The sequence below is a fragment of the Wenyingzhuangia sp. IMCC45574 genome, assembly GCF_054182685.1.
Map to the genome: position 1 here is coordinate 689529 of NZ_CM135169.1, position 57671 is coordinate 747199.

At 34.4% G+C, this 57671-nt stretch carries 52 protein-coding genes, 2 tRNA genes, 3 rRNA genes and 1 other RNA gene (2 of these 58 cut by a window edge); 22 read left to right on the top strand and 36 right to left on the bottom strand.

Annotation, left to right across the window (positions count from 1 at the left end; all coding sequences use genetic code 11):
- The 3 genes from ACXHHC_RS02960 to ACXHHC_RS02970 all read left to right on the top strand — a co-directional run.
- Positions 1 to 151, top strand: partial view of a sulfatase-like hydrolase/transferase gene (locus tag ACXHHC_RS02960; RefSeq protein WP_458228168.1) — the 3' portion only. The gene continues 1505 nt to the left of window position 1, outside the view; the window shows 151 of its 1656 coding nt (coding positions 1506-1656); its start codon lies off the left edge, out of view; it ends in the stop codon at positions 149 to 151.
- Positions 152 to 162: 11 nt separating this feature from the next.
- Complete coding sequence (locus ACXHHC_RS02965) at positions 163 to 1674, top strand: sulfatase-like hydrolase/transferase (protein WP_458228169.1); 1512 nt, start codon at positions 163 to 165, stop codon at positions 1672 to 1674.
- Positions 1675 to 1940: 266 nt separating this feature from the next.
- Positions 1941 to 5210 carry a glycoside hydrolase family 2 TIM barrel-domain containing protein gene (locus tag ACXHHC_RS02970; protein WP_458228170.1) on the top strand — a complete coding sequence of 1090 codons (3270 nt, stop codon included), beginning with the start codon at positions 1941 to 1943 and terminating at the stop codon, positions 5208 to 5210.
- A 105-nt stretch (positions 5211 to 5315) separates the two neighbouring features.
- Here the strand turns inward: ACXHHC_RS02970 and ACXHHC_RS02975 are convergent, their stop codons facing one another.
- From ACXHHC_RS02975 to ACXHHC_RS02990, 4 genes are all read right to left on the bottom strand, one after another.
- A complete protein-coding gene (locus ACXHHC_RS02975) occupies positions 5316 to 6512 on the bottom strand; it encodes an IS256 family transposase (protein ID WP_458226684.1) in 1197 nt (398 codons plus the stop codon).
- A 117-nt stretch (positions 6513 to 6629) separates the two neighbouring features.
- Entirely contained in the window at positions 6630 to 7544 is a 915-nt protein-coding gene (locus ACXHHC_RS02980; protein WP_458228171.1) for a hypothetical protein, read from the bottom strand.
- 3 nt (positions 7545 to 7547) lie between these two features.
- A complete protein-coding gene (locus ACXHHC_RS02985) occupies positions 7548 to 8555 on the bottom strand; it encodes a hypothetical protein (protein ID WP_458228172.1) in 1008 nt (335 codons plus the stop codon).
- A gap of 74 nt (positions 8556 to 8629) precedes the next feature.
- A complete protein-coding gene (locus ACXHHC_RS02990) occupies positions 8630 to 9274 on the bottom strand; it encodes a hypothetical protein (RefSeq protein ID WP_458228173.1) in 645 nt (214 codons plus the stop codon).
- A gap of 155 nt (positions 9275 to 9429) precedes the next feature.
- Between ACXHHC_RS02990 and ACXHHC_RS02995 the strand changes: the two genes are divergently transcribed.
- The gene (locus tag ACXHHC_RS02995) at positions 9430 to 9927 is read left to right on the top strand and encodes a rhodanese-like domain-containing protein (protein WP_458228174.1); all 498 of its coding nucleotides are present in this window, start codon (positions 9430 to 9432) and stop codon (positions 9925 to 9927) included.
- Here the strand turns inward: ACXHHC_RS02995 and pepE are convergent.
- The 7 genes from pepE to ACXHHC_RS03030 form a co-directional block, all read right to left on the bottom strand.
- On the bottom strand, positions 9924 to 10607 hold the full coding sequence (pepE, locus tag ACXHHC_RS03000) for a dipeptidase PepE (protein ID WP_458228175.1): 684 nt from the start codon (positions 10605 to 10607) through the stop codon (positions 9924 to 9926). The genes ACXHHC_RS02995 and pepE overlap by 4 nt on opposite strands.
- A gap of 69 nt (positions 10608 to 10676) precedes the next feature.
- Positions 10677 to 11498 (bottom strand): prolipoprotein diacylglyceryl transferase, encoded by an 822-nt coding sequence (locus tag ACXHHC_RS03005; protein WP_458228176.1) that lies wholly within the window; start codon positions 11496 to 11498, stop codon positions 10677 to 10679.
- Complete coding sequence (gene yidD / locus ACXHHC_RS03010; protein ID WP_458228177.1) at positions 11495 to 11752, bottom strand: membrane protein insertion efficiency factor YidD; 258 nt, start codon at positions 11750 to 11752, stop codon at positions 11495 to 11497. Before yidD ends, ACXHHC_RS03005 begins: the two co-directional genes overlap by 4 nt.
- A gap of 1 nt (position 11753) precedes the next feature.
- Positions 11754 to 13232 carry a cysteine--tRNA ligase gene (gene cysS / locus ACXHHC_RS03015; protein ID WP_458228178.1) on the bottom strand — a complete coding sequence of 493 codons (1479 nt, stop codon included), beginning with the start codon at positions 13230 to 13232 and terminating at the stop codon, positions 11754 to 11756.
- A gap of 123 nt (positions 13233 to 13355) precedes the next feature.
- Positions 13356 to 14042 carry an FKBP-type peptidyl-prolyl cis-trans isomerase gene (locus ACXHHC_RS03020; protein WP_458228179.1) on the bottom strand — a complete coding sequence of 229 codons (687 nt, stop codon included), beginning with the start codon at positions 14040 to 14042 and terminating at the stop codon, positions 13356 to 13358.
- A gap of 5 nt (positions 14043 to 14047) precedes the next feature.
- Positions 14048 to 14572, bottom strand: a complete 525-nt coding sequence (locus ACXHHC_RS03025; RefSeq protein WP_458228180.1) for a hypothetical protein — start codon at positions 14570 to 14572, stop codon at positions 14048 to 14050.
- Entirely contained in the window at positions 14562 to 15593 is a 1032-nt protein-coding gene (locus ACXHHC_RS03030; RefSeq protein ID WP_458228181.1) for a DHH family phosphoesterase, read from the bottom strand. The genes ACXHHC_RS03025 and ACXHHC_RS03030 overlap by 11 nt, the downstream gene beginning before the upstream one ends.
- Before the next feature lie 95 nt (positions 15594 to 15688).
- On the opposite strand from ACXHHC_RS03030, the gene ACXHHC_RS03035 reads away from it, so the two are divergent.
- Entirely contained in the window at positions 15689 to 16117 is a 429-nt protein-coding gene (locus ACXHHC_RS03035) for a nucleoside-diphosphate kinase (RefSeq protein ID WP_458228182.1), read from the top strand.
- A 57-nt stretch (positions 16118 to 16174) separates the two neighbouring features.
- Here the strand turns inward: ACXHHC_RS03035 and ACXHHC_RS03040 are convergent, their stop codons facing one another.
- Positions 16175 to 16777: an alpha-ketoglutarate-dependent dioxygenase AlkB family protein gene (locus ACXHHC_RS03040; protein WP_458228183.1), complete on the bottom strand. Its 603-nt coding sequence runs from the start codon at positions 16775 to 16777 to the stop codon at positions 16175 to 16177.
- Positions 16777 to 17637 (bottom strand): bifunctional helix-turn-helix domain-containing protein/methylated-DNA--[protein]-cysteine S-methyltransferase, encoded by an 861-nt coding sequence (locus ACXHHC_RS03045; protein WP_458228184.1) that lies wholly within the window; start codon positions 17635 to 17637, stop codon positions 16777 to 16779. Before ACXHHC_RS03045 ends, ACXHHC_RS03040 begins: the two co-directional genes overlap by 1 nt.
- A gap of 186 nt (positions 17638 to 17823) precedes the next feature.
- On the opposite strand from ACXHHC_RS03045, the gene ACXHHC_RS03050 reads away from it, so the two are divergent.
- Genes ACXHHC_RS03050 through ACXHHC_RS03060 form a run of 3 tightly spaced genes read left to right on the top strand, consistent with a single transcriptional unit; the run spans position 17824 to position 22060 of the window.
- The gene (locus ACXHHC_RS03050; protein ID WP_458228185.1) at positions 17824 to 19596 is read left to right on the top strand and encodes an arylsulfatase; all 1773 of its coding nucleotides are present in this window, start codon (positions 17824 to 17826) and stop codon (positions 19594 to 19596) included.
- A 12-nt stretch (positions 19597 to 19608) separates the two neighbouring features.
- Positions 19609 to 20757 (top strand): galactonate dehydratase, encoded by a 1149-nt coding sequence (gene dgoD, locus ACXHHC_RS03055; protein ID WP_458228186.1) that lies wholly within the window; start codon positions 19609 to 19611, stop codon positions 20755 to 20757.
- 13 nt (positions 20758 to 20770) lie between these two features.
- Positions 20771 to 22060: an MFS transporter gene (locus tag ACXHHC_RS03060; RefSeq protein WP_458228187.1), complete on the top strand. Its 1290-nt coding sequence runs from the start codon at positions 20771 to 20773 to the stop codon at positions 22058 to 22060.
- A gap of 219 nt (positions 22061 to 22279) precedes the next feature.
- Here ACXHHC_RS03060 and ACXHHC_RS03065 read toward each other — a convergent pair whose 3' ends face one another.
- From ACXHHC_RS03065 to ACXHHC_RS03095, 7 genes are all read right to left on the bottom strand, one after another.
- Positions 22280 to 23911 carry a sulfatase gene (locus ACXHHC_RS03065; RefSeq protein WP_458228188.1) on the bottom strand — a complete coding sequence of 544 codons (1632 nt, stop codon included), beginning with the start codon at positions 23909 to 23911 and terminating at the stop codon, positions 22280 to 22282.
- Positions 23912 to 24508: 597 nt separating this feature from the next.
- Positions 24509 to 24617, bottom strand: a 5S ribosomal RNA gene (gene rrf, locus ACXHHC_RS03070).
- A 207-nt stretch (positions 24618 to 24824) separates the two neighbouring features.
- Positions 24825 to 27602 (bottom strand): 23S ribosomal RNA (locus tag ACXHHC_RS03075).
- A gap of 244 nt (positions 27603 to 27846) precedes the next feature.
- A tRNA-Ala gene (locus tag ACXHHC_RS03080) sits at positions 27847 to 27920 on the bottom strand.
- Between the two features lie 156 nt (positions 27921 to 28076).
- Positions 28077 to 28150, bottom strand: a tRNA-Ile gene (locus ACXHHC_RS03085).
- Between the two features lie 84 nt (positions 28151 to 28234).
- A 16S ribosomal RNA gene (locus tag ACXHHC_RS03090) occupies positions 28235 to 29754 on the bottom strand.
- The 16S, 23S and 5S rRNA genes sit together here with 2 tRNA genes alongside, the layout of an rRNA operon.
- Before the next feature lie 442 nt (positions 29755 to 30196).
- Positions 30197 to 31450 carry a glycosyltransferase gene (locus tag ACXHHC_RS03095; RefSeq protein WP_458228189.1) on the bottom strand — a complete coding sequence of 418 codons (1254 nt, stop codon included), beginning with the start codon at positions 31448 to 31450 and terminating at the stop codon, positions 30197 to 30199.
- Between the two features lie 117 nt (positions 31451 to 31567).
- Between ACXHHC_RS03095 and ACXHHC_RS03100 the strand changes: the two genes are divergently transcribed.
- Positions 31568 to 32959: a GH1 family beta-glucosidase gene (locus ACXHHC_RS03100; RefSeq protein WP_458228190.1), complete on the top strand. Its 1392-nt coding sequence runs from the start codon at positions 31568 to 31570 to the stop codon at positions 32957 to 32959.
- 146 nt (positions 32960 to 33105) lie between these two features.
- Here ACXHHC_RS03100 and ACXHHC_RS03105 read toward each other — a convergent pair whose 3' ends face one another.
- The 3 genes from ACXHHC_RS03105 to nadC all read right to left on the bottom strand — a co-directional run bounded on the left by ACXHHC_RS03105 (position 33106) and on the right by nadC (position 35666).
- A complete protein-coding gene (locus ACXHHC_RS03105; RefSeq protein WP_458228191.1) occupies positions 33106 to 33702 on the bottom strand; it encodes a hypothetical protein in 597 nt (198 codons plus the stop codon).
- A 146-nt stretch (positions 33703 to 33848) separates the two neighbouring features.
- Positions 33849 to 34802 carry a YihY/virulence factor BrkB family protein gene (locus ACXHHC_RS03110; RefSeq protein WP_458228192.1) on the bottom strand — a complete coding sequence of 318 codons (954 nt, stop codon included), beginning with the start codon at positions 34800 to 34802 and terminating at the stop codon, positions 33849 to 33851.
- A gap of 3 nt (positions 34803 to 34805) precedes the next feature.
- Positions 34806 to 35666: a carboxylating nicotinate-nucleotide diphosphorylase gene (gene nadC, locus ACXHHC_RS03115; RefSeq protein WP_458228193.1), complete on the bottom strand. Its 861-nt coding sequence runs from the start codon at positions 35664 to 35666 to the stop codon at positions 34806 to 34808.
- A gap of 168 nt (positions 35667 to 35834) precedes the next feature.
- Here nadC and ACXHHC_RS03120 point away from each other — a divergent pair, with 168 nt between their 5' ends.
- Genes ACXHHC_RS03120 through ACXHHC_RS03140 form a run of 5 tightly spaced genes read left to right on the top strand, consistent with a single transcriptional unit; the run spans position 35835 to position 39142 of the window.
- Positions 35835 to 36206 carry a SnoaL-like domain-containing protein gene (locus ACXHHC_RS03120; protein ID WP_458228194.1) on the top strand — a complete coding sequence of 124 codons (372 nt, stop codon included), beginning with the start codon at positions 35835 to 35837 and terminating at the stop codon, positions 36204 to 36206.
- 46 nt (positions 36207 to 36252) lie between these two features.
- Positions 36253 to 36726 carry a 23S rRNA (pseudouridine(1915)-N(3))-methyltransferase RlmH gene (rlmH, locus tag ACXHHC_RS03125; RefSeq protein ID WP_458228195.1) on the top strand — a complete coding sequence of 158 codons (474 nt, stop codon included), beginning with the start codon at positions 36253 to 36255 and terminating at the stop codon, positions 36724 to 36726.
- 39 nt (positions 36727 to 36765) lie between these two features.
- Positions 36766 to 37338: a non-canonical purine NTP diphosphatase gene (locus ACXHHC_RS03130; RefSeq protein WP_458228196.1), complete on the top strand. Its 573-nt coding sequence runs from the start codon at positions 36766 to 36768 to the stop codon at positions 37336 to 37338.
- Positions 37339 to 38364 (top strand): iron chelate uptake ABC transporter family permease subunit, encoded by a 1026-nt coding sequence (locus ACXHHC_RS03135; RefSeq protein WP_458228197.1) that lies wholly within the window; start codon positions 37339 to 37341, stop codon positions 38362 to 38364.
- Between the two features lies 1 nt (position 38365).
- Positions 38366 to 39142 (top strand): ABC transporter ATP-binding protein, encoded by a 777-nt coding sequence (locus ACXHHC_RS03140; protein WP_458228198.1) that lies wholly within the window; start codon positions 38366 to 38368, stop codon positions 39140 to 39142.
- 24 nt (positions 39143 to 39166) lie between these two features.
- Here the strand turns inward: ACXHHC_RS03140 and ACXHHC_RS03145 are convergent, their stop codons facing one another.
- The 8 genes from ACXHHC_RS03145 to holA form a co-directional block, all read right to left on the bottom strand.
- Positions 39167 to 39619 (bottom strand): hypothetical protein, encoded by a 453-nt coding sequence (locus ACXHHC_RS03145; RefSeq protein ID WP_458228199.1) that lies wholly within the window; start codon positions 39617 to 39619, stop codon positions 39167 to 39169.
- A gap of 168 nt (positions 39620 to 39787) precedes the next feature.
- The gene (locus tag ACXHHC_RS03150; RefSeq protein ID WP_458228200.1) at positions 39788 to 39970 is read right to left on the bottom strand and encodes a DUF7668 domain-containing protein; all 183 of its coding nucleotides are present in this window, start codon (positions 39968 to 39970) and stop codon (positions 39788 to 39790) included.
- Between the two features lie 62 nt (positions 39971 to 40032).
- Positions 40033 to 40167 (bottom strand): hypothetical protein, encoded by a 135-nt coding sequence (locus ACXHHC_RS03155; protein ID WP_458228201.1) that lies wholly within the window; start codon positions 40165 to 40167, stop codon positions 40033 to 40035.
- A 279-nt stretch (positions 40168 to 40446) separates the two neighbouring features.
- The gene (locus tag ACXHHC_RS03160; protein WP_458228202.1) at positions 40447 to 43224 is read right to left on the bottom strand and encodes a bifunctional aconitate hydratase 2/2-methylisocitrate dehydratase; all 2778 of its coding nucleotides are present in this window, start codon (positions 43222 to 43224) and stop codon (positions 40447 to 40449) included.
- Positions 43225 to 43431: 207 nt separating this feature from the next.
- Positions 43432 to 43770: RNase P RNA component class A (gene rnpB, locus ACXHHC_RS03165), an RNA gene on the bottom strand.
- 190 nt (positions 43771 to 43960) lie between these two features.
- Complete coding sequence (gene dnaJ / locus ACXHHC_RS03170; protein ID WP_458228203.1) at positions 43961 to 45088, bottom strand: molecular chaperone DnaJ; 1128 nt, start codon at positions 45086 to 45088, stop codon at positions 43961 to 43963.
- Positions 45089 to 45169: 81 nt separating this feature from the next.
- Positions 45170 to 45727 carry a nucleotide exchange factor GrpE gene (locus ACXHHC_RS03175; RefSeq protein WP_458228204.1) on the bottom strand — a complete coding sequence of 186 codons (558 nt, stop codon included), beginning with the start codon at positions 45725 to 45727 and terminating at the stop codon, positions 45170 to 45172.
- Positions 45728 to 45961: 234 nt separating this feature from the next.
- On the bottom strand, positions 45962 to 46966 hold the full coding sequence (holA, locus tag ACXHHC_RS03180; RefSeq protein WP_458228205.1) for a DNA polymerase III subunit delta: 1005 nt from the start codon (positions 46964 to 46966) through the stop codon (positions 45962 to 45964).
- 51 nt (positions 46967 to 47017) lie between these two features.
- On the opposite strand from holA, the gene ACXHHC_RS03185 reads away from it, so the two are divergent.
- From ACXHHC_RS03185 to rluF, 3 genes are read left to right on the top strand one after another with little or no spacing between them, the layout of a single operon-like run.
- Positions 47018 to 47467, top strand: coding sequence for a type I restriction enzyme HsdR N-terminal domain-containing protein (locus ACXHHC_RS03185; protein WP_458229218.1), 450 nt, complete (start codon positions 47018 to 47020; stop codon positions 47465 to 47467).
- A complete protein-coding gene (locus tag ACXHHC_RS03190; protein WP_458228206.1) occupies positions 47464 to 48444 on the top strand; it encodes a glycosyltransferase family 2 protein in 981 nt (326 codons plus the stop codon). Before ACXHHC_RS03185 ends, ACXHHC_RS03190 begins: the two co-directional genes overlap by 4 nt.
- A gap of 12 nt (positions 48445 to 48456) precedes the next feature.
- On the top strand, positions 48457 to 49185 hold the full coding sequence (gene rluF / locus ACXHHC_RS03195; RefSeq protein WP_458228207.1) for a 23S rRNA pseudouridine(2604) synthase RluF: 729 nt from the start codon (positions 48457 to 48459) through the stop codon (positions 49183 to 49185).
- 57 nt (positions 49186 to 49242) lie between these two features.
- Here rluF and ACXHHC_RS03200 read toward each other — a convergent pair whose 3' ends face one another.
- From ACXHHC_RS03200 to ACXHHC_RS03210, 3 genes are all read right to left on the bottom strand, one after another.
- Positions 49243 to 49863: an L-threonylcarbamoyladenylate synthase gene (locus tag ACXHHC_RS03200; protein ID WP_458228208.1), complete on the bottom strand. Its 621-nt coding sequence runs from the start codon at positions 49861 to 49863 to the stop codon at positions 49243 to 49245.
- A gap of 86 nt (positions 49864 to 49949) precedes the next feature.
- Positions 49950 to 50177 (bottom strand): hypothetical protein, encoded by a 228-nt coding sequence (locus tag ACXHHC_RS03205; protein ID WP_458228209.1) that lies wholly within the window; start codon positions 50175 to 50177, stop codon positions 49950 to 49952.
- A gap of 17 nt (positions 50178 to 50194) precedes the next feature.
- Positions 50195 to 51547, bottom strand: coding sequence for an MATE family efflux transporter (locus ACXHHC_RS03210; RefSeq protein ID WP_458228210.1), 1353 nt, complete (start codon positions 51545 to 51547; stop codon positions 50195 to 50197).
- Positions 51548 to 51656: 109 nt separating this feature from the next.
- On the opposite strand from ACXHHC_RS03210, the gene ACXHHC_RS03215 reads away from it, so the two are divergent.
- A complete protein-coding gene (locus ACXHHC_RS03215; protein WP_458228211.1) occupies positions 51657 to 52436 on the top strand; it encodes an SDR family NAD(P)-dependent oxidoreductase in 780 nt (259 codons plus the stop codon).
- A gap of 55 nt (positions 52437 to 52491) precedes the next feature.
- On the opposite strand, the gene ACXHHC_RS03220 is transcribed toward ACXHHC_RS03215, so the two are convergent.
- Both ACXHHC_RS03220 and ACXHHC_RS03225 read right to left on the bottom strand, forming a co-directional pair.
- Positions 52492 to 52830, bottom strand: coding sequence for a tRNA-binding protein (locus ACXHHC_RS03220; protein ID WP_458228212.1), 339 nt, complete (start codon positions 52828 to 52830; stop codon positions 52492 to 52494).
- Positions 52827 to 54425, bottom strand: coding sequence for an ABC transporter substrate-binding protein (locus ACXHHC_RS03225; protein ID WP_458228213.1), 1599 nt, complete (start codon positions 54423 to 54425; stop codon positions 52827 to 52829). The genes ACXHHC_RS03220 and ACXHHC_RS03225 overlap by 4 nt, the downstream gene beginning before the upstream one ends.
- 105 nt (positions 54426 to 54530) lie before the next feature.
- On the opposite strand from ACXHHC_RS03225, the gene mtaB reads away from it, so the two are divergent.
- The 4 genes from mtaB to ACXHHC_RS03245 form a co-directional block, all read left to right on the top strand.
- The gene (gene mtaB, locus ACXHHC_RS03230; RefSeq protein ID WP_458228214.1) at positions 54531 to 55889 is read left to right on the top strand and encodes a tRNA (N(6)-L-threonylcarbamoyladenosine(37)-C(2))-methylthiotransferase MtaB; all 1359 of its coding nucleotides are present in this window, start codon (positions 54531 to 54533) and stop codon (positions 55887 to 55889) included.
- A gap of 8 nt (positions 55890 to 55897) precedes the next feature.
- On the top strand, positions 55898 to 56545 hold the full coding sequence (locus tag ACXHHC_RS03235) for an alpha/beta hydrolase (protein ID WP_458228215.1): 648 nt from the start codon (positions 55898 to 55900) through the stop codon (positions 56543 to 56545).
- Positions 56546 to 56581: 36 nt separating this feature from the next.
- Entirely contained in the window at positions 56582 to 57481 is a 900-nt protein-coding gene (locus ACXHHC_RS03240; protein WP_458228216.1) for a lytic transglycosylase domain-containing protein, read from the top strand.
- Positions 57482 to 57632: 151 nt separating this feature from the next.
- On the top strand, positions 57633 to 57671 hold the beginning of the coding sequence (locus tag ACXHHC_RS03245; protein ID WP_458228217.1) for a hypothetical protein. The gene runs 645 nt beyond the window's last position; 39 of the gene's 684 nt are visible here — the first part of the coding sequence; the start codon lies at positions 57633 to 57635; its stop codon lies beyond the right edge, outside the window.

Here is a 57671-nt window from a genome sequence, read left to right on the forward strand (position 1 = left end):
ATTACATAATTTAATAAACTCTAAAAAGCACGAGTACGTTTTAAACGATTTAAAAACTGCTTGGAAAAAGGAACTTACTGCTGCAAGAGGAGCCGGAAAACCACAAGTATTAAGATATACAAACGATAGTCACCCTAAGGGAGGACACTAATCACACAATCAATGAAAAACTTACTTTTATTAGGAGTATTGAGTATTGGCTTATTTAGCTGTGCTCCCAAAAAGAAAGAAGCAGAAAAAAAAGCTGAAAAGCCGAACATTGTTTTCATCTTTACAGATGATCAAACCTATTCTTCTATTCGTGCTTTAGGGAATAATGAAATTATTACCCCAAACATGGACCGTTTGGTTCATAATGGAGCTACTATGACACATACTTACAATATGGGTTCTTGGAGTGGTGCCGTTTGTTTGGCTTCTAGAGCTATGATGAATACAGGTCGTTTTGTTTGGAATGCAAAAGAATTTAAATACCATAAAGAAGGAAACGACGAAAAAATATGGTCTAAATTATTGCAAACCCAAGGTTACGAAACGTACATGACCGGTAAATGGCATGTTCATGTTGGAGCGGAAAAAGTGTTTAACCATACTGCAGATGTAAGAGGTGGAATGCCTAAAGACAATTGGGATCATGCTACCATGGTTAAAAAATTTGATTCTATTGCTAAAGTAAAAGGATCTAACCCAGATGATATTATGCCTATCGGTTACAATCGTCCTCAAGATGAAAATGACACCTCTTGGTCTCCAACAGATACCAAACACGGAGGTTTCTGGCATGGAGGAAAACACTGGAGTGAAGTGGTTAAAGACAATGCTTTAGGGTTTATAGACCATGCTAAAACATCAGAAAAACCTTTCTTTATGTATTTAGCTTTTAATGCTCCACACGACCCAAGACAGGCTCCAAAAGAGTATCAAGACATGTATGATATCAACAAGATCTCTGTTCCAGAAAGTTTTTTACCTGAGTACCCATACAGAAAAGAAATTAAGAACTGGAACAACTTAAGAGACGAAGCATTGGCACCATGGCCTAGAACTGAATATGCAGTTAAAACGCACATTAAAGAATACTATGCAAGTATTACACACGCAGATGCACAAATTGGGTTGATTTTAGATGCTTTAGAAAAAGCAGGAAAAATGGAGAATACCTATATCATTTTTACAGCAGATCATGGTTTAGCTATGGGAAGACACGGATTATTAGGAAAACAAAACTTGTTTGATCATAGTATGAGACCTCCAATGGTAATTGTAGGTCCAGAAATACCAAAAGATACCAAAGTAGATGCTGATGTTTATTTACAAGATGCAATGGCTACCGCTTTAGACATAGCTGGAGTAGAAAAACCTGAATATATTGAGTTTAATAGTTTCTTAAACCTTGCCAAAGGAAAAGAAACTAAGAGCCACTACCCTGCTATTTACGGTGCCTATTTAAGTGTTCAACGTGCTATTAGAAAAGATGGATATAAATTATTAGTGTATCCAGAAGTTCCAAAAGTGTTGTTATTTGACATGCAAAATGACCCTGAAGAGATGCACGATTTATCGGAAATTCCAGCGCAAAAACAAAGAGTAAAAGACTTGTACAAAGACTTATTACAACTTCAAAAAGACATGAATGATCCCTTAGATATTTCAGCAATCTACAACAAACTTTAAAAAACACAAATTACTAACTACCTATCTATTAAAACCTCTAAGTCTAGTTGCTTAGAGGTTTTTTATCTACAAAATAAACTGATTATCAATTGTTTAAGTAAAGATTTCTAAAGACCTAAAAACATTAGTACATTAAATATGTTAGCAAGAATTACATATTAGTGTTATCAATTCAACATATAGTACATAGGTTTAAACAATAATACTTCTTAAGTATAGCATTCCCGTTGTATTTTAGTAACTTAAAATTCTACTTATAAACCAAGATGAAAAAACTCTTAGCCTTAGCTTGTATTGCTCTTTCTTTGCATACAACGCAAGCTCAAAAATTAAACGATTGGGAAAACCCACACGTTAATCAAATTAACAAATTACCAGCACGAAGTACTTTTTATTCTTTTGACAATAAAGCACAAGCTTTAGAAGGAAATAGAACTACTTCTAGCTTGTTTAAATCTTTAAACGGAAGTTGGAAATTTAGTTGGGTAGCAAAACCCGCAGATGAAATCAAAGGATTTGAAAAAACCGATTTTAGTACCGCTAAATGGAAAACAATAGATGTACCATCTAACTGGGAAATGAGAGGATATGGAACACCAATTTATACCAACTCTACGTACCCTTTCTTTAGTGATTTTCCAAATATTAACCACAACGACAATCCTATTGGACATTACGTTAAAACATTTGATTTAAACCCTTCATGGGATGGAAAAGATGTGATTTTACACTTTGGTGGTGTGTCTTCTGCTTTCTATGTATGGGTAAATGGTGCGTTTGTTGGTTATAGTGAAGACACTCGTTTGCCATCTGAGTTTAACATTACTAAACACTTAAAAGAAGGAAAAAACAAAATTGCAGTAAAAGTATATCGTTGGGCAGATGGTAGCTATATGGAAGCACAAGATCACTGGAGAATGAGTGGTATTGAAAGAGAAGTATTCTTACAAGCTGTTCCTAAAGTTCGTTTGTCTGACTTTACAATTCGTACCGATTTTGACAAGGATTACAAAGATGCTTTATTACAAATTCGTCCTGTTTTTGAAGCGAATGTAGCTCAAACAGAAAAGTACTTAAAAAAAGTGGGGCACTTTGGAAATGCTCCATTAAGAACCAAGTTTGACAACTGGACTTTAACTGCTGAGTTGATAGATGCTGAAGGAAATTCTATCAATACAGAAAATATGAAATTAAAGAAGTCTATTGGAGAGTATTATCCACAAAGAGACAATGTGTACTTTTCTTTAATGGAATCTAAAATTAAAGCTCCTAAACAGTGGTCTTCTGATGATCCTTATCTATATACATTAGTGTTCACATTAAAAGACGATAAAGGAAACGAACAACAACATGTGAGTACTAAGGTTGGATTTAGAGAAGTTTATATAGATGAAAAAGGTCGTTTCTTAGTAAATGGAAACATGGTGAAAATGATTGGTGTGAATCGTCATGATCACAATATGAAGAACGGGAAAACGGTTTCTAGAGCTGATATGGAAGCTGATGTGAAACTATTAAAGCAATTCAACTTTAATGCTGTTAGAACATCGCACTACCCTAACGATCCTTACTTCTATGAGTTATGTAATGAATACGGAATCTATGTAATGGACGAAGCTAACTTAGAAACACATGGAACTAGAGGTCAATTATCAAATCAGCCAGAATGGGGATCTGCTTATTTGGAAAGAGCAATTCGTATGGTCCAAAGAGATAAAAACCATGCTTCTGTAGTGATGTGGTCTCTAGGAAACGAATCTGGAATGGGACCTAACCACGCTGCTATGGCAAGCTGGATTAAGGAATATGACCCTACACGTTATGTTCACTACGAAGGAGCACAAGGGCAACCTGCACATCCAGACTATAAGAAGAAATACTTTAACATTGGAAAAGGAAACCCTACAGACCCTAAGTGGGTAGATATGATTAGTAGAATGTACCCGAATCCTGATGCGTTACAAAGCTTAATAGACGATACAGCTGCTATTGATAATCGTCCGGTTGTTATGTGTGAATATGCACATGCTATGGGGAACTCTGTTGGTAACATGGCTGAATATTGGGATGTAATCTACAAGAACGACCGCGCAATGGGTGGTTATATTTGGGATTGGATTGACCAAGGTGTTTTAACCAAGACTAAAGATGGAAAAAAATATTTAGCTTATGGGGGAGACTTTGGAGATACTCCTAACGATGGTAGTTTCTGTATTAATGGAATTATTGCAGCAGATAGAACTCCAAAACCAGAAATTTATGAATGTAAAAAAGTAAATCAACCTGTAGTAATTACTGCAGTAAATGCTTTAGAGGGAAAGTTTACCATTTTAAACAGACACCATGCTGTAGACTTATCTCAATACAATTTATCTTGGGAAATTATTAAAAATGGAATTGCTGTAAATAGAGGTATTTTACCAAGTTTAAACACCCTTCCAACACAATCTGAAGAACTACATATTGATTTTAAGAAACCTAGAGTTAGAGCTGGGGACGAATTTTTTATAACGATTACAGGAAGCTTAAAAGAAAGTACATTATGGGCTAAAAAAGGATATGCTGTTTTTAAAGAACAGTTTAAATTAGACTTCCCTACTCCTGAGTTAAAAGATATGCGTTACAGTAAGTCTAAAATATTAGTGAAAGACCAGACTAGTAAAGTAACTTTACAGACTCCTATTAGCAAAGTGGTTATTAATAAAGAAACTGGAATGGTAGATAGTTATGAAAGAGAAGGTATTTCTTTATTGGCTTCACCATTTACGTTGAACTTCTGGAGAGCAGAAACTGAGAACGATGAAGCGTATCGTAATGCTAAAAAACAACAAAATGAATTGGTATGGATGCAAGCTGCAAATAATTTTAAAGTAGAAAATGTTACTGTAAACAAAGAAGCTAAAGGAAAGGTGATTGTAACAGTTAATGGTAATGTAACTACAACAAATACTAAAGTTGATTTAACTTATACATTTATTTCTAAAGGAATCTTAAAGGTGGATTATACAGCTACTATTGCTAAAGGACAACCAAACACACCACGTGTAGGAATGTCTTTTGATATTGCAAAACAATTTCAAAATGTACAATACTACGGTAAAGGACCACAAGCTAATTATGCCGATAGAAATACTGGGGCATTTGTAGGATTATACAGAGCAAATGCAAAGAGAATGAATTACGAATACATTTATCCAGAAGAAAACGGAAACCATATGGGAACTCGTTGGTTTAGCTTAACCAACAGTGCTTATAAAGGTGTATTGGTATCTAGTGAACAATCTATTAACTTTAGTGTATCGCCTTACAGTATAGAAAACTTACAAGCAGCCAAACACACGTATGAGTTAAAGAAACGTAACGTATTTACCGTAAATATTGATGCGAAACAAACAGGTGTAGGTGGAGATAATACTTGGTCTGCTGTTGCAGAACCACACGAAGAGTATTTAATTAAACATGGAACTTATAACTATAGTTTTTACTTAACTCCTTTAACAGGAAAGAGATTAAAACCACAAAGTATTAAGTTTTAACTGTTATTAAATAACATATAAATAATCAAGGCTTCTTTAATTAAAGAAGCCTTGATTGACACTGTCCCTTAATTTGTGTAAGTTCTAAAAATAGGGTTTAGCTACTTATAGCTGGATCCTATTTTCAAATATAGCTAAAAACTGGTTTAGTATTACTCCCCAATTTCTGATAGGCATCGTCCATTTTTTAGTTGATTCTCTTAAAGCTAAAAACACGGATTTAATTACTGCATCATCGGTTGGGTATGAGAGTTTATTTTTGGTATACTTTCTAATTTTTCCATTTAAGTTTTCAATAAGATTAGTAGTGTAAATAATAGTTCTAATCTCTACAGGGAAGTCAAAGAACACAGTTAGTTCATCCCAGTTGTTTTCCCAACTTTTAATAGCATAGGAGTACTTAGAGTTCCACTTCTGCTTAAAGTCTTCTAAAGCAGCTTTGGCTGCCTCTTTAGTAGGAGCTGTATAGATTTCTTTCATATCTTTAGAAAACACTTTTCTATCTTTCCAGACCACATATTTACAAGAGTTTCTAATTTGGTGTACCACACATATTTGAGTTACCGATTCAGGGAATACGGTCTTTATAGTATCTGTAAATCCATTTAGATTGTCCGTAGCTGTGATTAAAATATCCTGAGTTCCTCTAGCTTTGATATCAGTTAAAACCGTCATCCAAAAAGCGGAAGATTCATTCTTACCTAACCATAAACCTAGTACTTCTTTTTTACCATTGGTTTTCAATCCCACAGCTATATAGATGGTCTTGTTGATGATTTTTGAGTTTTCTCGAACTTTAAATACAATTCCATCCATCCAAACAATCAAATAGCAAGGGTCTAAAGGTCTGTTTTTCCAAGCAACGATATCTGAGTTGATTTTATCTGTAATTCGAGATATAGCAGAACTAGAGATATTGAAATCATAAAGCTCTAAGACTTGTTGTTCAATATCAGATACGGACATCCCTTTGGCATAGAGGCTAATAATGATGTTTTCTACACCATCTAAAGTATTTTGTCTCTTCTTTACAATCATAGGGTTAAAACTACCGTCTCTATCTCTTGGAACTGTGATTTCAGATTCCCCTAAACTAGTTTTGATTTTCTTTTTGGAGTAGCCGTTACGTGTATTATCACTTAGAGAAGTTTGGTGTTTGTCATAGTCTAGGTGAGCATCTAATTCTCCCTCTAACATTTTTTCAATTCCTCTTTTTTGAATCTTGGCTAAAAAATTACTCAATTCATCGCCCGTTTTGAATTGCTTTAAAAAGTCGTCGTTTAATAAGTCTTCTGGTTTCATAAAGTGTAAAATTAATAATTAAACAAAAAAACAGGGTTTGAACATCTTCAAACCCTGTTTTTAGAACTTACACACTTTATGGTTTAGTGCCCCTTGATTATTTAAACTCTTTAATATTTAATTTATAACATCTCCATTTTCTTTAAAACTTATTTTAGTATTTGCTGGATATAAATTTCCTTGTATTGTAATATCATTTGGACATATTAAATGCATTAATTTACCTGATTGAAATAAAGTTAGATATGAATCTTTAGGTAACGATAAGTTATTAATTAGTTTCTCACCTTGGAGTTTAAAACTTTTAAGAGCACCATCCTTATATAATATTATTTGTCCAGCTTGTATTAAAAAATTTTCTCTGTATGTATCGTATTTCATAGTAAAGACTCTTATCTCGCCTACATCTATCATTGAATCTCCTGTATAAAAACCAATCGTACTAGAATCTTTTAATACAAAGTTATTCCATACTAAATCTGTTTTTAAAGTTCCTACGTTAATAGACTGATTATTCTCTACATTATTATCCGAATACAACTGTATTGTTGCATTCGTTTTTAAGCTTAACGTGAATCTTTCTATTGGACTTCTAGTATTAGTTAAAGTTATTTCTGTATTCAAAACTCCGTAAACTAACCTTCCATGTAAATCAAATGCCACTCGTCCTTTTTGTATTTCAAAATTATAAGGTTCATTTAGCTTTACAATTGTCGTTATTTCACCACCAGCAATTGATGAATTTTCCCAAAAAGCTAGATTAGTTAGTTTTTCGAATTCAAAAGTATGTTCGTTTAATACTGCTATTTCATTTCTTGCTAAAGTACCTTGTATGAATTTTCCTGTAGGACTTAAAATAATATTTGTATCTGCTTTAAATAAATATCCATTAATAAGTGTATCATTCTCAATTACAAATGATGCTAAATCACCATTGGAATAAACTTGAATTTCGCTTCCAGCACTTATAACTCCGTATATAGTTTGTAAATCACTATCTAAAACTCTAGTAAATGTTTTTAATGTTACCATAATCTATTGATTTCCATTTATAAAATAGTTAAAAATGATTTTATTTTCTTTATAGCCTAAGTGAGATTTTATGGGATTAACAACTTCTGGCTTTTTAAATGGAAATGAATACCCCTTTTTAGCAACACTAACTAATACGTTTACTACTTTAAACTTTTCATGCACTATGTTTTCAGGAATTTTATAACTCAACAAATCATTTGAGTCTGAAAATGCAATTAGTTGTACTTCTGAGTTGGAATTAAAAATGGTTACATCTTTAGTAAAATTAATCAAAGGGCTATAAACCTCTTTAGTAACTTCCATAACCTTTTCTCTTCTTTCTATATCAGTTAAGTTATCAACCTTGGAATGAACATTAATAAAATTAGGATTAACATCACCTAGGTAAAGTAAACTTAATTGATTTGAAAACATATAAACTGAATTCAATTTAGATTCCCATTTTTGTGCCCACTCTTCATTATTTTTAATATTTTTATTCAATACATCTATAAACATTTTAGAACCTAAACTTTCTGAAACTCCAACTATTGCTGCATTGGGGTGTTCTTCAATCATTAATTTTAATGTACCTTCAATTCCTTTTCTAATAGTTTCTCCAAATCTACCTTTATACATTATTACATCAGAAACACTTAAATTCATTAAATTTCCTTTTAATTTATCCATCGTCTGTAACCTGTTACTATTATTATCTGTAAAATCTAGAAAAAACTTTAAATTTGCTGTAGCAGGAAACCAACAATGCACATAAAATTTTAAAACTTTTGAGTCATTTTGATATCGTAATACTCTTGTAAAACTCTTCTCATTTGATATAATTGTGGTATCTTTTAATATGAAGCCTAGTTCATTAGCTGATTTATTTATAAATGGATCTGCAAAATCACTAAATTGAACTCCCATACCATGCGTAACAAAAATAGAAGTTTCTTTATTTTCTTCAACTATCTTCTTAAGCCCGTAAAAGTTGTTACCTGAATTATTCACGTTTAATTTATGAATCATACAGTTTTGTAATAACACAATACAACATAATATGAATAAATAAAAAATTGATTTATGTAATTGACTCTTCATTTTTATTTGATTTTTAAAGTTCCACTAAATACGTAATTTTGAGTACAATTGCCTTCTAATTCAATTTCAACCCTTTTTCCAACACCTAAAACAGAAGAACCTCTAATATAATTCAATGTTTTCCCTTGAGAATTCTTTATCATATTTCCATCAACATATATTTTCATTTTAGAACTGCTACAATTAATTGCATTATTAAAATGCAAAACAAAATCTTTTGGCTCATTAAAAATTGCAACTACTATTTTATTATTCTTAGGGAGCTTTTCGAATTGCCACTTTATTTCACTCTTAGAACTATCTAATTTACCCACTACTTCCCATTGACCTCTTTGAATACTACCTTTTGCAACTTGTTTTATCGATAAATCCTTAGCTGAAACAAAAATTTGCCCTTCTTCTTGTAAATTTACTTTCTCTAACTTTCCATCCACTATTAAATGGAAATTTGCATCAATTTGGTTCAATGTAACTGATGATATTTTAAATAAATGTGGAGTACTTAATCTATTAGCAATCTTCGTTTCTTTATTTATTTCTGATGTATTCCATGAACCTGTGTAAAGCTTGATTTTTTTTTGCCCATAAAAAGGGTTAAAAAATAGTATAGAAATAAGCCAAACTGAAGTATATAATTTTCTTTTCACCTAAATAATTATTTTTCTTAAAATTAAAATTAAAATCTTTATGAAAAATATCATTTATCAATATTAACAATAATACAACTTTAAAAAACTTCATAACAATACTTTAACATTAAAATCTTCTATTTAATTCGTTACTTTTATGCAAATAAATTATTATGAATAAACTAGGAGTACTTCTTTTTACAATTCTATTAAGCATTAGCGTTTCTGCGCAACACAAAACAAACAACCCAAAGTTTGATAAAATGTTGAATGGTTTATTAAGTCATACCGTAAAAGAAGTAACCCCCGAAGATGTTTGTAACAATAAAGAAATTATCTATTTAGATGCTAGAGAAAAAAAGGAATTCAAAGTAAGCCATATAAAAAATGCTACTTGGGTTGGTTTCAATACTTTTAAATTAAAAAAAGTAAAAGACATTCCTAAAGACAAAAAAATAGTAGTCTATTGTACCGTTGGCTATAGAAGCGAAAAAATAGCAGAACAACTCATTAAAGCTGGTTATAAAGACGTTTCTAATCTATATGGAGGTATTTTTGAATGGGTTCATAAAAACCAAGAAGTCATTAACAAAAAAGGAACTACACAAGAAGTCCACACTTATGATAGTGAATGGGGACAATGGTTAGAAAAAGGAATTAAGAAAAATTAAAGCGTTTCTATTTCTTCTATAGAACCGTCATCAAACCAAATAGCAGACAAGCCACCTCTTAAAAAGATATCATCTCCTTTAACTCTTACCCAACTTCCTTCTTTTAAACCTAAAACAGGTATTAAATTTAGCTTTTGAAACTCTTTAATTCTAGTCTCCCTAGTCTCTCCTCTGTGCGTGCTACTTTTGTTTGCAGATATATAATGGGCATTAAAATTAAATGGTACTAATCCCATGGTATTAAAACTAGGTGGCAATACAATTGGCATATCATTGGTTGTTTGCATGGTTAAACCTGCAATATTGGTTCCTGCACTTGTCCCCAAATAAGGAACTCCGTTACTAACAACTTCTTTTAAAGTATCTAACAAACCAAATTCGTACAATTTAGCAACTAACAAAAACGTATTTCCACCACCAACATAAATTGCATCTGCTTGTGTAAGGGCTTCTTTGTAGTCTTTATATTCATGTATTCCCATAACTTGTATTCCCAAAGAACTTAAGGCATCCTGAACAAAATCAGTATACTCATCATAAGAAATACCACTAGGTTGTGCAAAAGGAATAAACAACAATTGTTCTACATCCTTAAATAATTTATCAATAGCAGGCAATAAATACTCTAAATATCCAGAACCGTGTACACTTCCAGAACTTGCCAATAATAAGTTTTTCATAGCTTTTAATTATAAAGCCCTAATATAACAATTCTGAATAAGACAAAAAGCAGGTATTTTACAGGTTGATTAATTTACTATAACTTCTTTGCTTCTGTTAGCAGCAACAATAAAGTAAATTCCTACTATAATTAAAGGAATAGACAACCATTGCCCTGTATTTAAAGCCCAATCACTCCTATTGTCTACCTGAGCTTCTTTAAAGAACTCTACAACAAAACGAACCGACCACAATAAAGAAAAGAAAGTACCAAATAACAACCCTGTTTTTTCAGCAGCGTTTGTTTTCCAATACATATAGAACAACAAAGCAAAAACCAAAATGTACCCAAACCCTTCGTACAATTGAGTAGGATGTCTTGCAACATCTTCTCCTAATGCTTTAAAAATAAAACCAAAATCTGTTCCTGTAGGTTTCCCTATAATTTCAGAGTTAATTAAGTTCCCTAAACGAATAAACAATCCAGATAGTGCAACGGTAATCCCTACTCTATCTAAAATATACAGCAATGGTTTCTTTAATACCTTTTTAGAAAAGTACCATAAAGAAGTTATAATTCCAATGGCTGCACCATGACTCGCTAAACCTGCAAATCCTGTAAACCTAAAAGTTGGTTGGAATTTAAACGGTAATAATATTTCCTCTGGGTGTTGGCTAAAATAAACCCAGTCGTAAAAAAACACATGCCCAAGTCTTGCACCTAAAATAGTAGCAAAAACCACATACATTAATAGCTTATCTAAGATTTCTATTTTTATATTTTCTTTGTTAAAGATCCCTTTCATTACCTGGTAACCTAAAACAAAGGCAATCACAAACATCAAACTATAAAATCTTACCAGTCCAAAAAGTGCAATGGGTGGATCCCAAGTAATCGCTAATACATTCATGTTTTTTTATTCTTTTTTTTATCTGGGACAGGATCATATCCGCTTCCTCCCCATGGATGACAACTGCTTATTCTTTTAATAGCCAACCATCCTCCAAAAACTAAGCCATGCTTTTGCAAAGCTTCTATGCTATAGTGTGAACATGTAGGTTGATATCTACATGTTGCTGGTGTAAATGGTGATATGGCTACTTGGTAGATTCGTATCAATAATAGAAACGGAGAAATGAGTATTTTTTTTAATACCAATTTCATACTACTCTACTGTAAAAGTAGTTTCCCCTTTTCCGTCTTTCAACACAATTCCTAATTCTTTTAACTCATCACGAATTTGATCAGACAAAGCCCAATCTTTATTATCACGTGCTACCTTACGCATGTCAATCAACATATTAATCACACCGTCTAATTTATCCCCTCCTTGTTCAGACGTTTCAGACACCAAACCTAACACATCAAAAACAAATGCATGTAAAGTGTTTGTAAATAAATCTAAATCTTGTTGTGTTAATGTCTCTTTCCCTTCTTTTAATAAGTTGATAGATTTAACAGCTTCGAATAACTGTGAAATTAATATTGGTGTATTAAAATCATCGTTCATAGCATTATAACAACTTTGTTTCCAAGCAGCAATATCTAATGAAGATGTTTTAGAAGCACTAATACTAGCTAAAGTTTTAAGAGCTTCTATCAGTTTTATATATCCTTTTTCAGAGGCTTCTAATGCTTCTGAAGAAAAGTCTAAAATACTACGGTAGTGTGCTTGCATCATAAAGAAACGTACTACTGCTGGTGAGAAAGGCTTATTTAAAATTGTATTCTCTCCAGAAAAAATTTCTCCCGGTAATATGTTATTCCCTGTTGACTTAGACATTTTTTGTCCATTCAACGTTAACATGTTTGCATGCATCCAATAATTTACTGGGTCGTGACCATTACATGCTTCTGCTTGTGCAATTTCACATTCGTGGTGCGGGAATTTTAAATCCATTCCTCCTCCATGAATATCAAACTTCTCCCCTAAATATTTTGTGCTCATTGCAGTACACTCTAAATGCCATCCTGGAAAACCAATACCCCATGGTGATGGCCAACGCATAATGTGCTGAGGACTTGCTTTTTTCCACAAAGCAAAATCTTGTGGATTCTTTTTCTCTGATTGTCCATCTAACACACGTGTATTATGAACTGCATCTTCTATTTTTCTACCAGATAAAACGCCATAAGTTTTTTCCTCGTTGTACTTTAACACATCAAAATAAACAGAACCATTTACCTCGTAAGCTATCCCTTGATCTACAATTTTTTTAATGATTTCTATTTGCTCAATAATATGACCAGTAGCAGTAGGCTCAATACTTGGTGGTAAATTGTTTAACTTATTTAAAATATTATGAAAGTCTAAAGTATATTTTTGCACCACTTCCATAGGCTCTATTTGCTCTATTCTAGCTTTTTTGGCAATTTTATCTTCACCTTCATCTGCATCATCTTCCATATGTCCAGCATCCGTAATATTACGTACATAACGTACTTTATAGTCTAAGTGCTGTAAATAACGAAACACCATGTCAAAACTCATAAACGTACGCACATTTCCTAAGTGGACATTACTATAAACAGTAGGTCCACAAACATACATTCCTACATTTCCTTCTGTAACTGTAGTAAATTCTTCTTTAGTCTTGGTAATAGAATTGTATATTTTTAAAGGCTGTTCTTTATAGATGCTCATGTAACTTCTCTTTGTTTTTTTGAATGCGTAAATATAAACTTTCTAGTTTTATTATAATACACAAAAAAACCTCAATTGAGAGGTTTCTCAATTGAGGTTACTTTATTTAAAAAAGCTCGTAAATTACTTTACAATCTCTAATAACTCAACAACAAATGTTAACTCAGAGTTTGCAGGAATTTTTGGACTTGGAGATTGTGCTCCGTATGCTAATTCTGCAGGGATAATAAACTTATATTTTGATCCAACTGACATTAACTGTAAACCTTCTGTCCAACCTTTAATTACACCGTTTAAAGGAAACTCAGCTGGTGTACTTCTTTCAACAGAACTATCAAAAACCTCTCCAGAAGGATTAGTACCATGATAATGAACTTTTACAGTGTTAGTAGCAACTGGCTTGTTTCCTGTACCTTCTTTAACTACTTGGTATTTTAAACCACTCTCTGTAGTTTGAACTTCAATTGACTCATCAACTGTAGCAAACTCAGTTACATCTCTTTTGTACTTAGCATTCTTTAATTCAGCTTGCTTCTTTGTGTAAGCTATTAAAATAGGAGTAATCTCTTTTTGAGATAACAACGTTTTAGAAGTATCTGTAGCCTCTCTCATTGCTTGGTTTAAGACTGCATAATCTAAATCTTTAAACTCTTCACTTACTCTAAAGTTTAAGTTAATATAAGCTCCTAAAGCATAGCTTACAGAGTCTTGTTCTGTTGCTAAAGATGTTTTTCTTGCTGCATTTTGTTGGTTACAAGAAACCATTCCTGCTACCACTAATCCTAAAGCTAATCCTTTAATGATATTCATTGTGTTTAATTATTTATATTTAAAAGTTTAATTTTTACAACTATTGGAGTATTTACTCCTATTCTTTTACCATCTCCATAAAATCCATGGGCTACAAATGAAGTAAAAATAAATTTAATTTCCTCATCTTCCTGCATTAATTTTATACCTTCTTTTATACCTACTATTTGATGACTTTTTTGAACCCTACTTTTCACAATTTCTTTAGGATAAATCAACTCATCATTTAAAGTATAAACCGTTTTTTCAAACGTATAAACTGTATTTTTATTTTTCTCTTTTACCGTTTTATTTTTGGGAAGGCTTACCACAGCATATGAAAAACCAAACGGAGAATCCTTGTATGTTAATAAGGAGTCTTTTGCCATATATTTTTCTATAAGAAATTCTTCTTTAGCCCTAATTCTTTTATTTAAAGCTACAGAAACATCTTCCGTTACAACTCCTTTTTTATTGATGGGTCTTCTAGGTTCAGATTTACCACAACTTACGATTATAAGTCCTAAGCAAATTAGTCTACTAAATCTCATAAGAAACTAACAAATCTTGTTTGTAATTTGGTATCAACTCTACAAACTTAGCAATAGTATCTTCTAGGCTTAAGGTAGATCTGGCTCCAGCGGCATTGTCATGTCCACCTCCGTCAAAATACTTTCTAGCAAACTGATTTACAGAAAAACTACCTTTAGATCTAAACGAAATTTTTATAATTCCTTGATCCGTATCTTCTATAAAAATAGCTGCCAAAACCACTCCTTTTAAAGACAAGGCATAGTTAACAACCCCCTCTGTATCTCCTTTAACATAATTATACTCCGATAATTCTTTTTGAGTTAATGTGATATAAGCAGTTTTACAATCTTCTATTACCTTTAAGTTTGTTAACGATTTTCCTAATAACTGAAGTCTACTGTACGAATTGTTACTGTATACAGAATTATGAATGTCAGAATTTTTGGCTCCTTTATCTATTAATTCAGCTATAACCCTATGTGTAGTACTTGTGGTAGAGGCAAATCGAAAAGATCCAGTATCTGTCATAATACCCGTATAAATACAGGTAGCTATTTCAGCATCTATTAAATCTAACTGTCCTAAAGCTTCAATATAATGATATACCATCTGACACGTAGAACATATAGATGTATCAGAATACGTTACCATGGCAATATCATCTGGTTCTTGGTGATGGTCTATCATTATAAAGTCTCCTTTAAATGCTTCTAGACCATTTTGCATATCGTCTCCTACTCTATGTAATGCATTAAAATCTAATAGGAATACTACATCAGCATTGTCTAATGCTCTTTTAGATTGTATATTTTGTAAATCATATCTATATACATTGTCTGCTCCTGGCACCCATGAAATAAAATCGGGAATTCCATTAGGTAAAACTACGGTTGTTTTATGTCCTAACTTAGTGTAAAATTTTGATAAGGCTAAAGTTGAACCTACTGCATCTCCATCGGGATTCTTGTGAGAGACAAAAACAATTTTTTTTGGCTCCTTAAAATACGTTGTTAAAACGTTAATTTCATTTGCTTTCATTAACTGCTAAAATACAATTAAAAATCAGTTGTCAAAGCACCTCTTATTTTTTATAAACAACTATATTAGCAATGTAAATAAATCTATGAAACAATATGGCGAATAACAGAACATTCACTATGATTAAGCCAGATGCTATTGAATCTGGAAACTCAGGAGCTATCATTCAGAAAATTACCAATTCTGGATTTAAAATTGTTGCCCTTAAATTAATAAAACTTACCCCAGAAAGAGCGTCTGAATTTTATGCTGTGCATAAAGAAAGACCTTTTTATGAAAAATTAGTAACTTTTATGTCTAGAGGTCCAATAATGGCTGCTGTTTTAGAAAAAAACAATGCTGTAGAAGACTTTAGAGCTCTAATTGGTTCTACCAATCCAGAGGAAGCTGCAGAGGGAACTATTAGAAACTTGTACGCTACCAATGTTACCGAAAACGCAGTACATGGTTCTGACAGCGACGAAAATGCCGCTATAGAAGCTGCTTTCTACTTTAGTGATGAAGAAATTGTTTCTTACGAATAAAAGAACAATGATTAACTATAATAACAAAGCCTTTCATATAAAATATGAAAGGCTTTGTTATTGATGTATCGTCCTAAACGTTAGATTGATTCTTGGGGTTGTTACCTTTTTGGTTTTAGGTAAACTATGCAACCAATGTTTTTGAGTTTCCCCTTTCATAACCAACAAACTTCCTCGTAACAATATTGTAGATACGGTCTGTTTGGTTTGCTTGTGTTTAAAAACAAATTTTCTTTCCGCTCCAAAACTTAAAGAGGCAATAGCTCCATTCTTTTTCATTTCCTTTTCTCCATCACTATGCCACCCCATTCCTTCTCCTCCATCATGATATAGGTTCAACAAACAGGAGTTATATGTTTCACCTGTTACCTTTTCTACTAATGATTTTAAGGCTAACAACTCTGAAGTCCATAAATGAGCGGTTTTGGTTGTATTAGAATATTTATAATTAAACAGTTTTTCTCCATACCAAGCTACTTTTCTATCCGTCACAATCAACTTCCCAAAAATAACAGCTTCATCGTTTTTCCAAGTTATATTTTTTAACAAACTCTCTAAGTAAAACTGACACTTTGTATCCTCTAAAATTTTTCCATAATAAATAACATCCCCATCATAGGGCAGTAAATTAGGAGTGTCAGAAGTAGTAAATAAATCCATTAACTATTATTTTTATGTAATAAGTACTTGTTAGCAGCTTCCCATCCAAGCAATGCACTTTTCTTGTGTATTCCCCACATATAACCACCTAAAACTCCCGAAGATTGAATCACTCTATGACAGGGAATTAAAAAAGCAATTGGATTGCTCCCTATGGCTGTCCCTACAGCTCTAGAAGCTTTTGGCTTATCAATGTTCTTTGCCAAATCTCCATAAGTAGTTAATTCTCCAGTCGGGATTTTTAGCAAAGCTTCCCAAACTTTTAACTGAAAATCAGTTCCTTTTAAATGGAGTTTAATAGCTTTTAAATTGGTCCAATCTTTAGAAAAAATTTGCAATATTGTACTATGGAAGTCATGCTCCATTTCTATAAAACTCGCTTTTATAAAGCGTGATTTTAGATCCATAAAAGCTTTTTCTTTATCGTCTACAAAACCTAAATAACACACACCTAAATTGGTACAAGCAACCAATACCAAGCCGAACAAAGTTTCGTAATAGAAATACAATATATCTAAACCTTGTCCCTTATTCTTATATATACCAGGAGACATCCCTTCTATTTTCACAAATAAATCATGCAATCTACCTGTTCCAGAAAGCCCTGTTTCTTCGGCTACATCAAACAATGTATGTTCTCCTTTTCCTAATAGACTTTTGGCATATTGTAAACTGGTAAATTCTAAAAACTTTTTAGGACTTACACCCGCCCAATCGGTAAACATACGCTGAAAATGATAGGGACTTAAACCAACATACGCTGCTACTTTATCTAAAGAAGGTTGTTCGCTCCTATTCTCCTGCAAATAAGTAATTGCTTTTTCTATTCTGGTATAATCTATCTTATGTTGTGCTTTCATTGGGTTTACTAAATTAAAACACTGTTTAGACATATAAAACCCAAATATTGCTATTCCAAAATAAACTTTACAAAGCCAAATTGAATAGTAGTCAATAATGTTTTTGCTTTCATCATTACACTATTACTTTTTCATTAATTGATGTATAATTTTGAATATTCAATAATATTTTACTCAAAAAAGCAAATGTTTCAACAATTCCTTCTACCAATATTCTTGTTTTTGACTTTTACACAATCCTTATTTTCCCAAAAACCAAAGCCTAATATCATCATTATGATGTCCGATGATCAAGGTTACGGAGATATAGGAGCACACGGAAATCCTTATTTAAAAACTCCTAATATCGAGAAAATAGGACAGCAAGGATTAGAAATGTCTCATTTTGTAGCTTCTCCTAATTGTTCTGCATCTCGTGCTAGTTTAATGACTGGAAGATATCCTTATAGAGCGGGTGTTACAGCAGTTACACAAGTAGATCATTTTATGAATACTACTGAAATTACACTGCCAGAAGTGTTAAGTCAAAACGGTTACAAAACTGGAATTTTTGGAAAATGGCATTTGGGGGATAATTATCCCATGAGACCAACAGATCAAGGGTTTCAAGAAGCCTTAGTACACAAAGGTGGTGGAATTGGCCAGGCTGCAGGTCCAGCAGGAAACACGTACTTTAACCCTATCCTAGAACACAACAATGTATCTAAAAAGTACAATGGTTATTGCGACGATATTTTTACAGAGGCTACACTAGAGTTCATCAAAAAAAATAAAGACCAACCTTTCTTTGCATTTTTAGCTACAAACTTACCTCACTTTCCTTTACAAGTTCCCGATTTTAGAGCAGAACCCTACAGAAAAAAAGGGTTACACGAAGACAATGCCCTTACTTATGGTATGATTGACAACATAGACAATAATGTAGGTAGAGTGTTAAAGGTCTTAAAAAAATTAAAATTAGACAAGAATACGATTGTTATTTTCTTGTCAGACAATGGCCCTAGACATCGTAGAACCAAAAACGATGCTTATCCTGGTAGATGGGTCGCTAATTTAAGAGGAACCAAAACGAGTGTTTACGACTGTGGAATTAGAGTTCCTTTTTACGTAAGCTGGCCTGCACAAATAAAAAAAGGACAAACCACCAATACTTTAGGTGCTATTATAGATGTAATGCCAACATTATTAGATGCTTGTAATATAACTCCTCCAAAGGATGTGCATATCGATGGAAAATCATTGCTCCCATTATGGCAAAACAAACCAATTGATTTAAAAGACAGAGTTTTTTTTACACAAATGCATTACGGGCCTACACCCTTTAAATACATGCACTTTTCTGCACGTACTCAACAATACAAACTCGTGAGTCCTCATAATTTTCCACACGGAATTGTACACCAACCTACAGATTTCCAATTAAAAAATGTGTTAGATAACTTAGAGTTGTACGATATGGAAAAGGATCCTAGTGAGCGTATCAACATTGCTAAAAAACACCCTAAGATTGTAGAGATCATGTTAGAACAATACGAAACATGGTTTGATGAAACTACAGAAGAAAGAGAAGCCAAAGGAATTCAACGCATTCATTTAGGAACACAAGCACAACCAACAGTAAATCTGTCTCGTTTTGATTGGGGAGGACCAAGAGTAATTTCTCGTTTTGACTACGGTGGACCTAGAGTAATAGAAGACAACAAATTAGGATATTGGCAAGTAACCACACAAAAAGGGAACTACAGAGTATCCTACGACTTACCTGAACTAAAAAAAGAGGGTATTGCCCATTTAAAATACAACAAAGTACACCTAAAAATTCCCGTAAAGGCAGGACAAAAAAAAGTAGTGTTTAACAATGTTGCATTGCCCAAAGGAACAGGAAACTTTCACGCATATCTAAAAATAGAACGACTGGCAGAAGGGCCATTATTTGTTGACATAACCATACTAAAATAAACTACAAAACTCATGAAAATCAAAAGCTTCGAACTTTTTAAAGTTCCACCAAGATGGCTGTTTTTAAAAATAGAAACAGACGATGGTTTAATAGGTTGGGGAGAACCTATTGTAGAAGGTAAAGCAGATACTACTGCCAAGGCTGTAGAAGAATTAATGGAGTCTTTAATAGGTAAAAACCCATTGCATATAGAAGAACACTGGAACAATTTATACCGCGGTGGTTATTATCGTGGAGGTCCTGTTTTTATGAGTGCATTATCTGGTATAGACCAAGCCCTTTGGGATATCAAAGGAAAGTTTTACAACGCACCTATATACGAATTGTTAGGTGGTAAAACACGTGATAAAATAAAAGTATACTCGTGGGTTTACGGAGAAAATGGAAAAGATCTTGGACAAGCAGTTTTAGCTTCTAAAGCAGCTGGTTTTGAAGCCGTTAAAATTACAGGTACAGAACAAATGCAAATAGTAGATACCTATCAAAAAATTGATTGGGTATTAGAACGTGTTGCAGGACTAAGAGAAGCTGTAGGGTACTCCGTAGATTTCGGGATCGATTTTCATGGTAGATTGCACAAGCCTATGGCAAAAGTATTGGCCAAAGAACTAGAGCAATTTAAGCCCATGTTTATAGAAGAGCCTCTAATACCAGAACACAACGAAGCACTAAAACAGTTGTCAAATTTAACCTGTATTCCTATTGCCACAGGAGAAAGAATGTTTAGCCGTTGGCATTTTAAAGAAATTATAGCCAACGGATCTGTAGATATCATACAACCAGACCTATCGCATGCAGGAGGTATTACCGAATGTAAAAAAATACTATCCATGGCAGAGGCTTACGATGTTGCAGCTGCTCCACACTGTCCACTAGGTCCCATTGCACTTGCGGCATGTTTACAAATAGATGCCAGTTGCTACAATGCTTTTATACAAGAACAAAGCTTAGGAATTCATTATGGAGGTGAAGACGATTTGTTAAAATACATAAAAGACAAGTCAGTTTTTAAATACGAAAACGGATATGCCAATATTCCTTCTGGTCCAGGATTAGGAATAGAAATAGACGAAGAATACGTAAGAAAAATGGCTGAAATTGGTCATAACTGGAGAAATACTGTTTGGTTTCATAAAGATGGAAGTATTGCAGAATGGTAAAAAACAAACACTTATGAATACAACAACCAAACCTACAAAAGCTCGTTATAGCATATTAGCTGCCGTTTTTATTAATGTAGTAATTAACTATATGGACAGAAGTAATATTTCTGTTGGAGCTTCATTTATTAGCAACGAACTAGGGCTATCTACCATTCAGGTAGGTTATCTATTTTCTGCTTTCGGACTTGCTTATGCCCTATCACAAATACCCGGAGGATATTTAGCAGACAAACTAAACATTCGCTATTTCTATAGCTTCTGTTTAATAACATGGTCTATAGCTACCATACTTCAGGGGTTTGTTACTAGTTTTATAATACTACTAATACTACGAATTTTCATCGGACTGTTCGAGGCTCCTTCGTATCCATTAAACAATCGAATTATTACCAAGTGGTTTCCAGATAACGAAAGAGCTGGTGCAATAGCTACATATACCTCTGGACAATTTATCGGGTTGGCTTTTTTAACACCTGCTTTAATTTCTATAGAGCACTATTTAGGGTGGAGAGCTTTATTCTACATTACAGGTGCAATTGGTTTGTTATGGGGAATCATATGGATGTTTATCTATAGAGATCCTAACAACTCAAGTAAAATCAACCCGGCCGAATTAGAATATATTACCAAAGGAGGTGCGTTGGTAGAAGACCCAAAGGAAAGTAGCAAAGAAGGAAAAGTTAAATTTCAATGGAAAAATCTTAAAACAGTACTTACCAAACGTAAGCTTTGGGGAATTTATTTAGGCCAATTTGGCTTAGGAGCTACCTTAATGTTCTTTCTTACCTGGTTTCCTAAATACTTAATAGATTTTAAAGGAATGAACTTCCTTCAGTCAGGATTTACAGCTTCTATTCCTTTTATCTTTGCTTTTTTTGGAGTCTTGTTTTCTGGTTTTATATCAGACTATATGGCCAAAAAAAATGTATCGGTAGACATTGCACGCAAAACTCCTGTCGTTACAGGTTTACTATTATCAACCTCTATTGTTGGAGCCAATTACACAAACAACCCTTTTTGGGTAACACTATTTATGTCTGTTGCTTTTTTCGGAAACGGATTGGCATCCATTACATGGGTATTTGTTTCTTTAATTGCTCCTAAAAAACTAATTGGTTTAACGGGTGGTGTTTTCAACTTTATCGGAGGACTTTCAGCCATGATAGTACCTACTGCTATAGGTTATTTAGTTAGCGATGGTAATTTTGAACCTGCACTTATATTCATTAGCAGTCTTACATTATTGGCAGCTCTTTCTTATATTTTCTTAGTAGGAAAGGTTGAACGAATAGAAGATTAATAGCACATTTACATACAATAAAAAAGCATTCTATCATCATCGATAAAATGCTTTTTTTATTTTGGGTCTTAGCTCTTAAATCTGTTCCGCATTGGTGATATTACTTCTCTATTTTTAACGTAAAACCTGTTTAGCTTTATAAAAAGTTCAGACATAAAGATTGCCTTGTGTATTTTTCGAAAGGTTGAATCCTTAACATCATATAAAAGTAAAACTTTCCTATAATCTAGCTTTGTTTCCCTCCCAACCGCTATCAAACTGCTGTATCAACTGTTTAACTAGTTTTGGATTTTTAGAAGCTATATTTACCGTTTCATCCGGATCTAATTTATGATCATATAACTCAACAAAAATAGGTTCACTATTTGGCTTTGTATAGTCTTTCCATAATATCATTCTATACCTATCAGTTCTCATTGCATACCCCATCAATCTATTCTCAAATAAATCTCTATTCCATGCTCCCTTCAATTGCTTTTTAATACCATTTTCTACATAAACTATTAATGGGCCAAAATAAGTCTCTCTCATCCCTTTAGACAAAGGATTTGCTGCCCATTCTCTAAGAGCTGGAGAAGGAAACTGACTAAAAGCTGCTTTTTTCCATTGTTGCTTTGGAGCACTTAACAAAGGCACAAAACTCTGACCTTCTAAATGATTTGGCATTGGTAAACCTGCCAATTCTGTTAAAGTAGGATACATGTCAACCAATTCTACCAAAGCATCCGTTTTACTTCCCCTAATAGTATCAGACATCTCAGGTGTGCTTATAATCATTGGAACCCTAGTTGTAATTTCATAATTAGTAGCTTTACCCCAAATTCCCATATCTCCTAAATGCCAACCATGATCCGTCCATAAAATAACAATCGTATTCTCCTTTAATCCCTCACGCTCAAGCGCTTTTAATACTTTACCCAATTGGGCATCTACATAAGAAACACAAGCTAAATAAGCCTTCTTGTAATTAATAGATTGGGCAACACTAAAATCACCGTACTTTGGAACACCAGAACGTGCTCGTAACTCAAAAGATGCATGCAAGCCCATTTTTGCTCCGTCCTTAGGTGGATTTTTATGTTTAGCCAATGGAATAACTTTATTTTCATACAAATCCCAGTATTTTTTAGGAGCAATAAATTCCAAATGAGGTTTTTTAAACCCTAATCCAAGAAAAAATGGTTTATCACTATTTTTTAATTCTTTAAGAGTCTCTATTGCTAACAAAGCATTGTAACCATCATCAAAACTTTCATCAGGTACATTTGCAAATTCATATGCTGGTCCTCTACCAAGACCATACTTTCTTGCACCTTCACCATACTTCTTTACAACAGCTTCTTTGGCTTCAAAAATCATTTTCTGATTTTTTTCTAAAGCAAATTTATGAGACGGTTTTCTAATCCCTTTCGCCAACAACTTTCCTACAGCCGGTTGTCTAGACCAAGAAAGTTCTTCATCAGAATATTTACCGTGAAAAATTTTACCCGCATATACCGTTTCATAACCATTGTTCCTAAAATGTTGTGGCAATGTAATCACATCAGGATTCAGGTCTCTAAAATAAGTAAAGTTCTCAATCACCTTAATCGTTTCAGGTCTTGCTCCAGTCATTAAACTTGCCCTAGATGGACTACAAATAGCTTGTTGACAGTATGCTCTTTCAAATCTCAATCCTTCTTTCGCCAATCCATCAATATTTGGAGACAATACAACATCAGCACCATAACACCCCAGCTCTGGACGTAAATCATCAATGGCTATAAACAATATATTAGGCTTAGATTGTCCTACAGTTTTTGAAAAACAAACAATACATAACACGAAAAAAAAATTAACAGCATACTTCATTATCTCTTGATTTTTAATAGAATAGAAAAGTCAAATTATCCTTTTTTTTTATAATAAAGCAGTATTAATTTCACATATCCTATCTAAATCATAACACAAATGCAGTTCCACAACTTTAACCCAAACTAAAAAGCCGATTCTAAATTCATAGATTCGGCTTTATTGTTTTTGGGTGTTCCCCTTTTAATCAAGGGTCGGGCTATCCACTATATCTTTTGGTGTAGGTTATTCCTCTTTAAATGGTTTCTCATTGTTTAAAACATTATTCCTAATCTAAACAAGCTAAGCTCTATCACCAAAAGGATGCCGTTGCTATCCCTAACACTTTTTTAGACTTTTAGATATCAGTTATTAGATATTAGAATCAAGAACCAAGAGTCATGATTCTTACTCCTTTATTCATCAACTTCTCATCTCCTCAACTCCTTCACTCCTCAACTCCTTTACTCCTTTAGCCCTCAACTCCTATTCTATCCAGTAAAAAAGTATCTAAAACAAACAATCCTTCACTACTAATGTAATGAAGGATTGTTATAAAATAAAAAACCCTGAACTAGGTTCAGGGTTTATAAATCCTGAATTTATTTCAGGATAAAAAAAAGGCGATGACATACTCTCCCACCAGTGGTAGTACCATCTGCGCTAATAGGCTTAACTTCTCTGTTCGGGATGGGAAGAGGTGAGCCCTATTGCAATAATCACCTTAAGGTTGTCAATTACGATTTACGATTTAGCTAATTACGAATTATATAGTGTATTCGTAATTCCTAATTAATCATTTCGTAATTAATTATGTTGTACATATTGATAACTAATATCTAAGATTTTATGTCTATTTTTTCTTGAGTTTCTTTGTACTATGTACTTAATACTTTGTACTAAAATTTAAATCATAATTATTAAAGCCCGCAAGGTACATAAGCCTATGGGTTATTAGTAATACTCGGCTATGATGTTACCACCTTTACACCTGTATCCTATCAAGGTCGTGATCTACAACCACCCTTTAAAGAAATCTCATCTTGTGGTGGGTTTCGCGCTTATATGCTTTCAGCGCTTATCCCTTCCCAACGTAGCTACTCAGCAATGCTCCTGGCGGAACAACTGATACACCAGAGGTTAGTTCAACTCGGTCCTCTCGTACTAGAGTCAAATCCACGCAAATTTCTAACGCCCGCTACAGATAGAGACCGAACTGTCTCACGACGTTCTGAACCCAGCTCGCGTGCCACTTTAATGGGCGAACAGCCCAACCCTTGGGACCTTCTCCAGCCCCAGGATGTGACGAGCCGACATCGAGGTGCCAAACCCCCCCGTCGATGTGAGCTCTTGGGGGAGATCAGCCTGTTATCCCCGGAGTACCTTTTATCCTTTGAGCGATGGCCCTTCCATGCGGAACCACCGGATCACTATGCTCTTGTTTCCAACCTGATCGACTTGTAAGTCTCGCAGTCAAGCACCCTTATGCCATTGCACTCTACGTACGGTTACCAAGCGTACTGAGGGTACCTTTAGAAGCCTCCGTTACTCTTTTGGAGGCGACCACCCCAGTCAAACTACCCACCAAGCACTGTCCCCATCGCTGGGTTAGACTCTAGATAAGCAAAGGGTGGTATTTCAACAATGACTCACACACGCCTAGCGACGCATGATCGAAGTCTCCCACCTATCCTACACATTACTTATCCAAAGCCAATACTAAGCTATAGTAAAGGTTCACGGGGTCTTTTCGTCCCGTAGCGGGTAATCGGCATCTTCACCGATACTACAATTTCACCGAGCTCATGGCTGAGACAGTGTCCAGATCGTTGCACCATTCGTGCAGGTCGGAACTTACCCGACAAGGAATTTCGCTACCTTAGGACCGTTATAGTTACGGCCGCCGTTTACTGGGGCTTCATTTCAGATCGTCGCCGAAGCTAAACCCTCCACTTAACCTTCCAGCACCGGGCAGGTGTCAGGCCCTATACATCAACTTTCGTTTTAGCAGAGCCCTGTGTTTTTGATAAACAGTCGCCTGGACCTTTTAACTGCGGCCCATCCGAAGATGGGCGACCCTTCTCCCGAAGTTACGGGTCGATTTTGCCTAGTTCCTTAGCCATGAATCACTCGAGCTCCTTAGAATACTCATCCCAACTACCTGTGTCGGTTTACGGTACAGGCTGCATCCCTCGCTTTTCTTGGAACCTCTTACTTACTTTCGCTTCGACCGAAGTCTAGGCTCAGCGTACATTTCCGTCAGTACGCAAGCATCTGGGAGATCCGTCACTTTTAACGGGTGCAGGTACAGGAATATTAACCTGTTGTCCATCGACTACCCCATTCGGGTTCGCCTTAGGCCCTGACTAACCCTCAGCTGATTAGCATCGCTGAGGAAACCTTAGTTTTTCGGAGGGCGGGTTTCTCACCCGCCTTATCGTTACTTATGCCTACATTTTCTTTTCTAGCCGTTCCAGCATACCTTACGATACACCTTCAACACAACTAGAATGCTCCCCTACCACTTTCGTCCATAGCTTCGGTAATATACTTATGCCCGATTATTATCCATGCTCGACCGCTCGACTAGTGAGCTGTTACGCACTCTTTAAATGAATGGCTGCTTCCAAGCCAACATCCTAGCTGTCTGGGCAGTCAAACCTCGTTTATTCAACTTAGTATATATTTGGGGACCTTAGCTGATGGTCTGGGTTCTTTCCCTCTCGGACATGGACCTTAGCACCCATGCCCTCACTGCTGTGTATATTATATAGCATTCGGAGTTTGTCAGGAATTGGTAGGCGGTGAAGCCCCCGCATCCAATCAGTAGCTCTACCTCTATATAACTAACCACAACGCTGCACCTAAATGCATTTCGGGGAGTACGAGCTATTTCCTGGTTTGATTGGCCTTTCACCCCTACCCACAGGTCATCCCAAGACTTTTCAACGTCAACGGGTTCGGTCCTCCACTCTGTGTTACCAGAGCTTCAACCTGCCCATGGGTAGATCACCAGGTTTCGCGTCTACTCAACCTAACTAAAACGCCCTATTAAGACTCGCTTTCGCTACGGCTCCTGTACTGAATACATTAACCTTGCTAGATAAAGTAACTCGTAGGCTCATTATGCAAAAGGCACGCCGTCACCCCATAGGGCTCCGACCGCTTGTAGGTGTACGGTTTCAGGATCTATTTCACTCCCTTACTTAGGGTTCTTTTCACCTTTCCCTCACGGTACTAGTTCACTATCGGTCTCTCAGGAGTATTTAGCCTTACCGGATGGTCCCGGCAGATTCAGACAGGGTTCCACGTGCCCCGCCCTACTCAGGAATCTGATACAATAACTTCTCTTACCTATACGGGGCTATCACCCTTATCGCTCCACTTTCCAGAGGATTCTAGTTCAATTGTGTCTTGATGACTCAGTCCTACAACCCCTATTTTGCCGTAACAAAATAGGTTTGGGCTAATTCGCGTTCGCTCGCCACTACTAACGAAATCATTATTATTTTCTCTTCCTATGGTTACTTAGATGTTTCAGTTCACCACGTTTGCTCCTCTCGGTAGTATATCTTCAATATACTGGGTTGCCCCATTCGGAAATCTTCGGGTAAAGTTATGTGCACCTAACCGAAGCTTATCGCAGCTTATCACGTCCTTCATCGCCTCTGAGAGCCTAGGCATCCGCCATACACCCTTAATTAGCTTATTGTACCTATTTGCGTCTTTAATTTATTACAGTTAAACTGTAATTATTTTATAATTCTTGTAATTAATACTTTGTACTATGTACTCTATACTAATTACTAAATTTGTATGTCTACTCAAGTAAAATATTTTTCTCTTAAATATTTTTTATCAATATGTCAATGAACTTTAATCGCTGTAAGCTTTATGCTATACGCATTAGGCTTGGCAGCTTATAGCATAAGGCATAGAGCCTATAGCTATTATTGTGGAGAATATCGGAGTCGAACCGATGACCTCTTGCGTGCAAGGCAAGCGCTCTAGCCAGCTGAGCTAATCCCCCTTATACTAGTGTTAGTAATTAGTAGTTAGTCATTAGTAATTACTAATTCGTAATTTGTAATTATCTGCTTCTAGAATTTCCTTTTTTAATACAATCTGACAACTAAGTTGTCTTTTTTTATCTCTACCTGTCTTACTAGACAAGCTTCGCTTGTTGTAGTCTCGGGCAGACTCGAACTGCCGACCTCTACATTATCAGTGTAGCGCTCTAACCAGCTGAGCTACGAGACTCTATGTGATTGTATTATATATCATTAAAAATTAACAGCAATTAAAAAGTAAACCTAACTTCTTTAAACACCTTTTTTTCTCTAGAAAGGAGGTGTTCCAGCCGCACCTTCCGGTACGGCTACCTTGTTACGACTTAGCCCTAGTTACCAGTTTTACCCTAGGCGGCTCCTTGCGGTGACCGACTTCAGGCACTCCCAGCTTCCATGGCTTGACGGGCGGTGTGTACAAGGCCCGGGAACGTATTCACCGCATCATGGCTGATATGCGATTACTAGCGATTCCAGCTTCATGGAGTCGAGTTGCAGACTCCAATCCGAACTGTGACAATGTTTATAGATTCGCTCCTCATCGCTGAGTGGCTGCTCGCTGTCATTGCCATTGTAGCACGTGTGTAGCCCAGGACGTAAGGGCCGTGATGATTTGACGTCATCCCCACCTTCCTCGCGGTTTGCACCGGCAGTCTCGCTAGAGTCCACAGCTTTACCTGTTTGCAACTAACGATAGGGGTTGCGCTCGTTATAGGACTTAACCTGACACCTCACGGCACGAGCTGACGACAACCATGCAGCACCTTGTAAGAAGTCCGAAGAAATATCTATCTCTAAATAATGCATCCTACATTTAAGCCCTGGTAAGGTTCCTCGCGTATCATCGAATTAAACCACATGCTCCACCGCTTGTGCGGGCCCCCGTCAATTCCTTTGAGTTTCAATCTTGCGACCGTACTCCCCAGGTGGGACACTTATCACTTTCGCTTAGTCACTGAAAAATTCCAACAACTAGTGTCCAACGTTTACGGCGTGGACTACCGGGGTATCTAATCCCGTTCGCTCCCCACGCTTTCGTTCATCAGCGTCAGTACATACGTAGTGGACTGCCTTCGCAATCGGTATTCTATGTAATATCTATGCATTTCACCGCTACACTACATATTCTATCCACTTCCATATGACTCAAGACTAACAGTATCAAAGGCAGTGCCATAGTTGAGCTATGGGATTTCACCTCTGACTGATCAGCCCGCCTACGAACCCTTTAAACCCAATGATTCCGGATAACGCTTGCACCCTCCGTATTACCGCGGCTGCTGGCACGGAGTTAGCCGGTGCTTATTCGTAGAGTACCGTCAAACAAATACACGTATCTGCGTTTCTTCCTCTATAAAAGAAGTTTACAACCCATAGGGCAGTCATCCTTCACGCGGCATGGCTGGTTCAGAGTTGCCTCCATTGACCAATATTCCTCACTGCTGCCTCCCGTAGGAGTCTGGTCCGTGTCTCAGTACCAGTGTGGGGGATCTCCCTCTCAGGACCCCTACTTATCGTTGCCATGGTAAGCCGTTACCTTACCATCTAGCTAATAAGACGCATAGCCATCTTAAACCAATAAATCTTTAATTATCAAATTATGCAATTCAATAACACTATGGAGTATTAATCTTCGTTTCCAAAGGGTATTCTCCAGTTTAAGGTAGGTTCTATACGCGTTACGCACCCGTGCGCCGGTCGTCAGCAAATAGCAAGCTATCCCTGTTACCCCTCGACTTGCATGTGTTAAGCCTGCCGCTAGCGTTCATCCTGAGCCAGGATCAAACTCTTCATCGTTATATTTTTATATTTCGATGCTCAAAAAAATCTATGGTGATACTGAAACAAGTTCAGCAATCTTCCATGCGATCTACTCTTTAATTCGCGCTGTCAATTTCAAATTTCTCAATGAACTTAACCACTTAGTGGCTTTTGTTACTCCGCCGAAGCGGGCTGCAAATGTAAGAATCTTTTCTTTCTTAAAACAAACTTTCTTGAAGTTTTTTTTAAGAAAATTTTAAGCTTTAATTAACACCTTAATCAAAAAACTAAAACTAGTTATTCTAATGATAATCTGTAACTTAAAAACTCCTACCCTGCTAATGAACTTTGCTAACTCAGCTCGTTTGCCTTACTGCGTTTGCGGGTGCAAAGATACACAACTATTCCCCTTAAACAATGCGCTTTTTAATCTTTTTTTAAAATAGTTTGTAAAGGCCTAAAAACGAACATAATAATTTCAATCATTAAGAATCGTTTTACACAATTCTTCTGTATTATCCTCTTCTTTCATTTTCTGCTGCAGCTCTATCACTTTATTTTTGTAGTCTACATTACTATACATATCTATTACTTTAGGTGCTAAAGTAGAAACGGATATCTGTTTTACATCAATTCCTAAAGGGCCATAATTATTTTCTGCTATGATTTTATTCCATACATACTGATCTATAATATGAGGTATGATCAAATTCACACAACCATTTTTTAATGCCATGTGCGTAGTTCCTGACCCACCATGGTGAATGACTCCATACATTTTGGGAAAAATCCAATCGTAAGGGATTCTTTTAACATAATGAATTAACTCATTATTATATGTCTCTAACGGTACTAAGCCTCCCGAATACGTATTTATAATAGCAGGTATTTTATTCTTTTGTAAAATATCTAGAATTATTTGTGTTTTACCAAGAGCATCATCGTTAACCATACTACCAAAAGTGACAAATAGAATTTTGGGATGTTTCTTTATAAAAAGCAACAATTCTTGAGTAGGAACCCAATTGGATTGTTTGTTTCTTTCATAGAAACCCAAAACCTTTAAATTAGATTGCCAATACGTAGGTCTCTTAAATAAAGAAGGCGAAATGGTATATATTGTTTTACTCTTAAATAAGGCTTCTTTAATTATAGTAGTTTTTACCTTCTTATGAAGTTCTAATGTTTTTATAGCTTTCATCACCGAATAAATTAACCCGGTGTTGACTAATTTATAGGAAAGCTTGTTAAAGAACGTTCCTAAATCTTTATTAAAAGCGACATGAGGATGTCCTTTTACATAGTGCATATAAGGAACAGGTACTATTAAGGTGTTTTTATTCTTATGCTTTAAACTCCAAATTACAGGATAGATGGTTTTAGCATGATGCACTACCCTATCTGGTTGCTCACGGTCGATTACTTCTTTTTGCAAAAGCAACATTTCTTTACTGGCTTCTGGTTGTTCTTTGATGAGTTTTATAAAAGCTTTTATTTTCTTAACACCAAAACGCCCTCCACCCATTGCTATTTTTCCTTCGGGTGTGTCTAACAATTCTAAAAACTTACTTCCTAAAGATTGGAATTCTAAATCTGAATCTTCTACCAAGTCTTTAAATTGTTCTGGAAATAGGCATATAACTTTATGACCTCTTTTCTTTAAAATATCTCCTATGGCTAAAAAAGGTTCCATGTCTCCTCTAGTTCCTATAGAAGTAAGTATTATTTTCATAAGTTCATTTTAGCCCTATAAAGGTAAAACACTTGATAATTACTTTTATATTATTTAATAATAACTTTCATTCTTTGTTTAAAGTATTCGTATATTGAAAGCTATGTAAAACGAACTATGTTAGGTAAAAAAATCAAAAGAAAAGCATTCCCAAAAGACTTTCTATGGGGAACTACTATTTCTTCTTATCAAAACGAAGGTGCTTATAATAAAGACGGTAAAGGACATTCCATTTGGGATACTTTTACAAACCATCCTGACTTTAAAAAGGGAAATGGAAATGAAGCCACTCAATTCTACAACAATTACAAAGAGGATGTTCAGAAAATTAAAGAGTTGAATTTAGATTCTTTTCGATTTTCCTTATCATGGTCTAGAATACTACCAAGTGGTACCGGAGAAATCAATCCAAAAGGAATTGAATTTTATCACAATGTAATCGACTATTGTATAGAGTTAGGAATTACTCCATGGGTAACTCTATACCATTGGGATTTACCACAGACATTAGAAGACAGAGGGGGATGGACCAATAGAGAAATTTTAGATTGGTTTAAAGAATATGTAGAAATATGCACCAAAGAATATGGAGCCAAGGTTAAAAACTGGATTGTTTTAAACGAGCCCATGACCTTTGTAGGATTGGGTTACTTTATGGGAATGCATGCTCCGGGTAAAAAAGGAGCAACTAATTTTTTAGCTGCTGCGCATCATGCAACTCTGTGCCAAGGTATTGGAGGAAGAATTGTTCGAAAAAACGTAACTAATGCATATATAGGAACTACCTATTCTTGCTCTCATGTAACACCATATAGTCAGCTTAATAAACATAAAAAAGCGGCAAAAAGAATTGATGCTTTGCTAAATCGTTTTTTTATTGAACCTGCTTTAGGAATGGGCTATCCTACAGATGCTATTACTGGTTTAAATGCTATTGAAGTCTATATAAAAGATGGAGATAAAGAATTAATGGAGTTTGATTTTGATTTTATTGGAATACAATATTACTTTAGAATTGTTGCAAAATTTAGTCTCTTACCTCCTATTCTTTTTGCGACAGAGGTTCCTGCAGTAGAAAGAAATGCAAAGGTGAACAACATGGGTATGGAAATTTCCCCAAAAGGACTTTATAAAATGTTAAAAAAGTTTAGTGCGTACCCTAAGGTTAAAGAGATTTTAATTTCGGAATCTGGTGTTTGTTTTGACGACCCCATAGAGAACGGACAAGTGAATGACAAAAACAGAATTAAATATTTTAAAAAGACCTTTGCTTATACATTAAAAGCCATCGAAAAAGGAATGAATGTAAAAGGATATTTTATATGGACGTTGGTTGACAATTTTGAATGGGCTGAGGGTACTAAAACGCGTTTTGGAATTATTCATACGGATTTTACGACTCAAAAAAGAACCTTAAAGAAATCTGCTCTTTGGTTGCGTAAGTTTCTAAAAGGTGGAAAAACGGTTTATTCTAAAAAGAAGAAACAAGAAAAAGAATTGCAAGAGTAAAAACACCACTCCCAAATACTTCTCGATCTTTCGACTTAGCTCAAGACAGATTCGCTGCGTACTAAGATTGACATTAAACCACATGAAAACAATCTTTATTAAACGGATTTATAATATTTTACATGTTTATTCGATTATTATTTAATTCACTCATTTATAGAATAAATCATTTTGTTTTCAAGATTTACTATTCTATCGTTAGTAACTAAAAAGCTTTGAAAAAGTTGCCTCTTATTAGGCTTAGAATAGAGTTTCAGAGTATCATTCGTGATTTCAAATTCACCATATTTTTTTCTTTCAACCTTATTTAAATTTTCGATTTTTTTGTAGATAAAAAAGTTATTGATTAACTCAATTTCTGCATATCCATTTTCAAATACTGTCTCATATAATTTGTAATGCTTTTCATTCGAATAAAAAGTTTTAGTTTCATTAATCAATGGGTTTTTCTGCCAATACTTTACTTTAACTTTTTTACTCAAATACATTTCTTTTTTTCTTTCACGAACAGCCCAGTCAACAACATATTTATCTTCTGTCTTAAAGATATATTGATATTTCCATGCTGAGATTGGTCTTTTCGGATCAAATTTAATCGCATAATCTGTTTTGTAGCTAATTATAGTTCCTTCAGAAAAAGTAGTCTTTCTTAGGAAAAAAGGATACTGAATGAAGCTTATAACTACTAAACTAATTACAGTAACTATAAAAATAATAATTAAGTAGTGAAACTTTTCCCACATCTTCATGCAATTAAAGGCAACAGTTTGACAAGCTTGATTTTAGTTAAATAAGAGCAAAGCTATCCACCATGACCAAATTAGTTTAAAAGTAGACAACTAATTGTTAGAAACAAAACTAAAAATCGAACATATCTATTTATAAAACTCTACCCTTTATTCATCTGCTCATTACGCAAACGAGTGATGCTGGCATTCAGTTCAAAACCTAACAACAATATATTTGCATTTAACCAAATAAAAAGCATTAAGACTAACAACGTACCAATAGAACCATACAACTCGTTGTACTTAGAAAACTTAACTACATAAATTCCAAAACCATAAAATGTAAGTAAAGACAAAACAGTAGTTAACACAGATCCTGCAGAAAAGAAACGTGTTTTACGACCTTCTTTTGTACCAAAATAATACAACATAGAAACGGTACAAAAAATTAAGAACATAAACAGTAAATAACGTAGGTTACTCAACCACATCATATCCTCTGGCAACCATCCTTTTTGATTTAAAAATGTCAAACCAAATTCAAAGAAAATAGTTCCAGCCACAGTTAAAATCAACATAAAAGACATGGTTAATGAGGTTCCTAACGAAATTAAATACTGCTTGATTACATTTCTAATCTCTTCTACATGTACTGAATGTTCAAAAGCAGCAAACACGGCATTTACCCCGTTTGTCATTAAAAAAATAGAGACTAAAAAACCAAAGGAAAGCAATCCTCCATACTTGTTATTTGCAATATCTTTTAATACAGAATCTACAGCAGAAAAAGTATCTGGCGGTAACACCTCTGCTATCAACCCTAAAAAATTATCCTGAAATCCTTCTATAGGGATATACGGAATTAGCGTTAGCATAAAAAGCATAAAGGGAAACAAAGCCATAAAGAAACTATAAGAAATACCTCCTGCTCTAGAAGTTAAAGCTCCTTTTACAATTCCAATAAAATACATCTCCAATAAATCGTATAAGCTCATTCCCCTTAAACCAGGAACAGGAATTTTTTTTCCTTTACTTACCAGCCAATTTATCAATGGTATTCTACTTAACTCCTGCTCTACAGAATCGTCTTTTTCTATTTCTTTTGTCTCTATCACCTTTTACTCAACAGCTTTTAAGCTTAAATCTAAATTTGCTACAGAATGTGTTAATGCACCAGAAGAGATGTATTGTACTCCGCATTCTGCATATTTTCTTAACGTTTCTTCGTTAATTCCACCCGAAGATTCCGTTCCGGCTTTATCACCAATCATTGCAACGGCCTTTTTGGTGTCCTCGTAGTTAAAATTATCAATTAAAATTCTATGAATTCCCTCAAATTGAATAATTTCTTCTATTTCTTGTAAATCTCTTGCCTCTACAATTATTTTTAAATCTTTGTTTTGATCTTTTAAATAAGATTTTGTTTGCAGTATTGCCTGCGAAACCCCTCCTGCAAAATCTATATGATTGTCTTTTAACATAATCATATCATACAAAGCAAAACGATGATTTTCTCCACCCCCTATTTTTACAGCCCATTTTTCTAGAGCTCGAATTCCAGGTGTTGTTTTACGAGTATCTAATACTTTGGTACCTGTTCCCTCTAACAACTTTACGTAAGAAGCCGTTTTGGTTGCAATGGCACTCATTCGCTGCATTGCATTTAAAACCAAACGCTCTGCTTTTAAAATAGACAACGAACTACCTGTTACGTATAAAACAACATCTCCATACGTTACCAACTCACCATCTTTTATTAATACTTCTACCTCTAAAGAGGCATCTACATATTTAAATACTTCTAAAGCAAAATCTACTCCAGCTATTACTCCTTCGTCTTTAACTAACAATTTAGCCTTTCCTTTAGCGGTTGTAGGAATACAAGCCAATGAAGAATGATCTCCATCTCCCACATCTTCTCTAATTGCATTTGCAATAATCAATTCTACTTCTTTATCAAATTGCTCTTGATGAATCATGAAATGTAAATTTTAAACAAAGATAAACTTATAGCAGAAATTACCATAGATAGTAAGTATATAAATCAAAATAAGAAATGCGAAAAAACAGGTTGGTCTGAATTATCTATCAGTAATTTTCCATAAAAGAGGAATTAAATTTATAAAAAATTAGCTCCACACCTAGATATGACAACACAACAGATAGCCGACCGATTGGTAGAATTATGCAGAAAAGGTCAAAATGCGCTTGCACAAGTAGAATTATACGATGATAATATTGAAAGTATAGAATCTCAGGTTTCTAGATATAGAAGAACCAAGGGGATAAACAAAGTACAAAAGAAAACGGCTATGTTCTATGAGCGTGCTGATAAAATTCATAAATACGAAGTATCTGACCCTCTGGTGGTTGAGAATCATATCTGCTTTAAAATGTCTATAGATGTAGACATTAGAGGCTTGGGAAGAGTTGAATTGGACGAGCTTTGTGTGTATCATATTAAAGACGGGAAAATTATAAAAGAAGAATTTTTCTACGAAAATGGCGATACGGAATAAGACTAGTTTCTTCTTAGTATCTTTGTGCTTTTAGAAAGCAAACTTTATGAAAATCCTTTTGTTAGCAGTTGGAAAAACTGACGATAAAAATTTAATTCAATTGATAGAAAACTATCAAAGTCGTTTAAAACACTATGTTAAATTCGATTTAGAAGTAATTCCAGACATTAAAAACGTTAAGAATCTTTCTGAAAGCCAACAAAAAGAGAAAGAAGGCCAGTTACTATTAAAGAAATTACAACCTACAGATCAGCTCGTTTTATTAGATGAAAAGGGGAAAGACTTTACCTCTATGCATTTTGCGGACTTTCTACAAAAGAAAATGAACTCCGGAATAAAACAACTGGTCTTTGTTATTGGAGGACCTTACGGCTTTTCTGATGCCGTTTATAAAAAGGCTCAAGGCAAAATTTCATTGTCTAAAATGACTTTTTCTCACCAAATGATTCGTTTGTTTATGGTAGAACAACTTTACAGAGGTTTTACCATATTAAAAAATGAACCTTACCACCACGAATAAACCTAAGATTGATTAGTTTTACGCTAGAAAATTCAACACATGAAAATAGTTTTTGCTACCCACAACAACAATAAGTTAAAAGAGGTATCTGCCATGTTACCCAATTGCGAAATTGTTTCTCTTACAGATATAGGATGTAATGAAGACATACCAGAAACAGCAACTACATTAGAAGGGAATGCTAAAATAAAAGCAAACTATGTAACTACAAAATACGGTTTGCCATGTTTTGCAGATGACACAGGACTTTTGGTAGATGCGTTAAATGGTGAACCAGGTGTTTATTCTGCCAGATATGCAGGTGAACATGGAAACGCGGAAAAAAACATGGCCTTATTGTTAGAAAAACTTGAAGGCAACACCAATAGAAAAGCTCATTTTAAAACAGCTGTTTGTTTAAACTTAAATGGAGAACAACACCTTTTTGAGGGAATTTGTAATGGAGAAATTTTAACCAAAAAACAAGGAAACGAAGGATTTGGTTACGATCCTATTTTTAGACCCGATGGGTTTGAACAATCTTTTGCAGAAATGAACATGGAAGAAAAGGGTAAAATTAGCCACCGAGGACTGGCTGTACAGAAACTAATTACCTTTTTACAAAACATATAAATGTTGTTGGCCAAACCTACATACAACTCTATTTGGTTAGCCTTGGTGCTACTTTTAGCTCTTTGTGTTTTTTTAAATGTAAGTATGGGTAGTGTTTCTATTTCTATAAATACCATTTGGAAAGTATTAATTGGCGACAACAGCATAAACGAAAACATACACTACATTATTGTTAACTATAGACTCCCTAAAACCTTTGCCAGTATTATTGCAGGTTCGGGGTTGGGAATTAGTGGTTTGTTAATGCAAACCTATTTTAGAAATCCATTGGCAGGGCCTTTTGTTTTAGGAATTAGTTCTGGAGCAAGCCTAGGTGTGGCTTTACTTATTATGGGAGGTAGCCTTTTAGGAGTTTCTACCGCGCTATTTAAGTATTCAATTCCGTTGGCCGCTAGCTTAGGAGCTTTTCTGGTATTGGCTGTGGTAATGCTAGCATCTAGAAATATTAGAAACACGTTGTCTATTTTAATCATAGGTTTAATGTTTGGTAGTTTTACATCGGCTATTATTAGTGTACTATCTTACTTTAGTACCGCCAACGATTTGCAACAGTATATTTTTTGGAGTTTAGGTAGTTTGGCAGATTTACAATGGTCTGAAATTTATATTTTACTGAGCATCCTTTCTCTGTGCTTTGTAGCTTTGTTATTTATTATAAAGCCTTTAAATGCCTTGCTATTAGGAGAAAATTACGCAAAGAGCTTAGGTATTAACTTAAAACAAACCCAAACCCTTGTATTTCTTATTACCAGTGTTTTAACAGGTTGTATTACTGCTTTTGTAGGACCTATTGCTTTTGTTGGCTTGGCAATTCCGCACATTACCAAATTAGTCTTTCACACTTCTAATCATACCATTTTACTTCCTGCAGTTGGCATTATTGGAGCTATTGTACTTTTGGTATGCGATAGTTTATCTCATATTCCGTTGGCTAGTAAAAGCCTACCTATTAACGCTATTACCTCGCTATTAGGAGCTCCTATAGTTATTTGGTTGTTAATTTCTAGATCTAAAATTGCATCGTAATATGGAAAAAACAATTTTACGCACTAGAGATCTAACGGTAGGTTACCATCGTAACAAAAAGAAAAGCACTGTTTGCACCAACATAAACTTAGATATTTATAGCGGAGAAATAATTTGTTTGTTGGGAAGAAACGGAGCTGGAAAGTCTACCTTGTTAAAAACCCTTGGGAATTTAATACCTGCTATTAGCGGAGAAATGAACATTAACGCTGTTAACTACCAACAAGTAGACGCAAAAATCTTTGCTAAAAATGTAGCTTTGGTTTTAACGGATGCTTTGCCCGAAAGCCCATTAACCGTATACGAGACCGTAGCCTTAGGGAGGCAACCTTATACTAACTGGCTAGGAAATATAGGTAAGGATGATGCGCAAATTATATTAAAGGCTCTAAAACAAACAGACACAGATAGCTTAAAAAATCAGTACATACATCAATTGAGTGACGGACAGTTTCAACGCGTGATGATTGCAAGAGCATTGGCACAAGACAGTGCTGTAATTTTATTAGACGAACCTACCTCACACTTAGACATTCACCACAAACTGAATATCTTTAAGCTACTACATAAAATATGTAAAGAGACGGAAAAGACCATTATTATCTCTACACACGAGGTAAACCTAGCTTTAAAGCATTCTAATAGATTGTTACTGATTGACAAACAAGAAACTACACTGGGCACTATTTCTGAACCAAATACGATTACAAAACTAAAAGCTATTTTTAACTCTGATGACATTCAGTTTGATACAGAAACGAATCAGTTTGTGTTTTGATAGATTATTTATTTCCCTAAACTTTTATTTTTCAGGTTTATAATTCAAAGTATTTCCTCTAGGAATGTAAATCAAACTTAGTGATTCATCACTGTATTCAAGTATAGAATATTCTAAAGTATCAGATTCATTTGTTAATGTTAGATACTCGAAAGGCATATGTTCAGTTCCTAAATCGTTCAAGTATTCTCTATTTATTTTGAAATCATAAATATCAGAAGAATCTGTCTCCATTCCTTTGTAAAACATTATCCATTTTCCGTTTTTAATTTCAATTCCAGCTAGCGAATCTACCGTGCTTATCCAACGTTCATTTTTAAAATCCGTCAATTTTACAATTCTTTTTTCTTCTAGTTTAGCTTCGTTTTTTTGAGCATCAACTTGAACTCCTCTTGCAAATTCAGACATTTCAATTCCGAAATAAGCAACTCCGATTGTCCCAATTCCAATTATAGTTATTAAAATTCCTTTTTTCACAGTTTTTTAATCTCGACTAACGTTAAATTTAGTTAATTATATTTTTCATTCTCAGTCTCTTTTCTCCTCGTTAGTAAGAGGAATTAATCAGGTTCATATAAGGGAAGCGTTTTGGTTAAACTACATTTTAATGCAGTTTAGATTTCGTTAGCAAACATTTTTTAATTTTCAAGGTACATATACTAATTGAACCTCCACAATATATTCCCCTTTTACCTCATGAACTTCTGTATTAAGAACCAAATCACTGAGCCCTTCATCTTCTGTAAACAAGTCTATAAGCACATTCCAATAGTTTCCATAGTATATGCAGACAGACGTATCCCATGTTTCATTTGGAAGTTCAATCAATTGTTCTCCATAGTCCTCTATATATTCTTTTATTTGTTTCGCAGTATTTTACGAAACAGATTTTACATTTTTAATACGGTACTAAGCTTGTAGTCCTCCATGACAAAAGCCCTTACTATAGCTTTAAAAGTAGTCCTCCAATTATGTGGTATAGGAAGCTCCTCTTCTTCGTTTTTTTCAACTTTTATTTCATCCATTATTTATAATGTTTACTAACTAGTAAATAAATACAATACTACACTTATTTACTAGTATAACAGATAAATGTACCACAAGTTTCAAAAAATAACAAATATCAAAATCAAAGTTTTATCCTAGTACATTATTAGTTCTCGATACATTTTTTCGTACCTCAAAAACTTCTCGAACTGACATTTAAAATAGTAGTTAGCTATAAAGCATTTAAAAAACATACCCACAAAAAAAGCCCTGAAACAAATCGTTTCAGGGCTTTGTATATTAATTAGTAATTAAGATTACTTTACTAACAACTTATCAGAAGGTTTAAACTTCGTTAATACGATACCATCAACTGCAGCTTGGTACTCTTCTAAAGAAGGAGTTCTTCCTAAAATACAAGACAATACTACTACTGGAGTAGATGATAATAAAGATTCACCTTTTTTCTCTGTAGAATCTTTTACTACACGTCCTTGGAACAAACGAGTAGATGTTGCCATTACAGTATCTCCTGGTTCTGCTTTTTCTTGGTTACCCATACACAAGTTACATCCAGGACGCTCTAAGTACAACATGTTTTCGTACTTAGTACGAGCAGCTCCTTTAGGGTCGTTGTCGTTAAACTCAAATCCAGAGTACTTTTGTAATACTTCCCAGTCTCCTTCTGCTTTTAACTCGTCTACAATGTTATAAGTAGGAGGTGCTACAACTAAAGGTGCGTTAAATTCTACTTTCCCTTGTTGAGCCTCAACGTTCTTTAACATTTGAGCTAAAATCTTCATATCTCCTTTGTGAACCATACAAGATCCTACAAATCCTAAATCTACTTTTTTATTTCCTCCGTAGTAAGACAATGGACGAATTACATCGTGCGTATAACGCTTAGAAACATCGTCATTGTTTACATCTGGATCAGCAATCATTGGCTCAGCAATATCGTCTAAGTCAATTAATACTTCTGCATAGTATTTTGCATTGCTATCAGGTCTAAGAGCTGGTTTTTCTCCAGATTTCAATTCAGAAATTCTCTTATCAGCCTTATCAACCAATCCTTGTAATACTTGCTTTTCGTTATCCATACCCTTAGCAATCATAATCTGGATACGAGCTTTAGCAATCTCTAAAGATTCAATCAATGTTTCGTCTTCAGAAATACAGATAGATGCTTTTGCTTTCATTTCTGCAGTCCAGTCAGTAAATGTAAATGCCTGGTCAGCAGTTAATGTTCCAATATGTACTTCGATTACTCTTCCTTGGAATACGTTTTCACCACCAAATTGCTTTAACATTTGTTGTTGCGTTGCATGTACTACATCACGGAAGTCCATGTAACCTTTCATATCTCCTTTAAAAGTAACTTTAACAGATTCTGGAATTGGCATAGTAGCCTCTCCTGTAGCTAAAGCTAATGCAACAGTACCAGAATCGGCACCAAAAGCAACCCCTTTAGACATACGTGTGTGAGAATCTCCTCCAATAATAATATCCCAGTCTCCAACAGTAATATCGTTTAATACTTTGTGGATTACGTCTGTCATAGCGTGGTACTCCCCTTTAGGGTCACGTGCAGTAATCAATCCAAAGTCATTCATAAACTTCATTAACTTAGGAATGTTTGCTTTAGACTTGCTATCCCATACAGAAGCTGTATGACATCCTGATTGGTATGCACCATCAACAATTGGAGAAATAACTGTAGCAGCCATAGATTCTAATTCCTGAGAAGTCATTAAACCTGTAGTATCCTGAGAACCTACAATGTTTACTTCTACACGAACATCAGAACCTGAGTGTAATGTTACACCTGGTGTAGAACCTACTGCGTTTTTATTAAAAATCTTCTCAACAGCAGTTAAACCTTGTCCTTCTACAGAAATTTCTTTAGATGGAGCAAATACTGTTGGAATATCAATTGCTAAAGTTTTACAAGCAAAAGTTTGTAATTTTTTACCAAATACAACAGCGTAAGAACCACCTGCTTTCATAAACTCTACTTTTTGTGGAGTAAATGCTGCAGATACATCTTTTAATTCTGTATCTCCGCTGTATAATTTTTTAGTTTTTGTGTTTATTTTTAAAACAGTTCCTGTTTTAACAGAGTATGCTTCTTCTAAAACTGCTTCACCATCTGCATCTACAACTACGTTTCCTTCTGCATCTGTTTTCTTAACCCAGTTCTTTAAATCTAATCCAATACCTCCTGTTACACCTACTGTAGTTAAGAAAATTGGAGAAATACCATTGGTACCAGCAATAACTGGAGCAATGTTAATAAAAGGTACGTAAGGACTTGCCTGAATACCTGTCCATAATGCTACGTTGTTAACACCAGACATACGAGAAGATCCAACTCCCATAGTTCCTTTTTCGGCAACTAACATTACTCTTTTATCAGGGTGTTGCTCTTTTAAAGCTAACAACTCTTGTTGCATCTCTTTGTTATGCTCAAAAATACACTGTCCGTGTAATTCACGATCAGATCTAGAGTGCGCATCAGCACCTGGTGATAATAAATCCGTAGAAATATCTCCTACACCAGCTACAAAAGTAACCACTTCTATTTCTTCTTCTACCTCTGGTAAGTTGGTAAAGAATTCTGCTTGAGCATAGCTTTCAATTAATTCTTTAGCAATTGCATTACCCGCTTTAAAAGCATTCTCTAAACGCTCTGTATCTGCTTCGTACAAGAATACCTGAGTTTTTAAAACCTCAGCAGCTTCTTTTGCAGTTGCAGCATCGTCTCCCAATGCTAAATCTAACAATACCTCTACAGAAGGACCACCTTTCATGTGAGATAATAACTCATAAGCAAATGCAGGCTTAATTTCTTCTACTACTGCTTCTCCAAGAATAATTTCTTTTAAGAAAGCAGCTTTAACACCAGCAGCCTCGGTTGTTCCTGGTACTGTGTTATAAATAAAGAATTTAAGAGAATCTTCTCTGTTTGCGTTTCCTGAATCTTTGATTTGCTCGATGATTGCACTAAGCAACTCTCCTCCATCAATTGGTTTAGGATTTAATCCTTGACCTTTTCTCTCCTCGATTTCCTTTATGTAATCTTGGTATATACTCATAAGATCTATTGTAAATTATTAATTTATTCTGTTGTTCTGTTTGGTCGACCAATATACAAAATAACCGCCCCATAAAAAAAGGTTGTATCCCCCTGTATTTAAAAAAGCGTTGATATTTAACAAATTCAACTTTTTTTATACATTTTAATACAGTTTTCCACAGTTTTAGGAAAGAAATAGTCTAAATAAAAGGCTGATATTATAAAAATTAAAAGTAGATCTATAAGCCGAGTTCTGTAACCTAAAACAAGTTTAGGATTCTTATCATTTATCTAGAGTTACTGTTGCCAATAACCTCAATCTGCCTACCCCTTGGAGTTGAACGAACAGCTCTTACCTTATATATAAATAAGGATTCCAATATACATGACATTGCACCGTATAGAGTTTACCTGGTTTCACTACAGCCGAACTGTACTTGCTTTCTGTTGCACTTGTCCTCTACCGAAATAAATCCGGCATGACGGGTGTTACCCGCTATACTGTTCTATGGTGCTCGGACTTTCCTTTCTAAACTATATTTAGAACGATAAGACGATCTACTTTTAAATTTTAATTTCTTGCAAGTTCTTTCTCTATAAAAAGAAAAACCCACCTAGAAGAACCAGGTGGGAAAAATTGCTATGAAAAAGAAAAAGTGTGTTATAAATAACACACTACAAATATAGATACTTTTTAAGATGTAACAAAGAAAAAATGTTTTTTTTTTCATTTTTCTTTATTTCATTAAAGAATGTTAAGAAAACATGTCTTTTACCTTCTCAAAAAATGATTTATCTGATTTTGTTGGATTTGGTTGGAAATTTTCGTGCTCTAAATTGGCTTTAAAGAACTTAGCTTGCTCTTTATTCAATTCTTGAGGAGTCCAGATATTTACATGTACCATTAAGTCACCTGTTCCATACCCTTCTATGTTTGGTAAACCTTTTCCTTTTAAACGTAAAATTTTACCCGATTGTGTTCCCTCTTCTATTTTAATCTTCACTTTTCCAGAAACCGTTTCTACTTCTTTACCTGCTCCTAGCACAGCTTCTGCAAAACTAATGTACAAGTCACTGTGTAAGTTTATACCTTCTCTGGTTAATGTTTCGTGAGGAACTTCTTCTATTAAGACCAATAAGTCTCCCGCTATAGAATTGTTACCCGGAGCTTCGTTTCCTTTTCCAGAAACTTTTAATTGTACTCCATCTGTAACTCCTGCAGGAATGTTAATTGTTACTGTCTCTTCTTCGTTTACCAATCCTTGTGCATCTGTACCACTAGGTCTGTTAGAAACCGTTTCTCCAGAACCACCACAACTATTACAAGTAGTAGCTGTTTGCATTCTACCTAAAATTGTATTGGTAACCTGCATTACTTGTCCTGCACCATTACATGTTCCACAAGTAGTATAAGTAACTCCTTTGGCTTGTTTCTTTCTTCTAACTTTAATCTTTTTATCAACTCCGTTGGCAATCTCTTCTAAAGTCAACTTTACACGAATACGCATGTTGGTACCTTTTACCATACCTCTACGTCCTCCACCTCGTTGACCTCCGCCACCAAAGCCTCCGAATCCACCTCCAAAGATGTCTCCAAACTGACTAAAGATATCGTCCATATTCATACCACCAAAGCCTCCGCCACCACCGTGACCTCCTTCAAATGCTTGATGACCGTATTGATCGTAACGAGCACGTTTGTTCTCATCACTTAATACTTCATATGCCTCTGCAGCTAACTTAAACTTTTCCTCAGCTTCTGTATCTCCAGGATTTTTATCTGGATGATATTTTACCGCCATTTTACGGTACCCTTTTTTAATCTCTGCAGCAGATGCCCCTTTAGATATTCCTAATACCTCGTAAAAATCTTGTTTTGCCATTTCTTTTATTCAATTAGCAATTAACAATGAGCAATTGGCAATAAGCGCAATTAAAAACTGTTAATTGTACATTGTTACTTGTTATGATTGTCCTATTACTACTTTAGGGAAACGAATGATAGTATCTCCTAACTTGTACCCTTTTTCTACAACATCTATTACTTTTCCTTTTAAGTCTTCTGTTGGTGCAGGAATTTGAGTAATTGCTTCTTGTGTATCAGAGTCAAAAGCATCTCCTTGGTTTACTTCCACCAATGTCAATCCTTTTTGCTCTAAAGCTTTTACCAATTTATCTTGAATTAACGCGACACCTTTTACCAACTCCTTATCTTCACTCTTACTAATCTCTACCATTCCTCTATCAAAATCGTCTACGATAGGTAATAAAGAAACAATAATATCTTTACCTGCAGTTTTAAACAACTCAACACGTTCTTTAGAAGTACGTCTTTTGTAGTTTTCGAACTCTGCAAACAAACGTAAGTATTTATCTTTTTCTGCTTGTACTAAATCTTCTGTAGAAGTTTCTTCTTTAACCTCTTCTTGATTCGTTTCTTCAACAGTTTCTTCTACTTGCTCTGCAGTTACTTTTTCTTCTACTGCTTTCTCTTCTTGTTGAATATCTTCTTGCTTACTCATGTTCAATAATTATTGATATTGTTTGTTTTGTATTAATCAAAAGATTTGCCAATTCCGTAAAAAATGTCAAATTGACACTTTACAAAAAAGCCCTGCAAAAGTACAACTTTATACTTTTTAAATTTACTCTACACGAAAATTTAAAGTTGATTTGTTTAGATGTGTATTCGTTCAATTTTACAGACATAGATAATATGCCTTCTGAACAGAATGTCTTAAACGATAATATATTGATTAATGAAGAATTTTAAACAGTAATTCTTTTAACAAATCACTATGAGAAAGGCTAGAAGCTCCCACCCCTTTACTCTTAACATCTGCATCTCTTAAGTAGGCAATAATCTGAGACACTTTACGCATGGGATAATTTCTTCCTGCGGTTACATAATCGTCTACAAAATACGGGCTTATTCTTAACGTTTTAGCCACACTCCCTTTGGATTTATCCTTTAAACCATGGTACATTAACAACTGCGTAAAATAGCTATTAATTAAAGATATAGTCATTACCAAAGGATTACTTTTAGGGTTTTCTGCAAAATAGTTAATGATTTGATTGCACTTTAGGATGTCTTTCTTCCCTATTGCCTTCCTCAGCTCAAACACATTGTAATCTTTGCTTATTCCTATATTCTCTTCTATGTGCTTGGGAGTAATAAGAGTCTCTTTAGACAAAACAGAAGTTAGCTTGTCTATTTCATTGCTAATCTTACTTAAATCGGTCCCTAAAAACTCTACCAACATATGAACCGCTTTGGGCTCTATTTGATATTTCTTTCCTTTTAAAACTCCAAAAATCCAATCTCCTACTTGATTTTCGTATAGTTTTTTAGACTCTAACAAAACCCCTTTCTTAGCAACCGCTTTTACCAGTTTTTTTCTTTTATCCAACGTTTTGTACTTATAGCAAAGTACCAAAACAGTAGACTCTAAGGGATTTTCTACATAGGAAACTAAATTCTCTATAGTTCTAGACAACTCCTGTGCTTCTTTTACAATTAGCACCGTACGTTCTGCCATCATAGGAAAACGTTTTGCCTGGCCTACAATTTCATCTATAGACGTATCTCTTCCGTATACAATAGTTTGATTGAAACCTTTTTCATCTTCAGAAAGTACATTAGACTCTATGTATTCGGAAATTTTATCAATATAGTAGGGTTCCTCTCCCATTAGGAAATAAATTGGCTTTATATTTCCTTCATTTATATCTCCTACAATTTGTTTAACCTCTATCATAATTGATGCTATTCTGACTAAGATAGACCAAAAGAATGTTTATTTTTGAGCATGCTAAAACTAAACCTTCCGGATGTTGATCTGAAAATCAAAAGTAAAGAAAATAAGCTATTTATTTTTGACCCTTTTAGAAAAAAAGACATTGTTTTAACCCCAGAAGAATGGGTAAGACAACACTTTGCTAGCTATTTAACTGAGCAAAAGGGATATCCGGTTTCATTAACAGCATTGGAAAAAGAACTATTGCTAAACAATACCAAAAAGAGAACAGATATTGTAATTTACAATACACAAGGGCTGCCAGAGATTATTGTAGAATGCAAAGCCCCTTCTGTTAAAATAAGTCAAAGTACTTTTGATCAAATTGCTAGGTATAATTTAAAGTTAAAAGCTCGTTATTTAATTGTTACAAATGGTTTAGAGCATTACTTTTGCCAAATGGATTTTAAAAACAAACAATATGTGTTTTTAAAATCCATACCCAATTACAAAGATTCATGAAGATAGCACTCGTTATACTAAATTGGAATGGTAAAAAGTTATTAGAAACTTTTTTACCTACAATGATACAAAATAGTCCACAAGCTACTATCTATTTAGTAGACAATGACTCTAAAGATAATTCTGTTGCCTATACCCAAGAAAATTTCCCTCAGGTGGAAATTATTCAACATGCAGAAAACTTAGGTTTTGCAAAAGGCTACAACCAAGCTATACCAAAAATAGATGCAGACTTGTATTGCATTATAAACTCCGACATAGAAGTTACTCCCAATTGGCTAGCCCCAATTATTACGTTTTATACAGAAAACAAAAATGCAGGTATTGTACAACCTAAAATTCTAGATTATAAAAACAAAGAGCTGTTTGAATATGCAGGAGCTGCTGGTGGACTGATAGACAAATATGGTTATGCTTATTGCAGAGGTAGAGTTTTTAATCATTTAGAAAAAGACAAAGGACAGTATAATTCGTCTTCTATTAATTGGGCATCGGGAGCATGTATGTTTATTAAAGATAGTTACTACAAACTTTTAGGAGGATTTGACGAAGATTACTTTGCCCATTACGAAGAGATAGATCTATGCTGGAGAGCCATTAACAATGGGGTTTCTATAGATTGTATTACCGATAGTACAGTGTACCACGTAGGTGGAGCGACTTTAAACAAGACGAACCCTTTTAAAACCTACCTAAACTTTAGAAATTCTCTATTTACTTTACTAAAGAACTTACCCAGAAGAAAAGTAATTCCGATTATCTTTACCAGAATGGTTTTGGATGGTATTGCTGGAGTCCAGTTTTTATTTCAAGGAAAAATTAAACATATTTTTAGCATCCTAAAAGCACACAAGTCTTTCTATGCCAATTTTAGTTTGATGAGAAGAAAAAGAGGGCATTATCAAAAAAGAGACTACTACCAAGCAAAAAGTATTGTGTGGAGCTATTATGTAAAAGGGAGGAAGACAATTAAATAAAAGGATGATCTTATGAGTGAGGGATTAAAAAGAATTAATAAATATCTTAGTGAAATAGGTTATTGCTCTAGAAGAGCTGCCGATAAATTAATTGAAGAGAAAAGAGTTACTATTAACGGAAAAGTTCCGGAGATGGGAACTAAGATTGCTACATCTGACGAGGTAAGAGTGGACGGAAAATTAGTCTCTACTCCTACCGAAGATCATACATACATTGCATTTAATAAACCTATTGGTATTGTTTGTACCACAGATCAGAAAAGAGAACGCAATAACATTATAGACTATATTAAACACCCCAAACGTATTTTTCCTATTGGTAGATTAGACAAACCAAGTGAAGGTTTGATCTTTTTAACGAGTGATGGAGATATTGTAAACAAAATTCTACGCGCAAGTAACAATCATGAAAAGGAGTATTTGGTAAGAGTTGACAAACCGATTACCAAAGAATTTATAGAAAAAATGGGGAATGGAATTCCTATTCTAGGAACGGTAACTCATAAATGCTACGTAGAGAAAATAAATAATTATGAGTTTAAAATTATACTTAAGCAAGGTTTAAACAGACAGATTCGTAGAATGTGTGAGTATTTAGATTACAACGTAAAAAAACTAAAGAGAATTAGAATTATGAATGTTTACTTGGACATTCCTGTAGGACAATGGAGAGATTTAACCAAAGAGGAATTAAAAACATTAAACAAGCTTACTTCTGAGTCTAAAAAACATTTTGAATAAAAAAATCCCGCCTTTATAGCGGGATTTCTATTTTCTTTAAGAAATTAATTATCAATACTAGAGCACGTCTAAACTCCCTTTCCCTTTACGAATTACTTCGGGCTCACCATCACTTAAATCTATAACGGTTGATGCTATATTGTCTCCATAACCTCCATCAATCACTACATCCACCAAGTCATCCCATTTTTCATAAATCAATTCTGGGTCTGTTGTATACTCAATTACTTCATCCTCATCATGTATAGAAGTAGAAACAATAGGACTCCCCAACAAACGAACCAGTTCTCTGGTAATATCATTGTCTGGCACCCTAATCCCTACTGTTTTTCTCTTTTTAAACGCTTTAGGCAAATTGTTAATTGCTGGCAATACAAATGTATAAGCTCCAGGTAAAGCTCTTTTTAACAACTTAAAAACTCTGTTATCAATAGGCTTTACATAATCTGACAAATGACTTAAATCGTTACACACAAAGGAAAATGTATTCTTTTCTAATTTGATACCTTTAATCTTAGCCACTCTTTCCATGGCTTTGTAATTAGAAATATCACAACCCAAAGCATATACAGTATCCGATGGGTAAATAATTACACCTCCTTTTTTTAAAACGTCGACTACTTTTAAAAGCTCTCTCTCGTTAGGATTCTCTGGATATATTTTAATGAATTGTGCCATATTTGTAGTATTTAGTAATGAGTAGATAGTACATAGAAAACAGGTGTACTGCATTTTTTATTCCTAATACCTACACTCTGTAGTTGTTACTCAGAGTATTTTTCCATTTCGGCATCGTAAAAAGCAGATGCTTCTTCTATAAATTGAGCAACTTGATCAGCCATTTCTTCCTCATCTGCCCCTTCTAAATCATCCCATAACTCAATCTCATCATCCTTTAAGTTAATGATAAATCTTGGGAATTCAGTATGAATTATGAATATATCTTCTGGATTATTGGTGTTGTCTCCTAATAAAAACCTTGGTAATTCCATATATGTTTCTTTAAACTCTATTTATTGGACAAAATTAATCTTTTTGTCAATTGCTGAAACCTTAAATACAATAATATTGCAGAAAGTGTAAGTCCGGTACACAAACCAATCCATATTCCTATAATTCCTAATCCTTGTTTTATTCCTAAATAATAGCAAATAGGAAAACCTACCACCCAATAAGCAATAAAAGTAAAAAACATAGGTACCAACATGTCTTGTAGTCCTCTTAATGCACCTAGTACTGCTACCTGAATTCCGTCTGATATTTGGAATATTGCAGATATAATTAACAACTGGGAAGCTATTTGAACTACCGCTACATCTTGAATGTATATTAAGGGCAAATAATTCCTAGTAACAAAAAAGAAAATTGCAAAAACGGTAGATAAAATACCAGTCAATCCTATTACAGACAAGGCCACTCTTTTTAAATTCACAAAATCTTTTAATCCTTTTTGATTCCCTACTCTAATAGTTCCTGCTACTCCTAAACCTGTAGCAATCATATAAGTCATAGTAGAAAGGTTTAAAGCTATTTGATTGGCTGCTTGTTCTCTAGTTCCTAAAACACCTGCTAGAATGATTCCTGCTCCAAAAATTCCTATTTCAAAAAACATTTGCAAAGCCGTAGGGTATCCTAATTTTAACATTTTTAACAAACGCTCCTTTTCAATAGCCCACCACGATACAATTACCTTTTTATAAGGTTCAAACTCTTTTCCTATTTTGATATAATACATCAAAATAAAGATCATCAATATTCTTGCTACCAGAGTCCCAACTGCAGCTCCTTGTACTCCTAATGCTGGTGCTCCAAATTTTCCGTAGATAAAAATATAATTTAGCGCTACGTTCACTGTATTAGAGACTAAAATAGCAATCATCGCATACTTGGTCTGACTCAATCCATCACTAAACTGTTTCATGGCCTGAAACGTTAGCAAAGGAATCATGGATAGCGTTAAAATATCATAATAGGGAATAGCCAACACTACCACCTCCGTAGGTTGATCCATTAGATACAAAATGGGTTTTATTAAAAACAACACCCCACACAATACCACTCCAAAAACACTTAGAATCACCACTCCATGCTGATAACTCTTTTTTCCGTCTATGTAATTTTTAGCACCATCTGCTTCTGCAATTAAAGGTGTAATGGCAAAAGAAAAACCTAAGCCCAATCCCATTAAAATATAAAAAATGGAATTTGCCAAAGAAACTGCAGCTAATGGAGCAGCTCCCAATTTACCAACCATAATATTATCTGCAAAACCAACCAAAACATGCCCTACTTGTCCCAATACAACAGGGACAGCCAACACTATATTCTTCTTAAATTCTGATGTGTATTTTTGCCAATTCATGATTGTAAAATGTGGAACGAAGATACTATATTGATTCCTGAAACTAGTAGTAACATTTCGTCTTTATTTTGGTTATTTTTGAACGAAACAATCTAAATATTCAACAACTATGAACACCGCATTAATTACTGGAGCTTCAAGTGGAATTGGAAAAGAACTGGCATATATTCATGCTAAAAAGAAGGGAGATTTAGTTTTAGTGGCTAGAAACCTAGAAAAGCTAACAGAAATTAAGGCTGAACTAGAATCTGACTTTGGTATTAACGTCCATATAATTCAGAAAGACCTAAGCTTTCTAAACGCTGCGCAAGAAATATTTAATGAAGTAAAAAGTAATAATATTGAGATTGATTATTTAATTAACAACGCTGGTTTTGGTGGAATTGGTAGATTTAACGAGAGACCTTTGCATGAGGATCTGAATATGATTCAATTAAATATAGTTGCATTAACAGCATTGACTCATTTATTCCTTCAAGACTTCTTAGTAAAGAATCAGGGTAAGATTTTAAATGTGTCGTCAACAGCAAGTTTAATTCCGGGACCTATGCAATCTGTGTACTATGCCACTAAAGCCTATGTAACCTCTTTTAGCAATGCCGTTTGGCAAGAATTAAAAGACACCAATGTTACGCTAACCAATTTAATGCCCGGAGCTACTGAAACCAATTTTGGTAAAACATCGGGAATGGATAAAACTAGCTTATTCGACAAAACAGCGAGTGCTGAAAGTGTTGCCTTAGATGGTTATACCGGAATGTTAAAAGGAGCGCTAAACGTAGTATCTGGTTTGACCTTCTCTCAAAAAATTTTATTAAAAATTTCAACGATACTACCCCAAAAAACGGTTTTGAGAATGGTATACGATATGCAACAGCTTACTAGATAACTCTGTAGTTTGTTTATTCGTTTAAACTACTCGAATTAACAAATCAACTTAAAGCTTAAGCTATTTTAGTTCCATTCTTCACCGTACGTTCTGGGTTCAATAAAACCACCTCTTTATCACCTCCCAAACCTCCTAAGACCAAACATTCACTCATGATGTTTGCTATTTGTTTCGATGGAAAATTCACTACAGCCACTACTTGTTTCCCAACAAGTTCTTCTGTTGTATACAATTCGGTAATTTGAGCAGATGTTTTTTTAATTCCTAACTCCCCAAAATCAATTTGCAATATATAAGCAGGATTTCTAGCTTCTTTAAACACCTCGGCACTAATTACCGTTCCAACTCTCATATCTACCTTAGCAAAATCGTTCCATGATATTGTTTCCATCATTCTTTAGTTTTATATACTTTTTTTAACGTTAATATATTCGTTGGATTCGTAGTTAATCCTTTTACATTTTTATGCTTAAAACGAACTATTTCATCGTAAAACATAGAAACTACGGGAACATCTGCTAAAATAATACTATCCATTTTTTTGTAGAGTACACCCCTAGCTTTAGGATCTGTGGTAGCCAAAGAAGCTTCGTACAATTCATCATAAACTTCATTCTTATAATGACAATAATTCGGTCCCTTGGGAGAAAAGTTTTTACTGTAGAACAGAGATAAAAAATTCTCTGCATCTGGGTAATCAGCAATCCACCCTACTCTAAAAGTGGGTAATTTACCATTGGCTTTCTTTTGTCTTAACACTGGTGAGGGTAAAATCTCTATTTTAATTGTTAAACCAATTCCTTGTAGCTCTCTCTGTACAAATTCAAACAAATCGGTATAACTAGAATTGGATGCTATTGTAACTGTTGGATTTAAATCTCCTGTTTCTTTTTTGTATTGCTCTATATACTCCTTTGCTTTTTCAGGAAAATAGGTTTTTAACGTATCTCCTGCGTATCCTGGTAAGCCTTTAGGAATAAACCCTGTGGCAGGTTGTCCAATATTATTTCTTAGGTAACGAAGCATCTTAGCTCTATCGAAACCACAATTAATGGCTTTTCTAATGTAAGGGTGATTGTCTACAGTTTTACCCTCCATATAAAAAGCAATGTATTCGTTAATTAAATAAGGGCTTTTGTCTAAAAATATTTCTCCATTGTACTTTTCTAACAACGCTCCTTGTGGAGACAACAATTCGTCTTTATAAGAAGTATGCAAATCATTTAAAACATCAGAATTCCCTTGTATAAACTGCATAAACTCGGTTTGTTTATCATTGTAAAATGTAACCGCTACAGCCTCTAAATAAGGAAGTTGTTTTCCATTTTCATCTTTTTCAAAATACAATGGATTTCTACGAAAGACCAATTTGGTATTCTCTACCCAAATCTTGAACTGAAAAGGCCCTGTACCCACAGGATTTGATCGGAATTCATTTCCGTAAAATTCCACTGCCTCTTTAGGCACCACACAACAGTACTGCATGGTTAACAAACCTAAAAAAGGAGGAAATGCTTGGTGTAAATTAATTCTAAAGACAGAATCATTCACTGCTTTAAAATCTTTAACATTCTGCATTACCCATCGCCCAGAAGAAGCCACCTTAGGATCTACCAAACGACCAAAACTATATTCAAAATCGGATGCTGTAACCGTTCTTGTACTGTCCTTTCCAAAAACTGCATTTTTATGAAAATAAACATCGTTTCTTAAAACAAACTCATAGGTTTTATTTTCATTGGATATTTTCCACGACTTGGCAATACAAGGATGCACGTTTAACTGCTCATCAAAAGCAACCAAACCATTAAACAATTGATTTGTTGCCCAATAAATAGGCTCATTTTTTGCAAATGCAGGGTCTAATGTTGTTATATTATCCTTTTCGTTGTATCTAAAAACTTGCGAATCGTCGTAAGAATGCTGCTGTTCTTTACAAGCAATAAGCACAAATACTAAAATGCAAAAAGGGACTATTTTTTTAATCATGGAATTAATTTACTAGTAATGAAATTGTTATACAAAACACAGCGCAAAATCAACATTGTATATGGTTAAAAAAACGTATATTTGTGCCCCTGTAAATTTACAAGAATGAGCACGCAAAAAAAAGTCGCTTTTTACACCTTAGGATGTAAATTAAATTTTTCTGAAACTTCTACCATTGCTCGTAACTTTCAAGACGAAGGTTTTACACGTGTAGACTTTGAAGAACATGCTGATATTTATGTAATTAACACCTGTTCTGTTACAGACAATGCAGACAAACGTTTTAAAACGATTGTAAAAAGTGCTTTGAAACAAAATGACAATGCATTTCTAATTGCAGTTGGTTGTTATGCCCAATTAAAACCAGAAGAATTAGCTGCTGTAGATGGTGTAGACTTGGTATTGGGTGCTACGGAAAAATTCAAGGTGACAGATTATATTAATGATCTTTCTAAAAATGATTTGGGTGAAGTACATTCTTGCGAAATTGAAGATGCCGATTTTTATGTAGGTTCTTATTCTATTGGAGACAGAACTAGGGCATTCTTAAAAGTTCAGGATGGATGTGATTATAAATGTACTTACTGTACCATTCCTTTAGCTCGTGGTATTTCTAGAAGTGATACGTTAGAAAACGTATTGCAAAATGCCAAAGAAATTTCTGAAAAAGGAATTAAGGAAATTGTACTTACAGGTGTAAACATTGGAGATTACGGAAAAGGTGAATTTGGTAATAAAAAACACGAACACACTTTTTATGAGTTGGTAAAAGCATTGGATAAAGTAGATGGAATTCATCGTTTACGAATTTCTTCTATTGAACCCAACTTACTAAAAGACGAAACTATCGATTTTGTAAGTACTTCTGCTAGTTTTGTACCTCACTTTCATATTCCTTTACAAAGCGGTAGCGATGAAATCTTAAAAAAGATGAAACGTCGTTACCTAAGTAATTTATACGTAAACAGGGTAACTAAGATTAAAGAAGTAATGCCTAACGCTTGTATAGGTGTAGATGTTATTGTTGGTTTTCCTGGAGAAACGGATGAATTATTCTTAGAAACTTACAACTTCTTAACCGAGTTAGATATTTCTTACTTACATGTTTTTACTTACTCTGAACGAGACAACACAGAAGCTGTTGATATGGAAGGGGTGGTAGCTAAAAATGTACGAGCAAAACGTAGTAAAATGCTACGCGGGTTGTCTGTTAAAAAACGTAGAGCTTTTTATGAAAGTCAATTAGGAAATACCTTAACCGTATTGTTTGAAAGCGAAAACAAAGACGGTTACATACACGGATTTACAGAAAACTATGTAAAAGTAAAAACTCCTTGGAATCCTGGCTTAGTGAATGAATTACACACAGTTACTTTGACTGAAATTGACGAAGATGGAATGGTTCGTTTTAATTGGGTAAACAACCCAGTTGAAAATACTGTAAATTTGAGTGAACTTTTGTAAAACTCATTGTGAAACGACACGTTTATTTTATTCCGGGTATGTCTGCCAGCGCTACTATTTTTGAGCGTATTCATTTGCCTAAAGATCGTTACGAAACGCATCTTACAGATTGGCTAATGCCTCTAAACACGCGTGAGTCTTTAGATAGCTATGTAAGTAGATTTTCCCAAATAATTCAGGAAGAGAATCCTATACTAATTGGAGTTTCCTTTGGTGGAGTTATAGCACAAGAACTGGCTAAAAAAATTACTGCGGATGTTATTATTATTTCTAGTATAAAACATCAAAACGAATTAAGGCCTTTCTATCAATTTTTAAGAAAGACAAAACTATATGTGCTCTACCCTCCTACACTTGTTAATTGGCTAGAGAAAATACTTTTTTTAATAGGATCTAAGCAATTAAAACGTACCATACATACGTATAGAAAATTCCTACCTATTAGAAACATTTTGTACACCAAATGGGCTATTCATACTTTTTTAAATTGGAAAAAAACAGATGCTAACATCCCTATTCATATACATGGGAGTAAAGACCCTGTGCTACCAATACAATACATTTCAGACCCCATTCCTATAAAAAATGGAGACCACGCTATGATTATTACAAAAAGTAGTAGTATTAATCAGTCTTTACTGAAGGTTTTGGTGTGATTTTTGTAGCTTTGTTACTATAATGTTGAAAGCTATATGAACATGAAAAAACGCCTTTCTTTTGTATTACCTGTTATTGCAATAGCCATTGCGATTCCTTTTTTAATAAAAGCCACTCCATCTACTAAAAAGACCGGAGAATCTTATATCATTAAAGCAATTAAAACTCCCAAAAACTTACTTTTTGCTGGAGAAAGAGTTCCTTTGGAAAAAATTGATATTAGAGAACGCATAGACAGAGAATTTTTGGTAAATACTTACTGGCAGTCTAATGGACTGTTATTAATCAAACGTTCAGAAAAATTCTTCCCTATTATAGAACCTATTTTAGCAAAACACAATATTCCACAAGACTTTAAATATTTAGCGGTTATAGAAAGTGGCTTGCAAAATGTTACATCTCCTGCTGGAGCTAGAGGTTTTTGGCAATTGATGTCTGGAACAGGGAAAGAATATGGATTAGAGGTAAATAAAAATGTAGACGAACGTTATCATTTAGAGAAAGCTACAGAAGCTGCTTGTCAGTACTTATTAAAAGCAAAAGAAGAATTTGGTTCTTGGACAAAAGCTGCTGCTTCTTACAATATTGGTATGAGTGGTTTAAGAAGAAGAATGGAAGCACAAAAAGTAAACTCTTACTACGACCTACTCTTACCTGATGAAACAGCTCGTTATTTACCTAGAATTATAGCTGTTAAAGAGATTTTATCTAAACCTTACGATTATGGTTTCTCTTACGATAAAAACGATTTGTACAAACTTCCTACATCTACCACAGTAGAAGTTGATACTGCTATTAGCAATATTGCAGATTTTGCCATTCATTTTAACTCTAACTATAAGGAGCTAAAAATCCTGAATCCATGGCTAAGAGAAAACAAACTGAACAACAGCAGCAAACGCTTGTACAAAATTAAAATCCCTAGACAGAACTAAGCTTAGTTCAACAAATATTGAGTAATTCGTAACTTTAAAACACTTTATTTTAATTTATACAAACTATATGTTGCTTAACTAAACACATTCGTAGCATAAAAAAGATTATCTTGTGATTAATTTTATTTCAGATAAATTACAATCACAACCAATGAAAAAAATATTCATTTTATTTTTAGCAGCTACTACG

What these genes read in the sequence shown, in the direction of transcription:
- ACXHHC_RS02965 (WP_458228169.1), top strand. Translation starts at nt 163, where the DNA reads ATGAAAAACTTACTTTTATTAGGAGTATTGAGTATTGGCTTATTTAGC.
- ACXHHC_RS02970 (WP_458228170.1), top strand. Translation starts at nt 1,941, where the DNA reads ATGAAAAAACTCTTAGCCTTAGCTTGTATTGCTCTTTCTTTGCATACA.
- ACXHHC_RS02975 (WP_458226684.1), bottom strand. Translation starts at nt 6,512, where the DNA reads ATGAAACCAGAAGACTTATTAAACGACGACTTTTTAAAGCAATTCAAA.
- ACXHHC_RS02980 (WP_458228171.1), bottom strand. Translation starts at nt 7,544, where the DNA reads ATGGTAACATTAAAAACATTTACTAGAGTTTTAGATAGTGATTTACAA.
- ACXHHC_RS02985 (WP_458228172.1), bottom strand. Translation starts at nt 8,555, where the DNA reads ATGATTCATAAATTAAACGTGAATAATTCAGGTAACAACTTTTACGGG.
- ACXHHC_RS02995 (WP_458228174.1), top strand. Translation starts at nt 9,430, where the DNA reads ATGAATAAACTAGGAGTACTTCTTTTTACAATTCTATTAAGCATTAGC.
- pepE (WP_458228175.1), bottom strand. Translation starts at nt 10,607, where the DNA reads ATGAAAAACTTATTATTGGCAAGTTCTGGAAGTGTACACGGTTCTGGA.
- ACXHHC_RS03005 (WP_458228176.1), bottom strand. Translation starts at nt 11,498, where the DNA reads ATGAATGTATTAGCGATTACTTGGGATCCACCCATTGCACTTTTTGGA.
- yidD (WP_458228177.1), bottom strand. Translation starts at nt 11,752, where the DNA reads ATGAAATTGGTATTAAAAAAAATACTCATTTCTCCGTTTCTATTATTG.
- cysS (WP_458228178.1), bottom strand. Translation starts at nt 13,232, where the DNA reads ATGAGCATCTATAAAGAACAGCCTTTAAAAATATACAATTCTATTACC.
- ACXHHC_RS03020 (WP_458228179.1), bottom strand. Translation starts at nt 14,042, where the DNA reads ATGAATATCATTAAAGGATTAGCTTTAGGATTAGTGGTAGCAGGAATG.
- ACXHHC_RS03025 (WP_458228180.1), bottom strand. Translation starts at nt 14,572, where the DNA reads ATGAGATTTAGTAGACTAATTTGCTTAGGACTTATAATCGTAAGTTGT.
- ACXHHC_RS03030 (WP_458228181.1), bottom strand. Translation starts at nt 15,593, where the DNA reads ATGAAAGCAAATGAAATTAACGTTTTAACAACGTATTTTAAGGAGCCA.
- ACXHHC_RS03035 (WP_458228182.1), top strand. Translation starts at nt 15,689, where the DNA reads ATGGCGAATAACAGAACATTCACTATGATTAAGCCAGATGCTATTGAA.
- ACXHHC_RS03040 (WP_458228183.1), bottom strand. Translation starts at nt 16,777, where the DNA reads ATGGATTTATTTACTACTTCTGACACTCCTAATTTACTGCCCTATGAT.
- ACXHHC_RS03045 (WP_458228184.1), bottom strand. Translation starts at nt 17,637, where the DNA reads ATGAAAGCACAACATAAGATAGATTATACCAGAATAGAAAAAGCAATT.
- ACXHHC_RS03050 (WP_458228185.1), top strand. Translation starts at nt 17,824, where the DNA reads ATGTTTCAACAATTCCTTCTACCAATATTCTTGTTTTTGACTTTTACA.
- dgoD (WP_458228186.1), top strand. Translation starts at nt 19,609, where the DNA reads ATGAAAATCAAAAGCTTCGAACTTTTTAAAGTTCCACCAAGATGGCTG.
- ACXHHC_RS03060 (WP_458228187.1), top strand. Translation starts at nt 20,771, where the DNA reads ATGAATACAACAACCAAACCTACAAAAGCTCGTTATAGCATATTAGCT.
- ACXHHC_RS03065 (WP_458228188.1), bottom strand. Translation starts at nt 23,911, where the DNA reads ATGAAGTATGCTGTTAATTTTTTTTTCGTGTTATGTATTGTTTGTTTT.
- ACXHHC_RS03095 (WP_458228189.1), bottom strand. Translation starts at nt 31,450, where the DNA reads ATGAAAATAATACTTACTTCTATAGGAACTAGAGGAGACATGGAACCT.
- ACXHHC_RS03100 (WP_458228190.1), top strand. Translation starts at nt 31,568, where the DNA reads ATGTTAGGTAAAAAAATCAAAAGAAAAGCATTCCCAAAAGACTTTCTA.
- ACXHHC_RS03105 (WP_458228191.1), bottom strand. Translation starts at nt 33,702, where the DNA reads ATGTGGGAAAAGTTTCACTACTTAATTATTATTTTTATAGTTACTGTA.
- nadC (WP_458228193.1), bottom strand. Translation starts at nt 35,666, where the DNA reads ATGATTCATCAAGAGCAATTTGATAAAGAAGTAGAATTGATTATTGCA.
- ACXHHC_RS03120 (WP_458228194.1), top strand. Translation starts at nt 35,835, where the DNA reads ATGACAACACAACAGATAGCCGACCGATTGGTAGAATTATGCAGAAAA.
- rlmH (WP_458228195.1), top strand. Translation starts at nt 36,253, where the DNA reads ATGAAAATCCTTTTGTTAGCAGTTGGAAAAACTGACGATAAAAATTTA.
- ACXHHC_RS03130 (WP_458228196.1), top strand. Translation starts at nt 36,766, where the DNA reads ATGAAAATAGTTTTTGCTACCCACAACAACAATAAGTTAAAAGAGGTA.
- ACXHHC_RS03135 (WP_458228197.1), top strand. Translation starts at nt 37,339, where the DNA reads ATGTTGTTGGCCAAACCTACATACAACTCTATTTGGTTAGCCTTGGTG.
- ACXHHC_RS03140 (WP_458228198.1), top strand. Translation starts at nt 38,366, where the DNA reads ATGGAAAAAACAATTTTACGCACTAGAGATCTAACGGTAGGTTACCAT.
- ACXHHC_RS03155 (WP_458228201.1), bottom strand. Translation starts at nt 40,167, where the DNA reads ATGGATGAAATAAAAGTTGAAAAAAACGAAGAAGAGGAGCTTCCTATA.
- ACXHHC_RS03160 (WP_458228202.1), bottom strand. Translation starts at nt 43,224, where the DNA reads ATGAGTATATACCAAGATTACATAAAGGAAATCGAGGAGAGAAAAGGT.
- dnaJ (WP_458228203.1), bottom strand. Translation starts at nt 45,088, where the DNA reads ATGGCAAAACAAGATTTTTACGAGGTATTAGGAATATCTAAAGGGGCA.
- ACXHHC_RS03175 (WP_458228204.1), bottom strand. Translation starts at nt 45,727, where the DNA reads ATGAGTAAGCAAGAAGATATTCAACAAGAAGAGAAAGCAGTAGAAGAA.
- holA (WP_458228205.1), bottom strand. Translation starts at nt 46,966, where the DNA reads ATGATAGAGGTTAAACAAATTGTAGGAGATATAAATGAAGGAAATATA.
- ACXHHC_RS03185 (WP_458229218.1), top strand. Translation starts at nt 47,018, where the DNA reads ATGCTAAAACTAAACCTTCCGGATGTTGATCTGAAAATCAAAAGTAAA.
- ACXHHC_RS03190 (WP_458228206.1), top strand. Translation starts at nt 47,464, where the DNA reads ATGAAGATAGCACTCGTTATACTAAATTGGAATGGTAAAAAGTTATTA.
- rluF (WP_458228207.1), top strand. Translation starts at nt 48,457, where the DNA reads ATGAGTGAGGGATTAAAAAGAATTAATAAATATCTTAGTGAAATAGGT.
- ACXHHC_RS03200 (WP_458228208.1), bottom strand. Translation starts at nt 49,863, where the DNA reads ATGGCACAATTCATTAAAATATATCCAGAGAATCCTAACGAGAGAGAG.
- ACXHHC_RS03205 (WP_458228209.1), bottom strand. Translation starts at nt 50,177, where the DNA reads ATGGAATTACCAAGGTTTTTATTAGGAGACAACACCAATAATCCAGAA.
- ACXHHC_RS03210 (WP_458228210.1), bottom strand. Translation starts at nt 51,547, where the DNA reads ATGAATTGGCAAAAATACACATCAGAATTTAAGAAGAATATAGTGTTG.
- ACXHHC_RS03215 (WP_458228211.1), top strand. Translation starts at nt 51,657, where the DNA reads ATGAACACCGCATTAATTACTGGAGCTTCAAGTGGAATTGGAAAAGAA.
- ACXHHC_RS03220 (WP_458228212.1), bottom strand. Translation starts at nt 52,830, where the DNA reads ATGATGGAAACAATATCATGGAACGATTTTGCTAAGGTAGATATGAGA.
- ACXHHC_RS03225 (WP_458228213.1), bottom strand. Translation starts at nt 54,425, where the DNA reads ATGATTAAAAAAATAGTCCCTTTTTGCATTTTAGTATTTGTGCTTATT.
- mtaB (WP_458228214.1), top strand. Translation starts at nt 54,531, where the DNA reads ATGAGCACGCAAAAAAAAGTCGCTTTTTACACCTTAGGATGTAAATTA.
- ACXHHC_RS03240 (WP_458228216.1), top strand. Translation starts at nt 56,582, where the DNA reads ATGAACATGAAAAAACGCCTTTCTTTTGTATTACCTGTTATTGCAATA.